Annotated in this window: 48 protein-coding genes, 4 tRNA genes and 1 riboswitch (2 of these 53 only partly in view); of the genes, 21 read left to right on the forward strand and 31 right to left on the reverse strand. The window is 64.2% G+C overall.

Features of this window, described 5'->3' with window-relative positions; all coding sequences use genetic code 11:
• The 11 genes from lpxD to rpsB form a co-directional block, all read right to left on the reverse strand.
• Positions 1-379, reverse strand: partial view of a UDP-3-O-(3-hydroxymyristoyl)glucosamine N-acyltransferase gene (lpxD, locus tag EDF71_RS05475; protein ID WP_133855594.1) — the beginning only. The gene continues 608 nt to the left of window position 1, outside the view; only the first 379 of its 987 coding nucleotides appear in the window; its start codon is at positions 377-379; its stop codon lies off the left edge, out of view.
• A gap of 13 nt (positions 380-392) precedes the next feature.
• On the reverse strand, positions 393-914 hold the full coding sequence (locus tag EDF71_RS05480) for an OmpH family outer membrane protein (RefSeq protein WP_021026564.1): 522 nt from the start codon (positions 912-914) through the stop codon (positions 393-395).
• A complete protein-coding gene (gene bamA / locus EDF71_RS05485) occupies positions 914-3,211 on the reverse strand; it encodes an outer membrane protein assembly factor BamA (RefSeq protein WP_133855595.1) in 2,298 nt (765 codons plus the stop codon). The genes EDF71_RS05480 and bamA overlap by 1 nt, the downstream gene beginning before the upstream one ends.
• 47 nt (positions 3,212-3,258) lie before the next feature.
• On the reverse strand, positions 3,259-4,620 hold the full coding sequence (gene rseP, locus EDF71_RS05490) for an RIP metalloprotease RseP (RefSeq protein WP_133855596.1): 1,362 nt from the start codon (positions 4,618-4,620) through the stop codon (positions 3,259-3,261).
• A 55-nt stretch (positions 4,621-4,675) separates the two neighbouring features.
• Positions 4,676-5,854 carry a 1-deoxy-D-xylulose-5-phosphate reductoisomerase gene (gene ispC / locus EDF71_RS05495; RefSeq protein ID WP_133855597.1) on the reverse strand — a complete coding sequence of 393 codons (1,179 nt, stop codon included), beginning with the start codon at positions 5,852-5,854 and terminating at the stop codon, positions 4,676-4,678.
• Between the two features lie 8 nt (positions 5,855-5,862).
• Complete coding sequence (locus EDF71_RS05500; protein ID WP_133855598.1) at positions 5,863-6,717, reverse strand: phosphatidate cytidylyltransferase; 855 nt, start codon at positions 6,715-6,717, stop codon at positions 5,863-5,865.
• A 61-nt stretch (positions 6,718-6,778) separates the two neighbouring features.
• A complete protein-coding gene (uppS, locus tag EDF71_RS05505) occupies positions 6,779-7,492 on the reverse strand; it encodes a polyprenyl diphosphate synthase (protein WP_133855599.1) in 714 nt (237 codons plus the stop codon).
• A gap of 26 nt (positions 7,493-7,518) precedes the next feature.
• Positions 7,519-8,079: a ribosome recycling factor gene (frr, locus tag EDF71_RS05510; protein ID WP_133855600.1), complete on the reverse strand. Its 561-nt coding sequence runs from the start codon at positions 8,077-8,079 to the stop codon at positions 7,519-7,521.
• A gap of 49 nt (positions 8,080-8,128) precedes the next feature.
• The gene (gene pyrH / locus EDF71_RS05515; protein WP_133855601.1) at positions 8,129-8,848 is read right to left on the reverse strand and encodes a UMP kinase; all 720 of its coding nucleotides are present in this window, start codon (positions 8,846-8,848) and stop codon (positions 8,129-8,131) included.
• Positions 8,849-8,927: 79 nt separating this feature from the next.
• Entirely contained in the window at positions 8,928-9,818 is an 891-nt protein-coding gene (gene tsf, locus EDF71_RS05520) for a translation elongation factor Ts (protein WP_133855602.1), read from the reverse strand.
• 114 nt (positions 9,819-9,932) lie between these two features.
• A complete protein-coding gene (gene rpsB, locus EDF71_RS05525; protein ID WP_133855603.1) occupies positions 9,933-10,685 on the reverse strand; it encodes a 30S ribosomal protein S2 in 753 nt (250 codons plus the stop codon).
• A 409-nt stretch (positions 10,686-11,094) separates the two neighbouring features.
• Here rpsB and EDF71_RS05530 point away from each other — a divergent pair, with 409 nt between their 5' ends.
• Positions 11,095-12,351, forward strand: a complete 1,257-nt coding sequence (locus EDF71_RS05530; RefSeq protein WP_166656455.1) for an FAD-dependent oxidoreductase — start codon at positions 11,095-11,097, stop codon at positions 12,349-12,351.
• A gap of 49 nt (positions 12,352-12,400) precedes the next feature.
• On the forward strand, positions 12,401-13,978 hold the full coding sequence (locus EDF71_RS05535; RefSeq protein WP_133855605.1) for an NAD(P)H-hydrate dehydratase: 1,578 nt from the start codon (positions 12,401-12,403) through the stop codon (positions 13,976-13,978).
• 16 nt (positions 13,979-13,994) lie between these two features.
• Here the strand turns inward: EDF71_RS05535 and EDF71_RS05540 are convergent, their stop codons facing one another.
• A complete protein-coding gene (locus EDF71_RS05540) occupies positions 13,995-14,753 on the reverse strand; it encodes an SDR family oxidoreductase (RefSeq protein ID WP_133855606.1) in 759 nt (252 codons plus the stop codon).
• 82 nt (positions 14,754-14,835) lie between these two features.
• Complete coding sequence (gene rnr, locus EDF71_RS05545; protein WP_133855607.1) at positions 14,836-17,145, reverse strand: ribonuclease R; 2,310 nt, start codon at positions 17,143-17,145, stop codon at positions 14,836-14,838.
• Positions 17,146-17,164: 19 nt separating this feature from the next.
• Between rnr and EDF71_RS05550 the strand changes: the two genes are divergently transcribed.
• From EDF71_RS05550 to EDF71_RS05565, 4 genes are all read left to right on the forward strand, one after another.
• A tRNA-Leu gene (locus EDF71_RS05550) sits at positions 17,165-17,249 on the forward strand.
• Positions 17,250-17,364: 115 nt separating this feature from the next.
• A tRNA-Leu gene (locus EDF71_RS05555) sits at positions 17,365-17,449 on the forward strand.
• A 363-nt stretch (positions 17,450-17,812) separates the two neighbouring features.
• Positions 17,813-17,897: transfer RNA gene (locus tag EDF71_RS05560), tRNA-Leu, on the forward strand.
• Between the two features lie 172 nt (positions 17,898-18,069).
• Positions 18,070-18,154 (forward strand) — tRNA-Leu (locus tag EDF71_RS05565).
• 194 nt (positions 18,155-18,348) lie between these two features.
• Here EDF71_RS05565 and EDF71_RS05570 read toward each other — a convergent pair.
• Both EDF71_RS05570 and EDF71_RS05575 read right to left on the reverse strand, forming a co-directional pair.
• Positions 18,349-21,096, reverse strand: a complete 2,748-nt coding sequence (locus EDF71_RS05570) for a DUF349 domain-containing protein (protein ID WP_133855608.1) — start codon at positions 21,094-21,096, stop codon at positions 18,349-18,351.
• 227 nt (positions 21,097-21,323) lie between these two features.
• Complete coding sequence (locus EDF71_RS05575; protein ID WP_243854184.1) at positions 21,324-25,346, reverse strand: DUF748 domain-containing protein; 4,023 nt, start codon at positions 25,344-25,346, stop codon at positions 21,324-21,326.
• Between the two features lie 232 nt (positions 25,347-25,578).
• Between EDF71_RS05575 and EDF71_RS05580 the strand changes: the two genes are divergently transcribed.
• The 4 genes from EDF71_RS05580 (at position 25,579) to nrdR (ending at position 29,637) form a co-directional block, all read left to right on the forward strand.
• Complete coding sequence (locus EDF71_RS05580) at positions 25,579-25,773, forward strand: hypothetical protein (protein WP_133855609.1); 195 nt, start codon at positions 25,579-25,581, stop codon at positions 25,771-25,773.
• Positions 25,774-26,538: 765 nt separating this feature from the next.
• Positions 26,539-27,510: a lytic transglycosylase domain-containing protein gene (locus EDF71_RS05585; protein ID WP_133855610.1), complete on the forward strand. Its 972-nt coding sequence runs from the start codon at positions 26,539-26,541 to the stop codon at positions 27,508-27,510.
• Positions 27,511-27,660: 150 nt separating this feature from the next.
• A riboswitch (ZMP/ZTP riboswitch) is annotated at positions 27,661-27,823 on the forward strand.
• 57 nt (positions 27,824-27,880) lie between these two features.
• Complete coding sequence (gene glyA, locus EDF71_RS05590) at positions 27,881-29,125, forward strand: serine hydroxymethyltransferase (RefSeq protein ID WP_133855611.1); 1,245 nt, start codon at positions 27,881-27,883, stop codon at positions 29,123-29,125.
• A gap of 20 nt (positions 29,126-29,145) precedes the next feature.
• Positions 29,146-29,637: a transcriptional regulator NrdR gene (gene nrdR / locus EDF71_RS05595; RefSeq protein ID WP_133855612.1), complete on the forward strand. Its 492-nt coding sequence runs from the start codon at positions 29,146-29,148 to the stop codon at positions 29,635-29,637.
• A gap of 79 nt (positions 29,638-29,716) precedes the next feature.
• On the opposite strand, the gene aroC is transcribed toward nrdR, so the two are convergent.
• On the reverse strand, positions 29,717-30,820 hold the full coding sequence (gene aroC / locus EDF71_RS05600) for a chorismate synthase (RefSeq protein WP_133855613.1): 1,104 nt from the start codon (positions 30,818-30,820) through the stop codon (positions 29,717-29,719).
• Positions 30,821-30,868: 48 nt separating this feature from the next.
• Positions 30,869-32,344, reverse strand: a complete 1,476-nt coding sequence (locus tag EDF71_RS05605) for a CoA transferase (protein WP_243854185.1) — start codon at positions 32,342-32,344, stop codon at positions 30,869-30,871.
• Positions 32,345-32,456: 112 nt separating this feature from the next.
• On the opposite strand from EDF71_RS05605, the gene EDF71_RS05610 reads away from it, so the two are divergent.
• Positions 32,457-33,779 carry a citrate synthase family protein gene (locus EDF71_RS05610; RefSeq protein WP_133855614.1) on the forward strand — a complete coding sequence of 441 codons (1,323 nt, stop codon included), beginning with the start codon at positions 32,457-32,459 and terminating at the stop codon, positions 33,777-33,779.
• 92 nt (positions 33,780-33,871) lie between these two features.
• Here EDF71_RS05610 and EDF71_RS05615 read toward each other — a convergent pair whose 3' ends face one another.
• Positions 33,872-34,324: a CBS domain-containing protein gene (locus EDF71_RS05615; protein WP_133855615.1), complete on the reverse strand. Its 453-nt coding sequence runs from the start codon at positions 34,322-34,324 to the stop codon at positions 33,872-33,874.
• 139 nt (positions 34,325-34,463) lie between these two features.
• Here EDF71_RS05615 and EDF71_RS05620 point away from each other — a divergent pair, with 139 nt between their 5' ends.
• The 4 genes from EDF71_RS05620 (at position 34,464) to EDF71_RS05635 (ending at position 38,121) form a co-directional block, all read left to right on the forward strand.
• The gene (locus EDF71_RS05620) at positions 34,464-35,762 is read left to right on the forward strand and encodes an O-acetylhomoserine aminocarboxypropyltransferase (protein ID WP_133855616.1); all 1,299 of its coding nucleotides are present in this window, start codon (positions 34,464-34,466) and stop codon (positions 35,760-35,762) included.
• Complete coding sequence (locus EDF71_RS05625; RefSeq protein WP_133855732.1) at positions 35,762-36,184, forward strand: GNAT family acetyltransferase; 423 nt, start codon at positions 35,762-35,764, stop codon at positions 36,182-36,184. Before EDF71_RS05620 ends, EDF71_RS05625 begins: the two co-directional genes overlap by 1 nt.
• 17 nt (positions 36,185-36,201) lie before the next feature.
• Positions 36,202-37,038: an alpha/beta hydrolase gene (locus EDF71_RS05630; RefSeq protein WP_133855617.1), complete on the forward strand. Its 837-nt coding sequence runs from the start codon at positions 36,202-36,204 to the stop codon at positions 37,036-37,038.
• A 219-nt stretch (positions 37,039-37,257) separates the two neighbouring features.
• Positions 37,258-38,121 (forward strand): PoNe immunity protein domain-containing protein, encoded by an 864-nt coding sequence (locus tag EDF71_RS05635; RefSeq protein WP_166656456.1) that lies wholly within the window; start codon positions 37,258-37,260, stop codon positions 38,119-38,121.
• A 76-nt stretch (positions 38,122-38,197) separates the two neighbouring features.
• Here the strand turns inward: EDF71_RS05635 and EDF71_RS05640 are convergent, their stop codons facing one another.
• Entirely contained in the window at positions 38,198-39,580 is a 1,383-nt protein-coding gene (locus tag EDF71_RS05640; RefSeq protein WP_243854186.1) for a YhjD/YihY/BrkB family envelope integrity protein, read from the reverse strand.
• A gap of 20 nt (positions 39,581-39,600) precedes the next feature.
• On the opposite strand from EDF71_RS05640, the gene EDF71_RS05645 reads away from it, so the two are divergent.
• Both EDF71_RS05645 and EDF71_RS05650 read left to right on the forward strand, forming a co-directional pair.
• Positions 39,601-40,044 carry a DUF2069 domain-containing protein gene (locus EDF71_RS05645; RefSeq protein WP_133855620.1) on the forward strand — a complete coding sequence of 148 codons (444 nt, stop codon included), beginning with the start codon at positions 39,601-39,603 and terminating at the stop codon, positions 40,042-40,044.
• A gap of 32 nt (positions 40,045-40,076) precedes the next feature.
• The gene (locus tag EDF71_RS05650) at positions 40,077-41,498 is read left to right on the forward strand and encodes an FAD-binding oxidoreductase (RefSeq protein WP_133855621.1); all 1,422 of its coding nucleotides are present in this window, start codon (positions 40,077-40,079) and stop codon (positions 41,496-41,498) included.
• A 71-nt stretch (positions 41,499-41,569) separates the two neighbouring features.
• Here the strand turns inward: EDF71_RS05650 and EDF71_RS05655 are convergent, their stop codons facing one another.
• Positions 41,570-42,043, reverse strand: coding sequence for a hypothetical protein (locus EDF71_RS05655; protein ID WP_133855622.1), 474 nt, complete (start codon positions 42,041-42,043; stop codon positions 41,570-41,572).
• Between the two features lie 345 nt (positions 42,044-42,388).
• Here EDF71_RS05655 and EDF71_RS05660 point away from each other — a divergent pair, with 345 nt between their 5' ends.
• On the forward strand, positions 42,389-43,369 hold the full coding sequence (locus EDF71_RS05660; RefSeq protein WP_133855623.1) for a thymidylate synthase: 981 nt from the start codon (positions 42,389-42,391) through the stop codon (positions 43,367-43,369).
• Between the two features lie 30 nt (positions 43,370-43,399).
• Here the strand turns inward: EDF71_RS05660 and EDF71_RS05665 are convergent, their stop codons facing one another.
• The 11 genes from EDF71_RS05665 to EDF71_RS05715 form a co-directional block, all read right to left on the reverse strand.
• Positions 43,400-43,819, reverse strand: coding sequence for a DUF4124 domain-containing protein (locus tag EDF71_RS05665; RefSeq protein ID WP_133855624.1), 420 nt, complete (start codon positions 43,817-43,819; stop codon positions 43,400-43,402).
• 70 nt (positions 43,820-43,889) lie between these two features.
• Positions 43,890-44,870: a tripartite tricarboxylate transporter substrate binding protein gene (locus EDF71_RS05670; protein ID WP_133855625.1), complete on the reverse strand. Its 981-nt coding sequence runs from the start codon at positions 44,868-44,870 to the stop codon at positions 43,890-43,892.
• Positions 44,871-45,160: 290 nt separating this feature from the next.
• Entirely contained in the window at positions 45,161-46,150 is a 990-nt protein-coding gene (locus EDF71_RS05675; protein WP_133855626.1) for a tripartite tricarboxylate transporter substrate binding protein, read from the reverse strand.
• Between the two features lie 119 nt (positions 46,151-46,269).
• Complete coding sequence (locus EDF71_RS05680; RefSeq protein WP_133855627.1) at positions 46,270-47,262, reverse strand: tripartite tricarboxylate transporter substrate-binding protein; 993 nt, start codon at positions 47,260-47,262, stop codon at positions 46,270-46,272.
• A 29-nt stretch (positions 47,263-47,291) separates the two neighbouring features.
• A complete protein-coding gene (locus tag EDF71_RS05685) occupies positions 47,292-47,990 on the reverse strand; it encodes a carboxymuconolactone decarboxylase family protein (protein ID WP_133855628.1) in 699 nt (232 codons plus the stop codon).
• On the reverse strand, positions 47,983-49,257 hold the full coding sequence (locus EDF71_RS05690; protein ID WP_133855629.1) for an SDR family oxidoreductase: 1,275 nt from the start codon (positions 49,255-49,257) through the stop codon (positions 47,983-47,985). The genes EDF71_RS05685 and EDF71_RS05690 overlap by 8 nt, the downstream gene beginning before the upstream one ends.
• A 5-nt stretch (positions 49,258-49,262) precedes the next feature.
• Positions 49,263-50,033, reverse strand: a complete 771-nt coding sequence (locus EDF71_RS05695) for a glucose 1-dehydrogenase (RefSeq protein ID WP_243854187.1) — start codon at positions 50,031-50,033, stop codon at positions 49,263-49,265.
• On the reverse strand, positions 50,030-51,001 hold the full coding sequence (locus EDF71_RS05700; protein ID WP_243854188.1) for an acyl-CoA dehydrogenase family protein: 972 nt from the start codon (positions 50,999-51,001) through the stop codon (positions 50,030-50,032). The genes EDF71_RS05695 and EDF71_RS05700 overlap by 4 nt, the downstream gene beginning before the upstream one ends.
• 4 nt (positions 51,002-51,005) lie before the next feature.
• Entirely contained in the window at positions 51,006-52,205 is a 1,200-nt protein-coding gene (locus tag EDF71_RS05705) for an acyl-CoA dehydrogenase family protein (protein WP_133855630.1), read from the reverse strand.
• A 37-nt stretch (positions 52,206-52,242) separates the two neighbouring features.
• On the reverse strand, positions 52,243-54,378 hold the full coding sequence (locus EDF71_RS05710) for an acetate--CoA ligase family protein (RefSeq protein WP_133855631.1): 2,136 nt from the start codon (positions 54,376-54,378) through the stop codon (positions 52,243-52,245).
• Positions 54,379-54,380: 2 nt separating this feature from the next.
• On the reverse strand, positions 54,381-55,151 hold the full coding sequence (locus tag EDF71_RS05715; RefSeq protein ID WP_133855632.1) for an enoyl-CoA hydratase/isomerase family protein: 771 nt from the start codon (positions 55,149-55,151) through the stop codon (positions 54,381-54,383).
• A gap of 572 nt (positions 55,152-55,723) precedes the next feature.
• On the opposite strand from EDF71_RS05715, the gene EDF71_RS05720 reads away from it, so the two are divergent.
• From EDF71_RS05720 to EDF71_RS05730, 3 genes are all read left to right on the forward strand, one after another.
• The gene (locus EDF71_RS05720) at positions 55,724-56,605 is read left to right on the forward strand and encodes an SMP-30/gluconolactonase/LRE family protein (protein WP_133855633.1); all 882 of its coding nucleotides are present in this window, start codon (positions 55,724-55,726) and stop codon (positions 56,603-56,605) included.
• A gap of 87 nt (positions 56,606-56,692) precedes the next feature.
• Positions 56,693-57,205 carry a sigma-70 family RNA polymerase sigma factor gene (locus EDF71_RS05725; RefSeq protein WP_133855634.1) on the forward strand — a complete coding sequence of 171 codons (513 nt, stop codon included), beginning with the start codon at positions 56,693-56,695 and terminating at the stop codon, positions 57,203-57,205.
• A protein-coding gene (locus EDF71_RS05730) for a FecR family protein (protein WP_166656457.1) crosses the window boundary here: on the forward strand, positions 57,202-57,671 show its start. Its footprint extends 502 nt past the window's final position; 470 of the gene's 972 nt are visible here — the first part of the coding sequence; it begins with the start codon at positions 57,202-57,204; the stop codon falls past the right edge of the window. The genes EDF71_RS05725 and EDF71_RS05730 overlap by 4 nt, the downstream gene beginning before the upstream one ends.

Below are 57,671 nucleotides of genomic sequence, written 5' to 3' on the forward strand. Positions count from 1 at the left end.
GCGGCCCAATGGACGCAGAAGGGTGCACGACGGCACCCTCTTCCACCACCGCAGACGGGTGGATACCGGCTGGCACCGGGCGTATCGCATGGTGCTTGCGCCATAGCTGCGTCAGCCGCGCAAAGTAGAGGTAGGGGTTATCCACCACCAGGAAGGCGGCGCCACGCTGGCGCGCCTGCTCCTCCATTTGCGCACTGACAGCAATGCAGCCGGCCTTGGAGGCCAGCATCTGGGCTTGCAGCTTGGGATTGCTGAGAAAACTGAAGTCCTGGGGACCGGCATCTTCGAGCGAGGCAATGGCCTGGATCTCCATCGCTGGATCTCCTTGCTGAAGCGCCCCTCCCAGGACCTCAATGATCTGTACTAGCTGCAGGCTCACGCGTACCTCTGTCTTACTTGGCAGGGGCAGAAGCGTTCAGGGCCTTCAGAACCTTTTCGGTGATGTCGAACTTGGGGTTGATGTAGACGGCTTCTTGCAGCACCACATCGTACTTTTCCTGCTCGGCCACTTGCTTGACGACCTTGTTGGCGCGCTCCAGCACCTGGGACAGCTCTTCGCTCTTGCGGGCGCTGAGGTCTTCCTGGAATTCGCGGCGCTTGCGCTGGAATTCACGGTCCTGGTCCACCAGCTGACGCTGGCGCGTCACGCGCTGGCTTTCGGACAGCGTAGGCGCGTCGCGCTCGAACTTCTCGCCAGCGGTCTTCAGGGCATTGCCTTGGTCCAGCAGGTCTTTTTCACGCTTGGAGAACTCGGCCTCCAGCTTGGTTTGCGCAGCCTTGGCGGCATTGGCTTCGCGGAAGATGCGATCTGTATTGACAAAACCTGCCTTGAACTCTTGGGCCTGCGCCGCAGCGCCAAAAGACAGCGCTGCTGCCAACACCAGCAATGGGAAAGAACGAGATACGGTTTTCATTAGAAAGATGTTCCGATTTGGAATTGCAATTTCTGGATTTTATCGCCTGGGAATTTGCGAAATGGCTGAGCATACGCCAAACGCAGCGGTCCCAGTGGGGAAATCCAGCTCAACCCGATACCTGCAGACGCACGCATTTCATTAAGTTTCAAATCCTGCTCGTCACCCCAGACATTGCCCGCGTCCACAAAGGCAAACCAGCGGAAGGTGCGGTCATTGCCGGTACCCGGCATCGGGCCGATGAACTCGGCGTTCAAGGTGACCTTCTTGGAGCCGCCCAGAGTGGCGCCGGTCACGTCACGGGGACCCAGGGTGTTCTGCTCAAAGCCGCGCACCGAGCCCAGACCACCGGAGAAGTAGTTCTTGAACACGGGGAAGACCTTACCGCCCATGCCCTTGCCCCAGCCGGCTTCACCGTTCAGCGCAATGGTGTAGCGCTTGTTCAGTGGCAGGTACTGCTGGATCTGGTAGTTGCCCTTGAGGTAGCGGGCATCGCCAAACAGCGACCATTCGGAGTTCAGCTTCTGGAAGCGGCCCGAGTTAGGTGCCAGCGCGCTATCGCGGCTGTCACGCGACCAACCCAGGGTCAGCGGGAAGTTCAGGCTCGTGTCACCGTAGCGGGTGGCGTAGTCCAGGTAGGCTGCGGGCATGTTGGTGCCCAGCTTGATGCGGGTGTTTTCCAGACCGCCGCCCACATAGATGGTGTCCAGTTCGCTGAACGGAATACCAAAGCGCACGCTGGCACCGGTGGTGATGATCTGGTAGTTGCCGCCCTGCTCGTCATAAGGACGGTCGGTACGGTAGTACATGTCGTAGGTGCGCGAGATACCGTCCGGCGTGAAGTACGGGTCGGTCGTGCTCACCACCAGGGTGCGGTGGTACTTGCTGGTGTTGACGTCGATACCCAGGTAGTTGCCCGAGCCAAAGACGTTTTCCTGCTTGATACCGAAGGTCAGCGAGACCTTTTCAGCGCTGGAGTAACCCGCACCCAGCTGCAAGGAGCCGGTAGGCTTTTCCTGCACGGTCACGTTGACGTCGACCTGGTCAGGTGCGCCGGGCACTTCTTGCGTGTCGATCGCGACATCGTTGAAGAAGCCCAGACGGTCGACGCGGTCGCGCGAGAGCTTGATCTTGTCCGAGTCGTACCAGGAGGCTTCGTACTGGCGCACTTCGCGGCGCACCACTTCATCACGGGTGCGGTTGTTACCAGCCACGTTCACGCGGCGCACATAGGCACGGCGCGATGGTTCGGCCTTCAGCACCAGATCGACGCGGTTGTTTTCGCGGTCGATCTCTGGCACGGCTTCGACGCGCGAGAACGCATAGCCAAAGCTGCCGAAGTGGTCGGTAAAGCGCTTGGTGGTTTCGGTCACGCGGTCGGCGTTGTAGGGCTCACCGGGCTTGATCGAGATCAGCGACTTGAACTCGTCCTCGCGCTCCAGGTAGTTGCCTTCGAGCTTGATGCCCGAGACCACGTACTTGGGGCCTTCGTGGATCTGCAGATTGATGGAGATGCGTTCCTTGTCCGGCGAGATCGACACTTCGGTCGAATCAATGCGGAACTCCAGGTAGCCACGCGAGAGGTAGTAGGACTTGAGCGTTTCCAGGTCGGCATTGAACTTGGAGCTGGAGTAGCGGTCGCTCTTGGTGTACCAGCTGAGCCAGCCCCCGGTGTCCTGGTCGAACAGGTCGGTCAAGGTCGATTCCTTGAAGTCCTTGTTCCCGCTGATGTGGATTTCCTTGATCTTGGCCGCATCACCTTCGGTGACGGTGAAGGTCAGGTTCACGCGGTTGCGCTCGATAGGCGTTACCGTGGTCACCACTTCGGCGGCATACAGGCTCTTGTTGATGTACTGGCGCTTGAGCTCTTGCTCGGCGCGGTCGGTCAGGGCCTTGTCGTAAGGACGGCCTTCGGTCAGGCCCACATCACGCATGGCCTTCTTCATCGCGTCCTTGTCGAACTCCTTGGTACCCAGGAAGTCGACATTGGCGATGGTCGGACGCTCTTCAACGACGACCACCAGCACGCTGCCATTGGCTTCCAGGCGCACGTCCTTGAACAGGCCCAGCGCGAACAAAGAGCGAATGGCTGCCGATCCCTTTTCGTCGTTGTAGTCGTCGCCCACATGCAGTGGCATGGAGGCAAAGATGGTGCCGGGCTCTACGCGCTGCAGGCCTTCAACACGGATGTCCTGGATGGTGAATGGGTCCAAAGCCCACGACAGCTTGGCAAGCAGCATCAACGCAGCTGCAGCCGTGGTCTTGCGAAGAAGCGAAGAAGGGATGGAATATGTCATTTGTGATAGCAACCAGAGCCGCTCATTATGCAGCAGGGGCAAGAAAGTCAGCCCAAGAGCCGAGACAAATCGTTAAAGAACGCAATGCACATCATGAGCAGCAAAACGGCTATACCGCCTTTTTGCAAGCGCTCCATCCATTGCAGGGTGGGTGGCTTGCCAGTGACAGCCTCCCAAAGATAATACATCAGGTGACCACCATCGAGCACCGGCAGCGGCAGCAGATTGAGCACGCCCAGACTGACGCTGATCAGGGCCAAAAAGGCCAGGTATTGGGTGATGCCGACCTCGGCCGACTTGCCTGCGTATTCGGCGATCGTCAGCGGTCCGCTGATGTTCTGAAGCGAGGCCTGGCCGATGACCATCTTGGCCATCATCTTGACCGTCAGCGCCGAGACCTCCCAGGTCTTTTGCGCACCCCGGGCAAAGCCTTCCCAGAGGCCGTAGCGCACATCCACCATCGCAGGCGGCGCGCCAATAAAGGCACCCAGGCGGCCGATCTTGCTGCCCTTGTCCTCGCTTTGCGTCAGTTGCACCGGCACATGCAGTTGCGCGCCATTGCGCGATACCAGCCAGTCCTGCAAGGCGGGTACGCCCTGCTCGCCCGATGCGCGAATCATGCGGCGCAGCTCGCCGCCATCACCGACACGCACACCATTGATGGACAGCACCTTGTCACCGCTACGCAGCGCCGATTGTGCGGCTGCACTGCCGGCCTCAAAGTCGCCAAGCACGGCATCCGACCAAGGGTGGGTCAGACCAATCTTTTCGACCAGCTTGGCATCGGCCTCACGGGCATCGATGCTGGACAGCGGCAAGCGGTAGCTGCGCTCTGCGGCGCTGGCACCTGGGCGGGCGCTGAGCACCACATCCTTGCCGCCCAGCGCAGCCTGCGCCACAAACCAGCGCAGATCATCCAGCGAGCGCACAGCCTCAGGTTCCGCATCCGGGAAACCCATGGACACAATCTCTTCACCGCCTTGCATGCCCGCCTGGGCCAGCAGGCTGGTAGCGGGTGGTGTACCGACGATGGCAGCGGGCTCGCGCACGCCCACCCAGTTCACGCAGGCGTAGAGCAGCACGGCCAGCAGCAGGTTGGCGATCGGGCCTGCGGCCACGATGGCGGCACGCGAACGCAGCGGCTGCACGTTGAAGGCCAGATGGCGCTCATGCGCGGCAACCGGCGCCTCGCGCTCATCGAGCATGCGCACATAGCCGCCCAGCGGAATGGCACTGATGACAAATTCGGTGTCTGCGCCCTTCTTCTTCCAGCGCAGCAAGGGGCGGCCAAACCCCAGGGAGAAACGCAGCACTTTCACGCCGCAAGCCACCGCCACACGGTAGTGGCCATATTCGTGCACGGCGATCAAAACGGCCAGCGCAACGACGAATGCAACAACGGTCAACATTGCTCAAGCCCTTGCTATGAAAAACGCGATTCTACTGAGCCGGACAATAGCCCTGTCAAACGGCCAACTCCGAAATAAGGCCTTCGGTATAGGCGCGCACCTCGGCATCGAGCGCCAGCAGCGCATCGATACTGTCCGGCGCCCGCGGCTGCACGCCTTCCAGCGCCTGCGCATTGACCTGGTAGATCTGGTCAAAGCGCATGCGGCCATCCAGAAAAGCGGCCACGGCCACCTCGTTGGCGGCATTGAGCACGGTGGTGGTGCCATGGGGCGCACGCAGTGCCTGCCAGGACAGATGCAGGCCCGGAAAGCGCTGCGCGTCTGCCTCTTCAAAAGTCAGGGCCGAGAGCTTGACGAAATCCAGCGGCGCGGCACCGCTGGCCACACGCTCGGGCCAGGCCAGGCCACAGGCAATCGGCACGCGCATATCGGGCGTACCCAGCTGGGCCAGCACCGAGGCATCGCGGAACTGCACCATCGAATGCACGATCTGCTGCGGATGGATCACCACCTTGATCTGATCGGGCTGCAGGTTGAACAGCCAGCGCGCCTCGATCACCTCCAGCGCCTTGTTCATCATCGTGGCCGAATCGATCGAGATCTTGCGGCCCATCGCAAAATTGGGGTGGTTGCAGGCCTGCTGTGGGGTCACATCGCGCAGGCTCGATGGCTCACGGGTGCGGAACGGGCCGCCCGAGGCCGTCAGGATGATGTGGTCCACCCGCTGGGGCCAGACCGCCGGGTCTTCCGGCAGGCACTGGAAGATGGCCGAGTGCTCGCTGTCGATGGGCAGCAAGGTCGCGCCACCATCGGCCACCGCATCCATGAAGAGCTGGCCGCCGACGACCAGGGCTTCCTTGTTGGCCAGCATCAAGCGCTTGCCGGCCTTGGCCGCTGCCATCGCAGGGCGCAGGCCTGCCGCGCCCACAATGGCCGCCATCACTGCATGCACATCGTTGTGGGAGGCCACCATCTCCAGCGCGGCTTCGCCTTCTAGCACTTCCACACGGCTGCCTGCGGCCCGCAAGCCTTCGCGCAATGCGGTGGCGGCGGTGGCGCTGGTCATCACCGCATAGCGCGGCTGGAACTGCAGGCACTGCGCGAGCATAAGATCGACGCGCGAATGCGCGCTCAGCGCAAAAACGCGGTACACATCGGGGTGGCGTGCCACCACATCCAGGGTGTTGGTTCCAATCGAGCCCGTCGATCCGAGCACGGTAACTTGCATGGTCATCGCGAGGTTCACTTATCCAAAAATTGCAGCAGCATCAGTGCCAGCGGCACGGTCGGCAAGATGGCATCGATGCGGTCGAGCACGCCACCATGGCCTGGCAGCAGGTTGCTGCTGTCCTTCATGCCAGCACTGCGCTTGACCAAAGATTCCACCAGGTCGCCGGCGACGCTCATGCCAGCCAGAAACACACAGGACAGCACCATCAGCCAGGGCGAAAAATCCCAGAGCCGGCTGTAGAAGCTGGGCACCTGAGCGCCGAAGTGGCGGTCCGCCCAGCTCCAGACCAGGGCCATCAGCAGCACACCCAGCGCACCGCCCCAAACGCCTTCCCAGCTTTTGCCGGGGCTGATGGCGGGAGCGAGCTTGTTCTTGGTAAAACGCAGACCGAACTGGCGGCCCGCAAAATAGGCGCCGATGTCGGCCATCCACACCAGCGCAAAAAGGGACAGCAGAAAGTTCACGCCCATCCACTTGGCCTGTGCAATGGCCAGCCAGGCCACCCACAGTGCCAGCACGCCCACCACCAGGCGCAGCGCGCGGGGAATGGGCGCCCAGCCCGGCACACCGCCCTTGAGCAGAAAGGCCGCCAGCAGCACCCAGGCGCCACCGGCCACTAGCCACACGGCCGGCAGGGCGGCCTGGGTCCAGCCCAGCGCCCAGGCAGTGCCGCACAGCAGCAGTGCCACAGCACCCAGGCCATAGGCGGCCATGCCTTGCAGGCCGTTCAAACGCCCCCACTCCCAGGCAGCTGCGACCACAGCCAACAGCATCAGCGCAGCAAAGGGAACGGGATTGCCCGCGACAATGGCGGGCACGAGGATCAGCAGGAGAACAATGGCCGTGATGATGCGTTGTTTGAGCAAATTGATCTCCTGAAAAAAGAAAACTGATGCCTGGGGTGCCAGGCATCAGCAGGTAGGCGCACTACGAGGGGGATTGAACCAGCTGCTCGGAGGTCTTGCCAAAGCGGCGCTCACGCCGCTGGAATTCGCCAATCGCCTCGTCCAGGGCCTGCTCGTCAAAATCAGGCCACCACTTGTCACTGAAATACAGCTCCGAATAGGCCGATTGCCACAGCAGAAAATTGCTGATGCGCATCTCACCACCAGTTCGGATCAGCAGATCGGGATCTGGCACATGGGCCAGCGCCATCGCATCGTTGAGCGCCACTTCGGTGATGGCCTGGCCCGCTGCGGCCAGCTTGGCTGCCGCCTGGGCAATATCCCAGCGGCCGCCGTAGTTGAAGCAGACGTTGAGCACCATGCGGTCATTGTGGGCGGTGGCCTGCTCGGCTTGCGCCAGGCCTGCCTGCACCTTGGCAGACAAGGAGCCGCGGTCACCCACAAAGAACAGACGGATGCCGTCACGGGCCAGCGATGGCACTTCCTTGGCCAGCGCGCCGGCCAGCAGGTTCATCAGGCCATCGACCTCGTCGGTCGGCCGGTTCCAGTTCTCGGAAGAAAAGGCAAACACGGTCAGCACCTTGACGCCACGCTCGGCACAGGCCTTGGCACAGCGGCGCAGCGAGTCCACCCCTTGCTTGTGGCCTGCCAGGCGTGGCAGAAAACGGCGTTTGGCCCACCGGCCATTGCCATCCATCACGATGGCAATGTGGTGCGGTAATACAGCAGCAGTCATGCGCGGAAAAACAGATCCAGACTGGATCAGACCGCCATGATGTCTTTTTCTTTTTCGACCACCAGCTGATCGATCAGCTGGATGTGCTTGTCGGTGACCTTCTGCACATCGGCTTCCGAGCGCTTTTGGTCGTCTTCCGATGCTTCCTTGTCCTTGACCAGCTTCTTGACGCCTTCGTTGGCATCGCGGCGCAGGTTGCGGATGGCGATCTTGGCGTTCTCGCCTTCGGCCTTGACCAGCTTGGTCATTTCCTTGCGGCGCTCTTCGCTCATCGGAGGCATGGGCACGCGGATCAGGTCGCCCATGGATGCAGGGTTCAGGCCCAGGTCGCTTTCGCGGATGGCCTTTTCCACCTTGGCAGCCATGGCCTTTTCCCAAGGCGTCACGCTGATGGTACGGCTGTCGATCAAGGCCACATTGGCCACTTGCGACAGAGGCATCATCGAGCCGTAGTAATCAACCTGGATGGTGTCCAGCAGCGCGGGATTGGCGCGGCCGGTGCGGATCTTGGTCAGGTTGTTCTTGAACGCGGCAATCGATTGGTCCATCTTGCCTTCGAGATTCTTCTTGATTTCTGCGACTGTCATTGTCAACTCCTAACTACCACATTCTGCACTTGCACACGCCAGCCGCCGATCAGGCGTAGACCAGCGTGCCCTCTTCTTCGCCCATCACCACGCGCTTGAGCGCGCCGCTCTTGATGATCGAGAATACACGGATAGGCAGTTTCTGATCGCGGCACAGGGCGAAGGCCGTGGCATCCATGATGCCCAGGTTGCGGTTCATGGCCTCGTCAAAACTCAGCTTGGTGTAGAGCGTGGCGGTGGGATCCTTCATCGGATCGGCCGTGTAGACACCGTCGACCTTGGTGGCCTTGAGCACCAATTCTGCGCCAATTTCAGCGCCGCGCAGCGCCGCTGCGGTATCGGTGGTGAAGAAGGGGTTGCCCGTGCCTGCGGCAAACACCACGACCTTGCCCTCTTCGAGGTACTGCAGCGCCTTGGGGCGCACATAGGGCTCCACCACCTGCTCAATCGCAATCGCCGACATCACGCGCGCGGTCAGGCCTTGCTTGTCCATCGCATCGGCCAGGGCCAATGCATTCATCACCGTGGCCAACATGCCCATGTAATCGGCCGTTGCACGGTCCATACCGACCGAGCCGCCGGCCACGCCGCGGAAAATATTGCCGCCACCGATCACGACAGCGACCTGCACGCCCAGCCGAGTCACCTCGGCAATCTCCTCGACCATCCGCACAATGGTTGCGCGGTTGATGCCGAAAGCATCATCCCCCATCAGAGCTTCACCGGAGAGTTTGAGAAGAATGCGCTTGTGGGCAGGGCTTTGGGACATGGTGGGGAGCTCCAGGTGTGGGGGATGGGTGAAAAACGATAGGTGAAACAAAGGGGCCGTAGCCCCTTTGTCAGGATGATTACTGGCCCTTGGCGGCCGCAACCTGCGCGGCGACCTCGGCAGCGAAGTCATCCACCTTCTTCTCAATGCCCTCACCCACCACGTAGAGCGTGAAGCTCTTGATCGAGGTGTTGGCGGCCTTGAGCATTTGCTCAACGGTTTGCTTGCCGTCAGCGGCCTTCACGAAGACCTGGTTGAACAGCGAGACTTCCTTGAGGTACTTCTGCACAGCGCCGTCCACCATCTTGGCAGCGATGTCAGCAGGCTTGCCCGACTCTTCAGCCTTGGCTGCAGCGACGGTGCGTTCCTTTTCGATCAGCTCGGCAGGCACGTCAGCGCTGGTCAGCGCCACGGGCTTCATCGCAGCCACGTGCATCGCCACGTCCTTGGCAGCTTGCGCGTCGCCTTCGAACTCCACCACCACGCCGATGCGGGTGCCGTGCAGGTACAGCGCCAGGTTGGTGCCTTCGAAGCGCTTGAAGCGGCGGAACGACATGTTCTCACCGATCTTGCCAACCAGGCCCTTGCGCACGTCTTCCAGGGTGGGGCCAAAGCCGTCTTGCTCGTAAGCCAGAGCGCTCAGGGCTGCCACGTCGGCAGGGTTCTTTTCGGACACCAGCTTGGCCGCTGCATTGGCCAGAGCGATGAAGCTGTCGTTCTTGGAGACGAAGTCGGTTTCGCTGTTGACTTCGATGATCGCGCCGTTGTTGCCTTCAACAACAGCGGCGATCACGCCTTCAGCGGCAATACGCGATGCTGCCTTGCCGGCCTTGGTGCCCAGCTTGACGCGCAGCAGCTCTTCAGCCTTGGCCATGTCGCCATCAGCCTCGGTCAGAGCCTTCTTGCATTCCATCATGGGCGCGTCGGTCTTAGCGCGCAGTTCTGCCACCATGCTTGCGGTAATTGCCATTTTTCTCTCTCCGTATTCAGTTCAGTTGGGGTGATTGTGGAAACGTAGGTAAAAAAAACGGGGCTAATCTGGAGCCCCGCTTTTCATTCGCGGCCCAATGGGCAGCCCTGTGGATTAAGCAGCGGTGTTTTCCACTTCCACAAACTCGTCGCCTTCTTCGCCGGAAGCAGCCTTGACCACTTCGTTCACGGCGTTGGCACGGCCTTCCAGGATGGCGTCGGCGATACCGCGAGCATACAGCTCAACAGCCTTGGCCGAGTCATCGTTACCAGGGATCACGTAGTCGATACCTTCTGGGTTGTGGTTGGTGTCAACCACGCCGATCAGAGGAATGCCCAGCTTCTTGGCTTCAGCGATAGCAATCTTGTGGTAGCCCACGTCGATCACGAAAATGGCGTCAGGCAGAGCGTTCATGTCTTGAATGCCGCCGATGTCCTTTTCCAGCTTTTCCAGCTCACGAGCAAACATCAGTTGCTCTTTCTTGCTCATCGATTCCAGACCCGCTTCTTGCTGAGCCTTCATGTCCTTCAGACGCTTGATCGAGGTCTTGACGGTCTTGAAGTTGGTCAGCATGCCGCCCAACCAGCGTTGGTCGACGTAAGGCACGCCAGCACGTTGTGCTTCGGTGGCCAGGATTTCGCGAGCTTGGCGCTTGGTGCCCACCATCAGGATGGTGCCACGGTTGGCCGACAGCTGCTTGATGAACTTTTGTGCGTCCTGGAACAGAGGCAGGGTCTTTTCCAGGTTGATGATGTGAATCTTGTTGCGGCTACCGAAAATGTACTGGCCCATCTTGGGGTTCCAGAAACGGGTTTGGTGGCCAAAGTGGACGCCGGCTTCCAGCATCTCGCGCATCGTAACGGACATATATCTTCTCCGAAGGTTAGGTCTAAAATTCTGCCCAACTATCACGGCCGCCGTGCTTGTGCACCGCATGCCGCAACACCTTAGGTAGGCAGGTTTGCGATTTCGTTTTGAACCGATGTGGCAGACCACACTCGGCAAAACCCTAGGATTCTAACATAGTCTGGAGCGGGGCGCGACGAAGTCACCCAGCCCCTGGGCACAAGCTGCCAATCTCCATACCAGCGCAAGCTGAACCCAAGCCCACCGGTTCCAAGCTTGACGATTGCTTGCGTTTTTTGAGCCACTGTGGCGCCCCTTACCAGGACTGCCACAAAAAACTAGGCACAATCTGGTACTCGAACGCACGGTTTTTGCAAATGCTTGCATGCGCCGTGCCCCACTCTATGAACGGCCCCCTGTTTTTGTTGTTATGAAGATTGCGATCGTTGGAGCAGGCATTGCAGGTATAGCAACCGCCTTCGAGCTGATGGAGGCCGGCAACGAGGTCAGTGTTTTCGAACAGCACCGGGCCGCTGGCGAGGAAGCCAGCTTTGCCCCCTCCGGGCTGATGTGGCCCTGCGCCATCAACCCCTGGGGCGCCACCGCCTTCCAGCAGGCCCTGCAACTGGGCATGACGCGCCCGGCTTTCTCCGAGCTGCAGATCCAGGGCGGCGTGCTTTCATCCCCGCGCCGCTGGGCGCGCCGCCAGCAAGCGGTGGCCAAGAAGCTGCGCGACAGCGAAACCCTGCCCGCGCTGCAATCGCTGGAGCTGCTGGCCATGCAGCGCATGCAGCATGTGCAGGAGATGCTGGACATCAACGGCCAGTTCAGCCAGGGCCTGTTGTTGCCGCTGCGCAAGGAGCCCAGCGCCGCCGCACTGTATGAACTGACCCGGCGCCTGTCGGCCGCACATATTGATTACCAGCGCTGCAACGAAGCAGAAACCCGCGCCATCGAGCCCGGCCTGGCCACCGAGATACAGATTGCCGGCGCGCTGCACCTGCCCGAAGCCTGGTCGGGCAATGGACGGCTGTTCTCGCAAGGGCTGCTGCAGGCGCTGCAAACGCATGGGCTGAAGCTCCATACCCAGCAGGCCGTCAGCGGCATCCAGAGCGCCGGCCATGGTGTGCGCCTGCAACTGGCCGGCGGCACACAGGATTTCGATGCCGTCATGCTCTGCGCTGGCACCCACACGAACCAGCTGCTGCGCCCGCACCATGTACAGCTGCCCAGCGCCCCTATCTATAGCTACAGCGCCAGCATCCAGATCAGCGAAGAGTCCCTGGCCCCGCGCCGCGCGGTCATCGATCTGGAAAACAACATGATCCTGACCCGCCAGGGCTCGCGCCTGCGCATCAGCGGTGGCGCCGAGCTGGGCTACCCCGACAACCCCGAGCGCAGCGAAGACGCCCGCCACGCCCTTATTAGCGTGCTGCTGGAATGGTTCCCGGGCTGCATCCAGCCCAGCCAATCGATCCTGCAGATGTGGCGCGGCGCTCGGCTAACCGTTCCCGATGGACTGCCGGTGGTCGGCGCCTCCGGCATCCCGGGCGTCTGGCTCAATACCGCGCACGGCGGCTTTGGCTGGGGCTTGTCGATGGGCTGCGCCCACCATGTGCGCCAGCTGGTCATGGGCCAGAGCACCAGCACCGCTCCGGAAGCCCTGGACCTGCAGCGCCTGCGCTAACTACTTCGGCCAGCGGTCCGCAGCCAAGGGGCTGCGCTAGGATAGCGCCATGCCTGCTACCGCCGCACCACCCTACCCCGCCTTACTCTCCAGCGACCAGGTTCGCGCGCGCGAGCAATCGCTGGCCAGCAGCCTCCCCCACTACAGCCTGATGGCCCGCGCTGGCGAGGCCACCGCCCGCCTGGCCTTGGCGGTGGCGCCGCATGCCCGGCATATCTGGGTGGCCTGCGGCGCCGGCAACAACGGCGGCGATGGCCTGGAGGCTGCCATCCATCTGCAGGCCGCCGGCAAGACCGTACACATCAGCCTGCAGCCCAGCGCCGGCAAAGCCCTGCCTACTGACGCCACCCATGCACTGCAACGCGCCCAGGCAGCAGGCCTGTCGATCAGCGAGCAGCCACCCGCGCATTTCGACCTGGCCATCGATGCGATCTGGGGCATTGGCCTGCGCGCCGACCGCAGCAGCCCTGCTGAAGACCCTGCGCTGACCTGGCTGCAGCGCCTGCTGGAAACCGATAGCGATGTGCTCTGCATCGACACCCCCTCAGGCCTGCTGGCCGATACCGGCGCCTGGTTACCCTGGCTGGCGCCCCTGGTGCCGCAAGCTGCCCGAGGACGCCGCTTCACGCTCAGCATGCTGGCCCTCAAGCCGGGGCTGTTCACCTTGCAGGGGCGCGACTGGGCGGGCGAGGTCTGGCTGGCACCACTGTCGGCGCAGAACCCGGTTTGGCGCTGCGACCAGATACCTGCCGCCGACATCGACACCTCCGCAGGCACCGGTCAGTTGGTCATCCAGGCCCAAAACCCTCTGCCCAGCCACAACAGCCACAAGGGCCTGTTTGGCGATGTCGGCGTCATCGGCGGCCAAAGCGCCTGCCACGATGGCCAGGGCATGGAAGGCGCCGCTATGCTGGCCGCCAGCGCGGCGCTGCATGCAGGGGCTGGCAGGGTCATGCTGCATTTGCTGGGCAGCAACCCTGCATCTGCCAGGCCCGCCGGTATTGCGGCGGACATCATGCTCCGGTCGCTGGAAGCCATGCGCGCCTCGCGCGGCAGCCTGGTCTGCGGCTGCGGTGGTGGCAGCCTGGTGGCCGAGGTCATTCCCCAGGCCTTGCAGCATGTGGGCAGCCTGGTGCTGGATGCCGATGCGCTCAACGCCTTTGCCGCCCAACCGGCACTGCAACAAACACTGCTGCAAAGGGCCGCCCAAGGCCATGCAACCGGGCCCACGGTACTCACACCCCATCCGCTGGAGCTGGCCCGCCTGCTGGGCAGCAGCACCGAGCAGGTTCAGCGCGACCGCATTGCGGCCGCACGCCAGGCGGCACAGCAATGGCAGTGCCTGGTGGTGCTCAAGGGCAGCGGCTCGGTAGTGGCTGCGCCGGATGGGCACTATGCCATCAACCACAGCGGCAATGCCCGCCTGTCGATTGGCGGCACCGGCGATGTGCTGGCCGGCTGCATCGGCGCACACCTGGCAGTGCTACCACCGGGCAGCAGCTGGGCGGAGGCCTGGCAGCCGCTGCTCAATGCTGTATGGCTGCATGGCCATGCAGCCGATACCTGGCCGCCGGCGCGGATGCTGACGGCATCGCGCCTGGCCAGCAGCCTGCAACGGCCCGGTTAAAGATCAGCCAAGGGGCTTAGCCACGGCCCACAAACGGCATCTTGGTGGCCATCACCGTGTGGAACAGCACATTGCATTCCAGCGGCAGATTGGCCATGTAGAGCACCGACTGGCCCACAACATCGACATCCATCAGCGGTTCGGGCGCAATCTCACCATGCGCCTGCATGACGCCCTGGGTCATGCGCATCGCCAGCTCGGTGCCGGCGTTGCCCACATCGATCTGGCCCACGGCGATATTCCACTTGCGGCCATCGAGCGCAGCGGTCTTGGTCAGGCCCATCACTGCATGCTTGGTGGCAGTGTAGGCAATCGACATGGGCCGAGGCGCATGGGCCGAGATGGAGCCATTGTTGATGATGCGGCCACCCATCGGCGATTGCTGGCGCATCACACGGAAGGCCTGCTGCAAGCAATAGAACATGCCGTTGAGGTTGACATTGACGACATCCTGCCAGGTCTCGACCGGCAGTTCATCAATCGGCACCGCAGGCGCGCCGCGCCCGGCGTTATTGAACAGCATGTCCACGCGGCCAAACTGGGCGACAGCCGCATCAAACAAGGCCTTGACCGCCACCGGGTCCGCCACATCGGTGGGCACCACCAGGGCCTGGCCTGCATCTGCTGCATGGCTGGCCACTTCCTGCAAAGGCTGCTCGCGGCGGCCCGCCAATACCACGGACCAGCCATCCTTCATCAATGCCAGCGCCGCTGCGCGGCCAATCCCGGTGCCCGCACCGGTCACCACTGCAATCTTGCGCGTCTTCTCGGTCATCCGTACTCCTTGGTTCTGTCAACAAAAAAGCCAGGCCATCGCTGGGATGGCCTGGCTTGGATCATAGTGAATTCACAGCAGATCAGCGGCGTTTGCGCGGGGTCTTCTGTCCCGGTTGTTTGCTGGCACCTGCGCCGCGGTCATTGCCACGCGGCTTGCCGGCACCATGCGTGGCACCCTTGGCCTTGCGCTTGAGGCTGGCGCGCTGCGCATCATAGGCCTCATCGCGGCCCTCACGCTGGCGGCTGGAGGGCGACGAGGCCACCTTGTTGGCCGCACGGGCGCTAGAGGCCGGGGCACGGGCCGCATCCTCGCCCTCGCGCACCAGGCGGAAGTCGATCTTGCGCGCATCCAGATCCACACGGCTGACCTGGATCTGCAGGCGGGTACCGATGGTGTAGCGGATGCCGGTGCGCTCGCCGCGCAGTTCCTGGCGCATCTCGTCAAAGCGGAAATAATCGCCACCCAGCTCGGTGATGTGGATCAGGCCTTCGACATAGAGCTGGTCCAAGGTGACGAACAGGCCGAACGAGGTGACCGCAGACACCATGCCGCTGTATTCCTCGCCCAGGTGTTCGCGCATGTACTTGCACTTGAGCCAGGCTTCCACATCGCGGCTGGCCTCATCGGCACGGCGCTCGTTGGCACTGCAATGCAGGCCGGCTGCTTCCCAGGCTTGCACTTCGCGCGATACGCGTTGCACGCGTTCGGCCTGCAGCTTTTGCTTGGGCGCTGCCACGCGACTGGCCAGGCGCTTGGCCAGCTTGGCCTCGGCCTCACCCGGGGTGGGCAGCAGCGGCAGCTGGTAGCGCTTGCCCAGCAAGGCAGCCTTGATGACGCGGTGCACCAACAAATCCGGGTAACGGCGGATCGGGCTGGTGAAGTGGGTGTAGGCCTCATAGCCCAAACCAAAGTGACCGCTGTTGATCGGTGTGTAGATCGCCTGCTGCATCGAGCGCAGCAGCATGGTGTGGATCTGCTGGGCGTCTGGCCGATCCTTGGTGGCCTGGGCAATGGCCTGGAACTCGGCCGGGCTCGGGTCGTCGCTGATCGACAGACCCACACCCATGGCCTTGAGGTAGCCGCGCAGAATGTCCTGCTTTTCGGGCGTCGGGCCTTCGTGCACGCGGAAGAGCCCGGGCTGGCCGCTTTGCTGGATGAAATCCGCCGCGCAGACATTGGCTGCCAGCATGGCTTCTTCAATCAGGCGGTGGGCTTCGGTGCGGGTGCGGGGCACGATTTTCTCGATGCGGCCGTTCTCGTCACAGATGATCTGGGTTTCGGTGGTCTCAAAATCCACCGCGCCGCGACGGCCACGCGCCGACAGCAAGGCCTTGTACACGTCATGCAGGTTGAGCAGATCGGCCACGCGCTCCTTGCGCTTGATCGCTTCCTGGCCCCGGGTGTTGGCCAGAATGGCCGCTACCTCGGTATAGGTAAAGCGTGCATGGCTGTGCATCACGGCGGGGTAGAACTGGTAGGCCTGCAGCTCACCATCGGCGGTGACCAGCATATCGGCCACCATGCACAGGCGGTCCACATTCGGATTCAGCGAGCACAGGCCGTTGGAGAGCTTCTCCGGCAGCATGGGGATCACGCGACGCGGAAAGTAGACGCTCGTGGCACGGTCGTAGGCATCGACGTCAATGGCATTGCCGTTTTGCACATAGTGGCTCACATCGGCAATCGCCACCAACAGGCGCCAGCCCTTGGTGCGGCCGATCTTGGCGGGCTCGCAGTACACCGCATCGTCAAAGTCGCGCGCATCTTCACCGTCAATGGTGACCAGCGGGATATCGGTGAGGTCGATGCGGGCCTTGCGGTCGGCTAGGCGAACTTTGTCGGGCAGCTTCTTGGCCAAGGCCAGGCACTCGTCCGAGAACTCATGGGGCACGCCATATTTGCGCACCGCGATTTCGATTTCCATGCCGGGATCGTCGATCTCGCCCAGCACCTCGACCACGCGGCCTACGGGCTGGCCAAACAAGGCCGGCGGCTCGGTCAATTCAACCACCACCACCTGGCCGGTCTTGGCGACGCCGATGGCGCCATTGGGGATCAGCACATCCTGGCCATAGCGCTTATCCTCAGGCGCCACCAGCCAGACGCCGCTTTCCTGCAGCAGGCGGCCGATGATGGGCTGCGCAGAGCGCTCGATGATTTCAACAATACGACCCTCGGGACGGCCCCGGCGGTCGGTGCGCACGATGCGGGCGCGGACCCGATCGCGGTGCAGTACGGCGCGCATTTCATTGGCCGGGATGTAGATGTCGCTTTCGTTGTCATCCCGGATCACAAAGCCGTGGCCTTCACGGTGGCCTTGGACTACACCTTCAATTTCTTCTGACAAATTATCTGCTCCTGTTTTGGAAGCCGTTTTTTTGATATACAATCTGATTCTTTCCTGAAATGCCCAGGTGGCGGAATTGGTAGACGCACTAGTTTCAGGTACTAGCGGGTAACTCCGTGGAGGTTCGAGTCCTCTCCTGGGCACCAAGTTTAACGACAAGTACAACTTGTTTTGTGAAAACGGTGAAAAATCAGTCTTAGCGGGCTGGTCCTACAGTGGTATTTTAGGAAAGTCGATAAGGGGCACTGCCCTGCATCATCAGCCCAGGTGGCGGAATTGGTAGACGCACTAGTTTCAGGTACTAGCGAGTAACATCGTGGAGGTTCGAGTCCTCTCCTGGGCACCAGACATAAGCCGCTGCACTTTTTGTGCAGCGGCTTTTTCTTTGCCTGCGATGGGCATCCATCCCCCAAGCACCTGCCGCTTGGCGCACACCACAACGCCTGCAGATCCATCACAGCGCTCCACCCGCTGCAAACTGCGCACCTTGCTCTACGTACCGCATCGCTGGCAAGCCGCACTCCCCTTCTCTCCATGCAAGCCTCTGCATGGACCAAGCAGCCCGGCACCACCCAGATCAACGCACGGCAACAGCTCGACATCAAGAGGCCACAGACAGAAATCAGCCCCAAACCAGCCTCTCTGAAAAATTTTCCGCATTTGCCCAAAGCTGCCAAAAATCGACCCTATAATTGCGGCTTCCCTGAAAGCCCAGGTGGCGGAATTGGTAGACGCACTAGTTTCAGGTACTAGCGGGTAACTCCGTGGAGGTTCGAGTCCTCTCCTGGGCACCAAATAGCAAAAGCTGCTGCACACACAATGTGCAGCAGCTTTTTTGCATTGAGGCAGGCCTGAAAGTCGGCAGCGCTTAGCTACCCACACTCTCACGCTATCTTTTTTGAGAAAATTTTTGCACTTTTCCCAAATCCGCCTCCAACCCGCCCCTATAATTGCTTCATCCTGAAAGCCCAGGTGGCGGAATTGGTAGACGCACTAGTTTCAGGTACTAGCGAGTAACATCGTGGAGGTTCGAGTCCTCTCCTGGGCACCAAACATCAAGCCATTGCACCCATGTGCAATGGCTTTTTTGTTGTCTGCTTGCAAGCAGGCTGCGGAGCCGTACACCGCACAGGGCTCCACACCCCAGCCACCCTGCCCACTCCCCCGAACAAGCCCATCAGCAGGCCCATGAAAAAACGCCCTGGCGGTCAAGCACAGGGCGTTGTTCAGGGGCGCTGTAGACGTTTACTTCTTCAGCAAGGCCTTCAAGGCATTTTGCAGGCGGCGGGCCGAGGCTTCGTCGCTACCGGTAGCCAGCACCTTGGCAACGTCTTGCTGCCAGGTCTCTTGCGGCGATGGATCATTGCGGCGCGTCAGCAGCTGCAATTGCAGTGCGCGGCGGGCATTGATGTGCTCGGCCGGGGTGGGCACTTCGGCGGCCATCTCCAGGCGCAGCATGGCTTCGCGGCCATCACCGGCGGCAGGCGCTGCAATGGCCTGGCTCCAGCTGTTGCGCGAGCCGCTGGCAAGGCGCCCCAGATCCTGGGCTTGGGGCAGCAGCGCAGCATCGCGCTGGCTCCAGGCATCCATCATCTGCGTCAGCGCCTGGCCATGGGCCTGGGTGGCCAGCTTGCGCAGGGCTGCCTGGGCATGCTCCACGGCATCTCGCTGGGCACGGAAGGCGGCATCGCCCAGACGTGGGCCACGGTCTTCGCGCGGCGCGCGGTCCATGCGGTCACCACGGCCAAAGCGGTCATCACCACCACGGCGCTCCTGGCCACGGTCGCTGCGCGGACCACGGCTGTCGCGGCCGTCCCGGCTGTCACGGCGATCGCCACCGGACTTGCCCGTGCGGCCAGCAGGTGCGGGCGCATCACGGCGCATGCCAGGGCGGTCATCGCCGCTGCGCTGGGCAATCACAGGCTTGGCTGGCACAGGGGCTGGTGCGGGGGCAGCAGCTTCTGCTTCGCCAGCATCACCAGCGTCTTCGGCTACCGCTTCTTCCGGTGCAGCGACATCAGCAGCGGCTTCGGCATCCGGTGCAGCGGCTGGCGCGGGTGCGGCGGCTGCGGGCTCCGCCGCCACCGGTGCTTGCTGGGCCTGCAGCGCTTGCTGCAAACCATCCAACGCAGCCTGGATCTGGGCGGCATCACCGCTGTGGTTGGCCGCTTCCAGCGCCTTGGAGGCATCGAGCACGGCCTGGTCGCGGGCGCTCAGCTGGTGCTGCACGCGCTCACGCTGCTGGGTCTTGCGTGCAAAGGCTTCATCCAGCGGCTTGCGGAAGGCATCCCAGAGCTTTTGCTCATGGCGGCGGTCCATCGGCACGGACTGGGCTTCGGTCTGCCATTGGCGCTGCAGCTCTCGCACGGCGTCAATGTTCAGATTGGGCGCAGCGGCCAGCTCCACCGCCTGGGCCACCATGGCTTCGCGGCGGGCAATGCTCTGCTTCTGGGCAGCATGCAAAGGTGCAGAGGCATCGTGCAGTGCAGACTTCCAGGCCTCTTGCAGTTCGGCATAGGCCTTTTCGCCCACATGGCCGCTGGCGCGCCAACGGTCACCAAACTGGAACAGGTCACGCTGAATGCGCTTCCAGTCGGTCGAAGGCTTGTGTGCTTCCACCCAGGCCTTGAGTTCGGCGATCAGGGCTTCGCGCTCGGCGCGGTGCTTGGCGCCCTCTTCGCGCACCTTGGACAGCCAGACCTCAACATGCTTGTAGGCCGCATTGCAGGCCTCATCAAACTTTTTCCACAGCGCATGGTTGGTGGGGCCGCTTTGGTCGGCCTTCTTCCAATCCTCGCGCAGTTGGCGCAGCGCTTCTTGCAGCTTGCGGCCGCCGAGCTCCTGACCTTCGGGGCGGACGAGCAGGCCCTGGGCCTTGGCCAGCAGCTCTTCACGCACCTTGTCGGCGCTCCAGCGTTGCCAACCTTCCAGTTCGCCGGCGGCGATCAGCGCGGTGTTGACCTGGGATTCCAAGTCCTGGTCGATCAGCTTGCCATGCTGCTTGAGGGCCGCGCGCAGCTGTTGCGCCGCGCTGGATGCACCCTTGCCATGGCCTTCGGCCGTGTGGGCCTGCAAGGCTTTCAGCGCTTCCTGCACCACTTGCTTGGCGCGCTTGGATTCCTGCGGGTCGGCAGCGGGCTTGGCGGCAGCAGCACGGGCCGCTGCCTGCTCCACTTCGGTGGGCAGACCGCGACCGGCGCGGATCTCATCGGCCCAGACGGGCACCGTCGGCAGGGGGGCCTGCGCGTCTTCAGCTGCCGCCAGGGTTTGCTTGAGGGCCGACTGGAACGCATCCCAGACCAGCAGCAGCTGCGACTTGGAGGCCTCCAGCATGCTGGGGTAGCGCGCTTCCACACTGCCCCAGCTGGCATCGCCTTCCAGCACGGCAGCCTGGTCCTGCCAGTGCTGCACGTCGGTGGCCAGTGCCGCCTCGGCAGATTGGGCGTCCTTGTAGGACTTGGTGGAGAGCACTTCAACGCGCTGGGCCAGCAGCACTGCTGCCTCGCGCTGCACCTGCACGCGGTGCTGCAGGTCTTCAATCGTCTTGATGCGGTCGGCCAGCTGGATCTTGAGCGCAGCCAGTGGCTCGCGCGAAAGCGGCGCGCCAGCCTTGGCGGCATCGCGCTGCCAGGCCAGGGCATCGGCAATGTTCAGCTTGGAGGCGCCCAGCAGCTTCTCAGCCTTCTCAGCCCATTCCGCAGCGATGGCTTCCTGGCCCTTGGCGCGGCGCATCTCGTCCATGCGCTCACGGATGGCCTTGGCGGCACCCTTGTCGCGGGCAGACAGTTCCTTGAACACTTCCTGCAGCTGCTCGGCACCCGGGTTGGTCGCCAGCCATTCGCGCACCTTGGCTGCACGCTCACCCGAGGTGGCAGCCGAAAAAGCACCACCGGTGACGCCATCGAGTGGATGGGGGGCAGCGGCCGCCTTGGCGGGTGCGGGTGCGGGCTCAGGGGTTTCGGGCGTCTTGTTGCGCGAGATAAAGGGGAACATGGAGTCAGTTCAGTCGTAAATACGGCCTGCATCGCGGGGCAATGCAGCCATTGGCACATAAAAAAGGGGAAGCCAGGCAAGGGCCTGTCTCCAAGCGCTATTTTGACCGGGTTTGGCGAGGACTCCAAGCACACGGGCATCGCTATAAGGTAATTCAGCCGAAGCATGGCCAAAAACAAAGGGCTGGCGCCCTGCGGCCCAGCCCTTGTTCAACAGCGTGTCGGCGCTCAGCGCGGCGCCAGACTCAGCTCGGCATGCGGCGTCCAGTCCTTGTCCTCGCCAAAACCCTCGGTCTTGGCATTGCCCAGGAAGAGCCGCTCCAGCTTGACGCCTTTGCTGGCCAGGTAGTCGCGCACGGTCACGCCCCGGGCCAGCGCCAGCTCACGCATGGCGTTGTCGGGCACGCTGATGCTGGTCAGCAGCAGGGTTTCCATCTCGGCCACAGGGATGTCGCTGGCCATGCCGACCAAGTTGCGCGGCTTCTGGATATCGGCACGTTTGTACACATCCTTGAGCAAGGCGGGATACTCGGCCGCGCTCACGGCTTGCACGTCTTCGGGCTTGCCACCGGCGCGCACCGTAGCACGGCGCTTTTGCGCCAGCACCAGGTCATCGATGCGGGCCTTGCGCCAGCCGTCCTTCTCGCGCTCCAGATCGGCCTGGCCGGCAACGGTCAGCTGCAGCGCCGGGCGGTCTTCCAGCGCCTTGGCCACCTTGTCCAGGCTTTGCTTGCTGTCCGCATCCAGCACCGCACTGCCGGGGACGAAAGCCACATGGCTGGCCTCGCTGCCGCCACCAAAGGCGCCCGAGAGCAGCGCGAACGGCGAGGTCACCGCCTTCATGATCAGGTTGCCGATGACCTTGAAGATGATCGGCGCCAGGCGGAACTGCGGATCGTTGAGCGAGCCGCTGATGGGCAGGTCCAGGTCGATTACGCCATTGCGGTCGGCCAGCAAGGCCACGGCGAGCTTGACCGGCAGGCTGGCCGGTGCGCCCTGCACCGCATCGCCAAAGGTCAGCTGGTTCAGCACCAGCTTGTTGCTGGCCGTCAGCAGGCCCTCGGGCGTCACGTCGTACTGCACATCCACGCTCATCTTGCCGCGCTCGATACCATGGCCGGCGTACTTGATGCTGTAGGGCGTCAGCGGCGACAGCTCCAGATCGCGCACCTTGCCATGGATATTGAGCGCCAGCGGCTTGACCAGCGGGTTGAGCTTGCCGGTGATCTCCAACGACGCCGTGCCCTCGGCCTTGCCGCGCAGCTCCAGTTCGGCGAGTTGCAGCTGGCCGTCGGTCGGCTCGGACGAGAAAGCACCCATGCGCCCGGCGAGCTCGGACAGGTCGGCCGAGTAGTTGGGCCGCACAAACTGGTCGCTGAACTTGACGGTGCCGCCAGCCAGGGTGATCGTGCCCATGTCGATGATCGGCCCCGTGGCGGGTTCGGGGTTGGTTGATGCAGCCGGTGGGCTGACCGCTGCGGCACCCGATGCCTCGACTACCACGCCTTCCGCCGGTGCCGCCGCATCGGCAGCGGCCGCATCCCGGCTGCTGCCCAGGTCCTGCAGATTGAGCTTGCCGTTCTCCTGCACCAGAAGGCGGGCATAGAAGTCAGTCAAGGCCGTCTCACCCACCTGCACCTTCATGCGCTGGCCAGGCACCATGTCCACGGCCAGGGCGCGCAGGCTCAGCAGCTTCCAGTTCAACAGATCATCGCCCGCACCCATCAGCCCAATGCCCAAGGTACCGGTACCCCGGTTGGCAGCAGCTGCTGCGGTCTTGCGGCCGGTCTCGCTGGCGCCATTGCCATCGTCATCGCTGGCGTCATCGCTGCTGGCTGGTGCTGCGGCGGCCACCAGGGGGCGCACGCGCACATCGTCCAAGCCGGCATCGCCCTTCAGATGCAGCACCGGCCCCTTGTCCGATTGGCTGAAATCCACCGTGCCCCGGAAATTGGCATCCGCCCGCACCAGGCGCACCGGCAGCATGGCTTCGGCGTAGGGCACAAAGGCATGGACCGGCAGCTGGCTCACATTCAGGCGCCCGGCTGCTGACAAAGGCGTCAGGCCCAGGCTACCGTCATAGGCGATGCGGCCAGGTTCGGAACGGCCACTGCCGACCCGGCCGGAGAACTTGAGCGCCGAGGGCTTGGCCTTGGTCGCCAGCGGCGCATAGTCGCGGAGTTCCAGATCCCAGCCGGTCAGGCGAAAGGCCACCTTGCGGGCGGTGGATTCATCCTGGTAGGCCAGCTGGGCGCCCTTGATGGCGACCAAGTCCAGCTGCACATCCCAGGGTTTGCTGACTGCGGCCTTGCTGGACGTAGCCGCCTTTGCGGGCGCCTTGGCCTCATTCTGGCGGGCCTGCGATGCGACCAGCCAGTCCTCAAACATCATGCGACCATCCTTGGCCCGTGAGACGCCCAGCACCGGCTCCACCAGCTGTACCGAACCCAGCTTGACCTGCTGGGCTTCGGTATCCAGCACGGCATCCTTGACCAGCAACTGGCGCAGTTCTAGCAGGTTGTTCTTGCCCTTGAGCCCGATCGCAGGGCCATGGGGCGGCGCGCAGTTGGCCTTGCTATTGCACTGCAGGGCCACATCGGACACGCGCATCTGCGCCAGCGCAACCTTGAGCGCGGTGCCCTGGCGGCTCAGGTGCATCTCGCTGTCGATCGTGCCCAGCAGGCCGGGCTCGATCACCCCGGTCAAATAAGAAGCACCCAGTTGCAGCGGCAGGCCCGTGGTGCTCACATCCACTTCGGCCATCTGGTCGGTCGCCTTGCCGGAGAACACCAGGCGGCCGGTAGACGGCACACCCTGGGCACCCGAGAGGCCTGACGAACCCTCAAAACTGAAGGGCTCCTTGAAGGGCCAGGCGATATGCTGGGCCTCCATTTGGAAGTCATCCAGCTGCACGCGCGCGGGCAGCGGCACGCTTTCATCGACCCACACGCCTTTGAGGCGGCTCAGCTTGAGCGCATCGATCTGCAGCGACCAGCTGGCTTGGCCACTGCCGGCCTTGTCTGCGGATGCGCTCGATGCGGCTGCTGGCGCCTGAGGCTCGGCCTTGTCGTCCTTGGCGTTCTTGTCGTCGGCGCTTGCGGCGTCTGCTTTGGCCGCTGAGCTTGCAGGCTCCGCCTTCTCAGTTGCGGCAGCTGTTTCGGTGGCCTTGGCAGCCTGCCCGCCCTCTTCACTGCGCCCCGGCAGCGCCTGGCCCTGGGCATCGAGCAGGCTCAGCTGGCCATTCTTGCCGCGCTTGAGCGACAGCTGCGCGCCATCCAGTGCCAGCTGGGCAATATGCACCTGCCCCAGCAATGGCTGCACATCGGCCAGTTGTACATCCAGCCTCTCCCAGCCCAGCAACTCGCCCTGGGCAGCGTCCAGCACCTGCACACCGCTGGCATGCACCTCGCCGCTCAGGCGCACCTGTGTTTTTTCCTGCTGTTCAAAGGCGAGCGCCAGGTCGGCATTGAGCACACCAGCAGCCAGCTCGACGGGCAGCGACGCCGGGATATAGGCCAGATAGGGCTTGAGGTCGAGGTCCTTGATCGCAAACTTGGCCTCGGCCTTGCGGTCATCGGCAAAAGGCGTGGCCTCGGCATGGCTCGCAAACTGGCTGCCATTGAGCACAAAGGCCAGTTGGGGCAGCACCTTGATCTCGCGCTTGGATTCCAAGTTGCTCAGAAAAGGAATACCCAGCTGCAGGTCCTTGAGTTCATGGGTCTGGCCCACGGTGTCGTCGCGGAAGGTCAGCTGGCCGTCTTTGAGCTCGATGTTGTAGAGCGCAAAGTGCGCCGTCTTGCCGTCATCGGGCTGGGGCTGGGGGCTGCGCAGCTTTTGCAGCACATCGTCAAAATCAAACTGACCAGGCGCGGTTTGCGCCACATGCACTACGGGTTTGTCGACCTGGATGGCATCGAGCACCGGTGCCAACCGGAAAACGGACTGGATGTCGGCATCCACATAGATGCGCTCCACCGCCAGCATGGCCGGGCTGTCGGCCTGCGGGCCCGCAATCTGCAGGTCACGCACGGTCAGCTCCAACGACCAGGGCTTGAAGTCCACGGCGCCGATATGCACGGCACGCCCCAGTTTTTCCGTGCCCAGCTTCTCACCCTGGGTGCGCAACAGCCAGGGCAACAGCAGCCAGGACAGCGCCCACAGCAGCAACAGCGCCAGCAGGCACCAGCCCAGCCGGCGCAACCAGCGCATCGCGACGAGCTTTTTCTTGTTTGTTTCTTGCGTTTCGCTCACGGCGTTGATCCTTACTCTGAGTCAGCACGGCCCGCCACATGGCATTGGTGACGAGCCCCAGAGCCATTGTGCCCAAATATGCCAGTGCAGCGGCGCTCGCTTAGCACACAAAAGCCGCATCGCTGGCTGGTTCACAATCGTTGAAAGCTTGCAGCTGTTCCATAGAAACGCTGTGCCCCTCTATATATAGAGCATGTACCCCGTTTCTATGGCGACTCCCTGGTCAGCCGCCATGGCCAGCGCCCTGCGCATCCGCCTGCCAGGCAGCGATGCATCGATCCAACACCAGCGCGGCATCGGGCGAGCAAGGGACCGAAAAATGAAGCTGCTTTTCACACTGCGGCAGGCCAAACGGCTTTCTGACGCCGCAAAAACACAACGGCGGGGCCTGCTTTTTTGCGTCACCCTTATTTATACCCAGGTATAAACCTCAGAAACCCGCAGTCACCATGGGTTATTGGTCTTTTTATCCTGGTTTTTATACAGTTTTTTAGGCAATTTCCTGTGAAGTTCGTGTGTGCGCAGATGACCGCATCATGACGAATGCCCCCTTGCCCAAATCGGGTCAGGGTTTTGCGTGTTCTGCAAAGGTCCTGGGAATCCCTCCGCTTCCCGCTTGGTGGCGCATTTTGTCACCGCAATCACCTCAATGGCGCAGCACCCGCCTGCAAAAAAAGAGCAGCAAATGCGCGCAGTGTTTGATAAAGATTGACTTTTCAGCGAATCCTTGACGGCAATCGCAGTGATAGAGGCATTAATCGAAAGCTATCAAAGCCCTGCCTGCCCGCTGCCAGTCGATCCGCTTTCCGGTGCTTATTCTGCCTGCGCGCCTGCCCCAATCTCTCGCCGCTTCCCATGCACTGATCCGCCCATCAGCCCGTCCGCTATACACGTTTTTTTATTACTTTTTTTTATAGCTTTTCTATTCAATAGTGTTGACTGAATATTAAGCAAGCTTCTAGAATTCAGCCCATTGCATTAATTGCTGATTTTTTAGTCAACACCCCTCACGGTGTTTTGATCGTAGCCCCTGACACGCAAGAGCGTGCTTGAAACGACAAAGGGCTGTCTGCTACGCAGATGGCCTGCCGGTGGCCGCACAGGACAGTGCGGCCCCACCCTGCCAGACCCCAGCCCGGTGCAGAACCACCGGGCTATTGGAGGTGGTGGGACTTTGAAAGGAAAAATCCCTATGACGGCTCCCGCGCAAGTGGATGCCGGTGTGCGCTCATTGAGCGCCACCATCAGTCGTGGTCTGATGACCATGGCGCACAACAGTTTTGCTTTGATTGGTCTGGTGGTGGCGTTCTGCGCCCTCACCCTGGTGTCGCGTGACGATCTTCGCCACGCTGGCGAGGCGCAATTGCGCAGCTGGCTGCAGGCCCGCAGCCATGCACCCGTGAGCCTGGCAGCGGCCGATGCGGACGCAGCCAGCGGCGACGATGCCGCCATGGTGGCTGCCGTTGACCGTGCCACGGCCAGCAACCCCCAACAATTGCCCCGCAACCAGGCCAATGTGGCCTATTGGCTGGCCAAGAAATACCGCGTAGCGCCTGAGCCGCTGGCCGTGCTGGTCTCCGAAGCCTACCTCGTCGGCAAGGAAACCAAGCTCGACCCCACCTTGATCCTGGCGATCATGGCGGTCGAATCCAGCTTCAACCCCTTTGCCCAGAGCTCGGTGGGTGCGCAAGGCCTGATGCAGGTCATGACCAAGATCCACACCGACAAGTACGAGCACTTCGGCGGCCACTTTGCGGCCTTTGACCCGGTGACCAACCTGCGCGTGGGCGTCAAGGTGCTGCAAGAGTGCATCGAGCGCGCCGGCTCGCTCGAAGGCGGCCTCAAATACTATGTGGGCGCTGCCAACCTGCCAACCGACGGTGGCTACGCCGCCAAGGTGATGGCCGAGCACTTCCGCATCAAGCAAGTGGCCGAAGGCCGCAGCAACACGCCCAAGGCCCCCGTGGCACCTGCCGCCAAGCCTTCGCTGTCGGCCCAGGCAGATACGCCCGCCGCAGCCGGCACCGTGGCCGATAAGGCCAAGGCTGCCAGCAACAGCGCTGCCGCTGGCAACGCCTCTGAAACCGTGGCCCTGGCCGACAAGCAGGCTGCGCTGCCTGCAGCCGCCAAGGCCGAGGCCACCGCCGTGGCCATGGGCTCCTGATCAGCCGCACCGGCGCGTCGCCCCCTCAGCACAAGCACCCTGCGGGGTGCTTTTGTTTTTTCTGGCCCTGGCACCGCGTCCAGGAACCGGTTCTTATCCAGACGCGGCGATAAACCCATTGCCCCAGGCCGGTGCAGCCTCGGCTACACTAGCCGGGTACGCGACTGGCGATAGACATCTGTATGACCGGATTGTTGACGTGGAATGCAGGCCCGGCCTGCAGCAACCACCGGGGAGCGTACCGTGCAGTGCCAGGGCGGGCCCATCGCCCCCCGCACCCGCCACGTGTTAGCCGTGCGCCTGGGCAGCCCCTGTTTTCGCCAACCTCCCTGTTGGCAGGCAGGGCTCACTTCTGACTCCAACGACCGCCATGTACCAACGCAACATCCTTGTCGAACAGACCGACGCAGAACTCTTTGCGGCCATCCAGGCCGAAAACCAACGCCAAGAGCAGCACATCGAGCTGATCGCCAGCGAGAACTACGCCTCCCCCGCCGTGATGTGGGCCCAGGGCACCCAGCTGACCAACAAGTACGCCGAAGGCTACCCCGGCAAGCGCTACTACGGTGGCTGCGAATTTGTCGATATCGCCGAGCAACTGGCCATCGACCGCGTCAAGCAACTGTTCGGCGCTGAAGCAGCCAACGTGCAACCCCATTGCGGCGCATCGGCCAATGAAGCGGTTTTCCTGGCTTTCCTGAAGCCCGGCGACACCATCATGGGCATGAGCCTGGCTGAAGGCGGTCACCTGACCCATGGCATGCCGCTGAACATTTCCGGCAAGTGGTTCAACGTCGTCTCCTACGGCCTGAACGCCAAGGAAGAGCTGGACTACGATGCCATGGAAAAGAAGGCGCACGAGACCAAGCCCAAGCTGATCATCGCTGGCGCTTCGGCCTACTCGCTGGAAATCGACTTCGCCCGCTTTGCCAAGGTGGCCAAGGACGTGGGCGCGATCTTTATGGTGGACATGGCCCACTATGCCGGTCTGATCGCCGCTGGCGAGTACCCCAACCCTGTGCCCCATGCTGACGTGGTGACCACGACCACCCACAAGAGCCTGCGCGGCCCACGTGGCGGCGTCATCCTGATGAAGGCCGAGCACGAAAAGGCCATCAACTCGGCCGTGTTCCCCGGCCTGCAAGGCGGCCCGCTGATGCACGTGATCGCGGCCAAGGCTGTGGCCTTCAAGGAAGCGCTGACGCCCGAGTTCAAGACCTACGCCCAGCAAGTCAAGACCAACGCACGCATCGTGGCCGAGACCCTGACCGAGCGCGGCCTGCGCATCATCTCCGGTGGCACCCAAAGCCACGTGATGCTGGTGGACCTGCGTGCCAAGGGCATCACCGGCAAGGAAGCCGAAGCCGTGCTGGGCGCTGCCCACATGACGATCAACAAGAACTCCATCCCCAACGACCCGGAAAAGCCAATGGTCACCAGCGGTATCCGTATCGGTACGCCCGCGATGACCACCCGTGGTTTCAAGGACGAAGAGGCGCGCCTGACCGCCAACCTGATCGCCGACGTGCTGGACAACCCACGTGACGAGGCCAACATCGCCGCCGTGCGCGAAAAGGTCAACGCCCTGACCGCACGTTTCCCTGTCTACCGTTGATCTGAGCAGCGCCCGCGCCTATGAAATGCCCCTTCTGCAGCCATCCCGATACCCAGGTGGTGGAGACCCGTGTTGCAGAAGACGGCGGCTTTGTACGGCGCAGACGCCAATGCGGCCATTGCGAAAAGCGCTTCACCACCTATGAGCGCCCCGAAGTCAGCCTGCCGGTGATCGTCAAAAAAGACGGCCGGCGCATCGACTACGACCGCAGCAAGCTGCGCGGCTCCTTCAGCTTGGCGCTGCGCAAGCGCCCGGTCAGCATCGACAAGGTGGACCTGGCGCTTGAGCATGTCGAAGACAAGCTGCGCACCCTGGGCGCACGCGAGGTGCAGACCCATCTGATCGGCGAGCTGGTCATGGCCGAGCTGCAAAAGCTCGACAAGGTGGCCTACATCCGCTACGCCAGCGTGTACCGCAGCTTTGAGGATATCGACCAGTTCAAGTCCATCGTCGACGAGGTGACCACCCCTCCGCCCGAGCCCAAGAAAGACAGCGCCCGTAAAAAGGACTGAGCCAGCAAAAAATGCGAACCCCAGGGTTCGCATTTTTGTTGGGGGGGCCAGCCATGGAGCCAGCCCGGGCTGCGCCTCGTCAGTCTTGCGGCGCCTCGGCGGCAATCGGGCCCACGGCCTGCACCACATCGCTGTTCTGGGCACGGTGGCGCAGGGCATGGTCCATCAGCACCATGGCCAGCAAGGCCTCGGCAATCGGTGCGGCGCGGATGCCCACGCAAGGGTCGTGGCGGCCCTTGGTGATGACCTCGGTGCTGATGCCCTCGGTATCGATGGATTCGCGCGGGCTGATGATCGAGCTGGTCGGCTTGATGGCAATGCGGATCTCGATGTCCTGGCCGGTGCTGATACCGCCCAGAATGCCGCCGGCATTGTTGCTGCGAAAGCCCTGGGGGCTGAGCGAATCACCATGCGTGGTACCACGCTGGGCCACGCTGTCAAAACCGGCGCCAATCTCCACCGCCTTGACGGCATTGAGGCCCATCATCGCGTAGGCGATGTCGGCATCGAGCTTGTCGTACAGCGGCTCGCCCAGGCCGACGGGCACGCCGCTGGCCTGCACACGGATCAGCGCGCCGCAGGAATCGCCCGCCTTGCGCAGCGCATCCATATAGTCTTCATAACAGCTGACATCGGCCACCGGCGCAAAAAACGGGTTGTTGGGCACATGCGCCCAGTCCTCAAAAGGCAGGGCCACCTCACCCACCTGCAGCATGCAGGCGCGAAACTCGGTGCCGAACTTCTCTTTCAGCCACTTCTTGGCCACGGCGCCAGCCGCCACGGTGGGCGCCGTCAGGCGGGCCGAGGAGCGACCGCCACCGCGCGGGTCGCGGATGCCGTACTTGTGCCAGTAGGCATAGTCGGCATGGCCGGGGCGAAAGCTCTGCGCAATATTGGAGTAGTCCTTGCTGCGCTGGTCCGTATTGCGGATCAGCAGCGCAATCGGCGTGCCCGTGGTCTTGCCCTCATAGACGCCCGAGAGGATCTCCACGCTGTCAGGCTCATTGCGCTGGGTGACAAACTTGCTGGTGCCGGGGCGGCGGCGGTCCAGGTCCAGCTGGATGTCTGCCTCGCTCAACGCCATGCCCGGTGGGCAGCCGTCAATCACGCAGCCAATCGCCGGGCCATGGGATTCGCCAAAGTTGGTAACAGTAAATAAGGTGCCGAAGGTATTGCCGCTCATAGCCCGCCATTATCACTGATGCCAGTGCCCCACACAGCCCCGCAGGGCTCACCAGCCGGGCTGGTCACCACCGGGCGGCTGGCCGGCATGGGGCCAGCTGCTGGGCAGGCCCTGCAGCACCGCACTGTGGCGCACCGCGCGCAGCCGGCCAAAGCCGGTATCCATGTCCTCCAGATAGGCCTCGGGCGGCACAGCAGCTGCCGCCGGCGCAGCGGCTACCGGCCGCTGGCCCATGGACTGCAGCCACTGCGCCACCCGCGCCAGCGATACCTGCACATGCCAGCTGCCGCCTTGGGTCGCCTGGCGGTATAAGGCCGCCTGGATGCCAAAGGCCAGCAAGAAGCCCGCGCTGTAATCCAGAATCTGCAGCGGCAGCGCCCGCAGCCCCGCGCTGCCAAAAGCCTGGCCCTCGGCCCAGTTGATGCCGCAGACGGTCTGCACCAGCGAATCAAAGCCACGCCGATCGGACCAGGGGCCGCTGCGCCCATAGGCGGACAGGCTGGCATACACGATACCGGGCCGCAGCCGTGCGACAGACTGCGGGTCCAGCCCCAGCGCATCCAGCGCGCCAGGCCGATAGCCCTGCAGCAGCACATGGGCCTGGTCCAACAGCGCGGCCATCTTTTGCTGGCCGGCCGCGGCTTTCAGGTCCAGCAAGGCCGAGCGCTTGCCCCGGCTCATATCGGCAATGGCCTCGATATTGGGCAGGCCTGGCCCGTTGAGCATCAGCACATCGGCCCCTTGCGCGGCCAGGCTGCGGGCGGCCACGGGCCCAGCCAGAATGCGGGTCAGGTCCAGCATATGCAGGCCATCCAGCGGCCGGTGCCGGGCCGGCACCGGCCAATCGCGGGCGGCGGCGGGCTGCTCACTGTCCAGCTGCGTGATGGCGACCAGGGGCTGCGCTGCCACGGCTGCACTTTGGGGGTGGGCCTGCCAGGCATCCGGGCTGCGGGCGGCCGCCACCACCAGGCCGAGCGCGGCAGCACGCTCTTCCACCGCCTGCGCGGTCCAGCCTTTCAGCGCATCGGCCACTGCCTGGCGCGGGGTGGCCTCGCCCGTCGGCAGGCCCAGCAGCCGCAGCACGCCATCGCGGTGGTGCGCAAAATTGGCATGGATGCGCAGCCAGCCCGGCTCGCCCAGATCAGCGCCACAGGCATACAGGCCTGAGATCGGCGCCCAGAGGTTGGGCTGCTCGCCATCAATCGTGAAATAGCCACTGCATTCGGCCAGCACATGGCCCACATCCACGTTGACCCGGGGCATGGGCTGCTGCTGGCGGCGCTGGTCGATCAAGGCGCTGGCCAGGCCGCTGGCAGCCACTGCAGCTGGGGCCGCCACATCCAGGCAAAAACTCGAGGGGTAGGCAGCGCCATCGCCGCTGAGCGCCAAAACGCCCGGCGCCAAAGCCTGCGCAGGCAGGCCCGCTTGCTGCCACAGCATTTGCACGCTGGCCTGTATGGCGGCGTGCCGCGGCTGCTGCGCCAGGGGGTGGCTGGCGGCGGTGTTGTGGTCAGTGGTTGGCAAGGCGTTCTCCTGGTGGGCACATGGCCGCCATTGCATACCTCGTGCCCGCTCTGGTCAATCTTGATTGGGCCAGTACATGTGCCAATTCGCTTGCCCTGCAGTAGCATGGCCCATGGTTCCTGCACGCCCCACCCCCACCCCAGCTTCCGAAGACGACAGCCCCTGGCTCAACAGCCAGCAAGCCGCCGCCATGCTGGGGGTGCAGCGCGCCAGCCTCTATGCCTATGTAAGCCGGGGCCTGCTGCGGGCCCACAGCCATCCAGGCTCGCGCGGCCATGTCTATGCCCGCATCGATGTGCAGCGCCTCGCGCGCCAGCGGCAAACCGTGCGCAACCCGGCGCAGCTGGCCCGCTCCACCCTGGACTGGGGCACGCCGGTACTGCGCTCGGCCATCACCCAGGTCAGCCAGGGCCAGCTGTACTACCGGGGCCGCGATGCACTGCAATGGGCGCAGCATGCCAGCCTGGAGGACACGGCCGCGCTGCTGCTGGGCCAGCCCATCGCGGCAGAACCCCACAGCGCCCGCAAGGCAAGCACCACAGCAGCCACCGCACAGCCTCTGCCGCAGCCCCGCCCACCCGACCAGGTACTGCGCGCCTGGCACAGCCTGCCAGGCAACGAGCCCAACCTGGCCCATCTCGACTGGCCCCAGCCGCTACTGCAACAGATGCTGGGGGTGCTGACGGGGCTGCCGTCCATCGATGAAACCCAGCCCACAGCCGAACAGTTTATCCACCAGCAGCTCTCAGCCCTCTGGCAAGTAGATGCAGTGGGTGAAAACACCTTGCGCCAGGCCCTGGTGCTCTGCGCCGACCATGAGCTCAATGCTTCCAGCTTTGCGGCCCGGGTGGTGGCATCGACAGGTGCTAGCCTGCATGCCAGCCTGGGCGCAGGCCTGGCGGCACTCAGCGGCCCACTGCACGGCGGAATGACGGCGGTGATCGACCAGCACTGGGACGACTGGCATGCGGCGCCGCAGGCCGGCGGCAGCCTGCCACCGTCACTCGCCCAGTTGCTGGCCGACACCCGCATCAACGGCAGCCCGCATTACTGCGCCGGCTTTGGCCACCCGCTCTACCCGGCCGGCGACCCGCGCAGCCAGCGCCTGCTGAGCCTGCTGCCTGCCGATGCGCAGCGCCATGCCCTGCTGGCCGCCGTACAGCGCCACACGGGCCTGCACCCCAGCCTGGACTATGCGCTGGTCGCCATCCAGCGTGGCCTGGGTCTGCCAGCAGGTGCCGCTTTTGTGCTGTTTGCACTGGGCCGCACGGCAGGCTGGCTGGCCCATGCGCTGGAGCAGCGCGACAGCGGCCAGCTGATACGCCCCCGCGCGCAGTATGTGGGCTTGCCGGCTGAAACCGCTTCCCAGGCCGAAGCACCTGCCGCCGGCGACAACACCGCCAGCAACATCCCCAGGCGCATCATCCGTTTCTGAGCGGCACCAAAGCACAGGCGCAAAAAAGCGGCCTCGTGGGCCGCTGGTGTTGCTGATCGCCGGCTCGGCCACCAAGGGCTGCCGGCAAAGCCTCAAGCATCCGTCTCGCCTTCCACCGGCCAGTCGCGGATATAGGCCTTGAGCATCTTGTTCTCGAAGTTCTGGCTGTCGACGACGGCCTTGGCCACGTCGTAGAAGCTGATCACACCCATCAGCATCTTCTTGTCCATCACCGGCATGTAGCGCGCATGGCGGTCCAGCATCATGCGGCGCACCTCGTCCATGTCGGTTTCCATCGTGCAGGTCAGGGGCGCGTCGTCCATCACGCTGCGCACCAGGATGCTGCCGGCGGTACCGCCGTTGTTGACGATGGCGACGATCACCTCGCGGAACGTCAACATGCCCACCACATCGCCGTGCTCCATGACCACCAGCGAGCCAATGTCCTTCTCCGCCATGGTCTGGATCGCGTCGCCCAGAGGGTCGTTCACGCTGGCCGTGTAGAGGGTGTTGCCTTTGAGGCGGAGGATATCGCTGACTTTCATGGGTGTCTCCTTGTACCGTTCTCCGATGCTGGCGGGGCCCGCCGGTATGCACACGCATCGGCGACAGGCCTGCCTGTCCGGGTCTGCTAAATATAGCCGACAATGCCCGTCCAGAACGACAACATCGCGGAGATACGCCATGCCCGGTTACACCGATCCCGGCTTTGACACCCTGAGTCTGCACGCCGGCGCCCAGCCGGACCCGGCCACCGGCGCCCGTGCCGTCCCCATCCACCTGACCACCTCCTTCGTCTTCGAGTCGAGCGACCATGCGGCGAGTCTGTTCAATCTGGAACGGCCCGGCCATGTCTACAGCCGCATCAGCAACCCCACCAATGCGGTGCTGGAGCAGCGCGTCTCGGCACTCGAAGGCGGCGTAGGCGCCATCGCCGTGGCCAGCGGCCAGGCCGCGCTGCACCTGTCGATTGCGACCTTGATGGGCGCGGGCAGCCATATCGTTGCCAGCACCGCGCTCTATGGTGGCAGCCAGAACCTGCTGCACTACACCCTGGCCCGCTTCGGCATCGAGACCACCTTTGTTAAACCCGGCGATATCGATGGCTGGCGCGCTGCGGTGCGGCCCAACACCAAGCTGTTCTTTGGCGAGACCGTCGGCAACCCCGGCCTGGATGTGCTGGACATTCCCACCGTCTCGTCCATCGCGCATGAGGCCGGCGTGCCCTTGCTGGTCGACTCCACCCTGACCTCGCCCTGGCTGATCAAGCCCTTCGAGCATGGCGCCGACATCGTCTACCACTCGGCCACCAAGTTTCTCTCCGGCCACGGCACCGTCATCGGCGGCATCGTGGTCGATGGCGGCAGCTTTGACTGGGAAAAGTCCGGCCGCTTCCCTGAGCTGACCGAGCCCTATGACGGCTTCCACAACATGGTGTTCAGCGAGGAATCGACCACCGGCGCCTTCTTGCTGCGCGCGCGGCGCGAAGGCCTGCGCGATTTTGGCGCCTGCATGAGCCCGCACAGCGCCTGGCTGATTCTGCAAGGCATCGAGACCCTGCCGCTGCGCATGGAGCGCCATATGCGCAACACCGAAAAAGTGGTGCAATTCCTGGCCAGCCACCCCATGGTCAGCCGCGTGGGCCACCCCATGCTGGAGAGCCACAGCTCCTACGCGCTGGCGCAAAAGCTGCTGCCGCGCGGCGCGGGCTCGGTATTCAGCTTTGACATCGCCGGCAACCGCAACCAGGGCAAGAAGTTCATCGAAACGCTCAAGGTCTTCAGCCACCTGGCCAATGTCGGCGACTGCCGCTCGCTGGTCATCCACCCGGCCAGCACCACCCACTTTCGCATGCACGACGACGCCCTGGCGCAAGCGGGCATCAGCCAGGGCACCATCCGCCTGTCCATCGGGCTGGAAGACGCCGACGACCTGATCGACGACCTCAAGCGCGCGCTCAAGGCCGCAGAGAAAGCCGCATGATGGAAATCCGTGTCTTTGCACTGCAAGATTCCGCAGCCGTTGTGCAGCTGTGGCATGACTGCGGCCTCTACCGTCCCTGGAACGATCCGCACAAGGACATTGCGCGCAAGCTCAGCGTCTCGCCCGAGCTGTTCTGGGTGGGGATCGATGAACAAGGCGAGCTGATGGCCAGCATCATGGTCGGCTACGACGGCCACCGGGGCTGGATCAACTACCTGGCGGTGCACCCCAAATACCAGCGCCAGGGCCATGCGCGCCAGCTGATGCAGCGGGCCGAGGCCGAACTGACGGCGCTGGGCTGCCCCAAGCTCAACCTGCAGGTGCGCGCCGGCAACGAGGCCGTGATCGCCTTCTATGAAAGCCTGGGTTATGGCGACGACCAGACCGTGAGCCTGGGCAAGCGTTTGATTCCAGACCTCTAGACGATTGGAATACCGACATGCAAATCCAAGTTCAAGGTGCTGACCTGTATGCCTACACCGGCGGCAAGGCGCTGGATGCGAGCCAGTCCACCGCCATCTTCATCCACGGCGTGCTGTGTGACCACAGCGTCTGGGCGCTGCAGAGCCGCTACCTGGCCAACCACGGCTGGAACGTGCTGGCCATCGACCTGCCCGGCCACTGCAAAAGTGGCGGCGCCGCACCGCGCAGTGTGGAAGAAGCCGCCGACACCATTGCCCAGCTGCTCGATGCCGCAGGCCTGCAGCAGGCAGCGCTCATCGGCCATAGCTGGGGCAGCCTGATTGCGATGGAAGCGGCTGCACGCCTGGGCGCACGCGTCAGCCACCTGGTTCTGGTCGGCACCGCCGATCCGATGAAGGTGGCGCCGGCCCTGCTGGAGCAAGCGCTGAATGCGACCGACCAGGCCATTGGCATGGTGCAGACCTTTTCGCGTGCCACCCTGGCCCCGCCCTCGGGTGCCGGCAGCTGGGTGTTTGGCGCCGGCATGGCGCTGGCGCGCCGCGTACAGGCCAGCAACCGCGACACCAACCTGCTGCACACCGGCTTTGTGGCCTGCGACAGCTACCGCAACGGCCAGGCCGCGATGGCCGCCCTCGCCTGCCCGGTGCTGTTTGTACTGGGCGAGCAAGACCAGATGACCCCGGCCCGCGCCGCACGCAGTTTGGTGGACGCCGCCAAGGCTGCCGGCAAGCAGGTGCAGGTCCAGATGGTGCCTTGCGGACACAACCAGATGACGGAGTCGCCCGACGCGACCCTGTTTGCCATCCACCGCTTTCTCCAGACGCAGCCCGCCAAGGCCCCGGCCCATGCGTGAGAGATTGTTGCAGCGCCGCATGGGCGCCTATCAGTTTTGCTAATGTGATATTGCTTTTGTTTTTATAGCAACAGATCACGTATGTATCTAGCGTAAGTAGGCGTAAGCCTCTATAAAAAATGCCGGAATCTAGGCGGCAAATGCGTTAGCCTATCCGCTAGGCCGATGGAGGCCCAGACAGCTGCATCTGAGAAGCTGCAGACCGGATACATACGACTTATGCAATACAAGGCCCTTCCCTGTTTGCTGCAACACTGCCAGGCGCAACCCTGGCATCTGTTGCGGCCGCGCGTGGACATGGACCTGGAGCGATGGGCAGAGACCTGGGCAGACCAGCTATCGAGCCTGCATGAATTCTCCAGCCATGGCTACTATGGTCTGGATGTACAGGATCTGGACGCCGATAGCCAACGCGCTGCCCGGGCTGGCTGGTGCCGCGCGGCACTGCAGTCGCTGGCACTGTTGGATCTGGCCTACAGCCGTGGCCTGCCACCGCGCGCGATGGAAAGCCTGTTTGAGCATGTGCTGCACTGGTGCAATGAATACGCCATCTTCATGCGCAGCGATGCCGCAGCGCCGGCGCAAGCCCGGCAACCGATCAACCCCGCCTCCAACAGCTACCCGGCCGCTGTGCAATTGCTGGCGCTGCCGGTACTGCTGGAACGCCAGGAGCTGATCCCCGGCATTGTTGAGCGCCTGCTGGGCAACCGCTGCGATTGCCTGCTCGACTACCTGAGCGCCGTCGCCTGCGAGAAGGACGAGGCCTCGGCACAGGTCTTCTGCCCCAAGCCTTATGCCGATCTGATGGCTTTCTTTGAGCAGTCCGAGCTGGGCACCGAGCCTTTGCAAGCCTATCTGGACGAGAACTACAGCAGCCAGCTGCACCCTGCGCTGGCCGCCATTGGCCGGCTCATTGGCATGGGCGATCACCACCCACGCTGGGCCTGGGAAGTTGCCGCCCTGGTGGTGCTCTATGAGCTGGACGACAGCCCGCTGACCGCCTACACCTGCTACCCCGCCGATATGGTGGCGCTGGCCCGCCAGCGCCTGGCGTTCAATGAGGCGAGCTTCGCTGCGCACTGAACGGCTTCAGCTATCTCGGCGGATGGCCATCAGGCAAGTCGCTTGATGGCTGCAGTTCTAAACGATCAAACTGCGCTCAACCCTTGGCTGGGTCCGCCTGCACCGCATCCCCCAGCACAGGCTCCAATTCCTGCGCGGCTGCTTCCACCTCTTCCGCCGGCAGCCACTGGCGCCGCTCCAGCAGCGCAATCAGCGCGATTTGGTCCAGCCCGCTATGCCACCACAGCGGCTCGGTGGCCTCATTGCGGTCCAGCATCAGCGCAGCCACCAGGGGCTCGGCCAGGGTTTGCGCCGGCTCGATCAGCAACACATAACGCATGTCTTGCTGGCTCTCGGTCACGCCCGTGGCGGATCGGCGCTCGTCCACATCCACGACGGCACCCACCCAGTCCAGCTGGCACAGCACATCCAGCGCGCGGTGCAGCTGCACATCCTCCACCTGCAAACGGGTGGCGAGCTGGTGCAGGTAGAGGCCCTTCTCGGGCTGGTAGCGCATCAGGTTGAGCGCGCGCAGGCATTCCAGCGCCAGCTGAAAATCCCAGCTCTGCGCCAGCGGCAGCCGTGCCACGCCGGCCAGCAGGCTGGGCAGGTAGGCAGCGACCACGGCACCCAGCAGCACAATCACCCAGGCCACATAGATCCAGATCAGCAAGATCGGCAGAGTGGCAAAGGTGCCGTAGATGGTGGAATAGGTTGGCACATGCACGAGGTACAGGGTCAGCACCTTCTTGGCCACCTCAATGCCTACGGCCACAAACAGGCCGCCGGCCAGCGCATCGCGCCAGCGCACATGGGTGTTGGGCACATAGCGGTACATGGCGGTCACGCCCGATGCCAGCAGCACAATTTCCAGCGAATCAAAGGCCAGTCGGATCAGGTACGGCAGCTCACCAAAGGCGCTGCGCGATGCCGCCACCACCGATGAGGTCAGCACCAGGCTGGATGCCAGCACCAGCGGGCCCAGCGACATGGCGGCCCAGTAGATCAGCACCCGCTGGCCCAGCGGCCGCAGCTGGCGCACGCGCCAGATGTTGTTCAGGGTGCGGTCCATCGTCAGGATAAGGGCCAGCGCCGTCACCAGCAAAAAGCTCAGCCCCGCCAGGCCCAGGCGGCTGGCCTTGGACGCAAACTGCGTGATATAGCCCAGCACCTGGCTGGCAATGGTGCTGGGGATCAGGCTCTCGATCAGCCAGCGCTGCAGCTGCGCCTCGACCGTGGCAAACATCGGGAAGGCGGTGAGCAAGGCCAGCGCCACCGTGAAGAAAGGCACCAGTGCCAGCATGGTGGTAAAGGTCAGGCTGCTGGCCGTCAGGCCCAGGCGGTCCTCACCAAAGCGCGTGCGCAAGGTATTGACGGTATTGCGCCAGGGAAACGCCGCAATTTGCTGCCACCACAATGCCCATCCCCGGCGCGGTTGCACCTGCAAAGATGCCGCGTTTTTCTCATCACTTACGTACATACCGATATGATGCCATTTCCATGCCTGCATCCACCCCTGATCCCGCCGCAAATCTGCCTGATTTGGTAACGCCTGCCGCTGCGGGCGCGGCTGCGCAGTATTCGCGCTGGCTGGCCGTTGCGGCCTTGCTGGGCCTGGTGCTGCTCTGCCTGGTCTGGGAGCTGTGGCTGGCCCCCTTGCGGCCGGGCGGCTCCTGGCTGGTGCTCAAGGCCTTGCCGCTCTGCCTTCCGTTGGCTGGCCTGCTCAAGCACCGCATGTATACCTACCGCTGGCTGAGCCTGCTGGTCTGGCTGTATTTTGTCGAAGGCGTGGTGCGCGCCTGGGGCGACGCAGCGCCCAGCCGCTGGTGCGCGCTGGCCGAAGTCGCCCTGTGCCTGCTGCTGTTTGCCGCCTGCGTGATGCATATCCGGGGCCGCCAACGCGCCGTTGCCCCGGCCCCCAAGCCGGCCGCTGCCTCCTCCTAGATTCTTTTTCTTTTCATTTGCTGAGACATCCAATGACCGACCTGATTGCGAGCTTGCGCCAGATTGTGGGCGATGCCCATGTGCTTACCGATGGCGACCTGACAGCCTATGAGCAGGACTGGCGCCGCCGGGTCCACGGCAAGGCGCTGGCGGTGGTGCGCCCCGCCACGACCGAGCAAGTGGCTGCCGTCGTCAAGGCCTGCGCGGCCAACGGCACCTCCATCGTGCCCCAGGGCGGCAACACCGGCCTGGTCGTGGGCTCCACGCCCGACACCTCGGGCCAGCAGGTGGTGCTGAACCTGGGCCGCATGCAGGCCATCCGAGCGATCGACAAGGACAACCTGACTGTCACGGTCGAGGCCGGCTGCATTCTGCAAACCCTGCAAGAACGCTGCGAAGGCCAGGGCTTCCTGTTCCCGCTGTCGCTGGCAGCCGAAGGCAGCTGCACCATCGGTGGCAACCTGGGCACCAATGCCGGCGGCACCCAGGTTGTGCGCTATGGCAATACCCGTGAGCTCTGCCTGGGCCTGGAAGTGGTCAACGCCCAGGGCGAGATCTGGAACGGCCTCAAGGGCCTGCGCAAGGACAACACCGGCTACGACCTGCGCAACCTCTTCATCGGCAGCGAAGGCACCCTGGGTGTGATCACCGCCGCCACGATGAAGATCTACCCCATGCCCGCCAGCCAGCTCACCGCCTGGGCAGCACTGCCCTCGTTCGATGCCGCCGTGCGCCTGTTGGCGCTGGCGCACCAGTACCTGGGCGCGGGCCTGACCGGCTTTGAGGTGATGAACCGCTTTGCGCTGACCCTGGTCGACAAGCACATGCCCCAGCTGCGCGTGCCCTTTATCGACAACCCCGCCTTCCCCTACGCCGTGGTGCTGGAAAACTCCGACAGCGAATCGGAAGAACATGCCCGCAGCCGCTTTGAGGCCTTGATGGAAGCCGCATTCGAGCAGGAGATCGTGCTCGACGCCGTCGTGGCCGAGAACCTGGGCCAGGCCCACAACCTCTGGCATATCCGCGAAAGCATTCCGCTCGCCCAGGTCGAGGAAGGTCTCAACATCAAGCACGATATCTCGGTGCCCATCTCGCGCATCCCCGAGTTTGTCGAGCATGCCACCCAGGTGCTGAACGACAAGGTGCCGGGCATGCGCCTGGTCAATTTCGGCCACCTGGGCGACGGCAATCTGCACTTCAATGTGCAGGCGCCCGAGGGCGGTGACGCCAAGCAGTTCCTCGATGAGCGCGAGCACGAGGTCAACCACATCGTCTATGACGCGGTGGCCGCATTCGGCGGCTCCATCTCGGCCGAGCACGGCATCGGCACGCTCAAGGTCGACACCTTGCCGCAGTACCAGTCGCCCGTGGCCTTGTCGATGATGCGTGCGGTCAAGGCCGCGCTGGACCCGCAGAACATCATGAACCCGCATGCGATGGTCACACGCGGTTAAATAAGCGGCACACAGCAAAACAGGGCGGCCCTCGATGAGGTGCCGCCCTGTTTTTTTTGTTCATTGAAGGATCAGGACGCCGGCGTGCCCACCGCGTTGCTGATCATCTGGTTCACATCCTTGGGCCAGGAAAAGGCCGCGCCCGGGTCTTGCACCACGCGCGGCTGGCCGTCCTGCAGCCACCAGATGCGCATGGTGTTGCTCTTGGCATCCAGCGCCACGGCGGCAGCGTTCTGGCCACCATCGTGCTGGCGGTTACCGGTGATGTAGTAGACGGAGCCCTGCTTGCTCAGCGGCCCGGTCACCTGCAGGTTCTGCATGAAGGCCGCGCGGTGCTCACCCAGCAGGTGCTGTATGCGCGCAGCCATCACGCCCTGCTGCAGAAAAGCGGCATCGTGCGGATACTGGCCCACCTGGGCCTGCAGCTGGTTCCAGGCCTGCTGGCCGTTGGGGTCCACGCCTGCGGGCGTCGTCTGGCAGCCGGCCAGTGCCAGCGCCGCAGCTGCGCCCAGGGCCAGGCCCCATTTCTTCGTCATCATCCACATAGTTAGCTGTCCTTGTAGCGTTTGCAGCGCCCTCTCCTGCGCCTCACAAACTGTCGATGTCCCGCTGCCCACCTGCGCTTGCCGCCGCATCGCGCGGCCGGCCCCGGTGGGCCCGGGCGCCAAAGCCGACACCCTACACCAATTTATGGCGACTCAGGTCGGCCGCAGACATCTCCCACACTGGCTTATCCTTACGGCCTACGCGACAAGCGCAGCCGTCGTACAGTAGGCCCTTTGGGCCTCGCCCCCTGCCCCGCCCCTGCAGTGCGCCCATCGCACCGGGCCAGGCAATGCCTTAGCACCAGCGGGGCGGCAAGGCCCCCGTCTCGATCAGGCCAGAAGAACATGAAGCAATACCTCCAACTCGTCCAGAACATCCTGGACCAAGGCTCCTGGCAGTCCAACCGCACAGGCATCCGCACGCTCAGCATGCCCGGCGCCATGCTCAAGTTTGATCTGCAGCAAGGTTTCCCGGCCGTCACCACCAAGAAGCTGGCCTTCAAATCCGCCATCGGCGAAATGGTGGGTTTTCTGCGCGCCGCGCGCAGCGCCGCCGATTTCCGCGCGCTGGGCTGCAAGGTCTGGGACCAGAACGCCAATGAAAACCAGGCCTGGCTGGCCAACCCCTACCGCCTGGAGGCCGACGACCTGGGCCCCGTCTACGGCGTGCAATGGCGCCAGTGGCCGGCCTACAAGCTGATCGACCAGACCCAGCCCCAAGGCGCCGCCCAGGTGGCCGATGCGCTGGCCAAGGGCTACACCCAGATCGGCGAAGTGGCCGAAGACGGCAAGCGCCAGATCGTGCTCTACAAGGCCATCGACCAGCTGCGCCAGTGCCTCGACACCATCATGACCGACCCGGGCAGCCGCCGTATCCTCTTCCACGGCTGGAACTGGGCCCAGCTCGAAGAAATGGCCCTGCCCCCTTGCCACCTGCTCTACCAGTTCCTGGTTGACCAGAGCAAGCGCGAGATCTCGCTGTGCCTGTATATCCGCAGCAATGATGTCGGCCTGGGCACCCCCTTCAATCTGACTGAAGGCGCGGCGCTGCTGCACCTGATGGGGCGCCTGAGTGGCTACACCCCCCGCTGGTTTACCTATTTCATCGGTGATGCCCACATCTACGAGAACCACCTGGACATGCTGCAAGAGCAGCTCAAGCGCGAGCCCTTTGAGTCGCCGAAGCTGGTGCTGTCAGACCGCATCCCCGACTATGCGGTGACTGGCCAGTACGAACCTGAGTGGCTGGAGAAGGTCGAGCCTTCAGACTTCTGGCTGGAGGGCTACCAGCACCATGCGCCACTGACGGCGCCAATGGCGGTGTAAACCAAAACGCCCGCTATTGCGGGCGTTTGCTTAGGAAGGGGCCTTGGTCTCGCAGCGCTCTTTCAGCTCCTCAAACGACGCCCGCTTTTGCTTGCGGATCGGCAGCGGCAGCGCAATCGATTCGGCTTCGATCTGCATGCTCTTCATGCGCTCCGGGTCGGGGCAATCGGCCGGGCGGGGATCCGGTTCGTCGGCGGCTTGTGGGGCAGGTGCCGGCGCTTTCTCTGCCGGCTTTTTGCTGACTGGGCGGTCATGCTCGCGCGGATTGATGCCCTGGCTGGAGGGCGTCACGGTGATCGCCTCCGCCTTTTGCCCGGCCGCGCAGGGCTCGTCCTGAAAACTGGTGCGGCCCTGGGCATCGACGCATTTGTTGATGGCCCAGGCCGGTGCGCTCAAGCAGCACGCTGCCGCGATCAATCCAGCAGCAAAGGTGGGGCGGGCGTGGGGCATGGGGCAGTCCAGACAAATGGCGAAAAGCCCATTATGCGGCAGGCTGCCACGGCGCCCTGTAGTCCCATCCTCAATTCAGCTCGATGCGCACGCCGCTCTTGACCAGGGCCTGCAGCTTGTTGGTTTCGGCCTGCAGAAACTGGCCGAAGGCCTCGGGTGTGGACAGCGACACCAGCAAACCGGTCTTGGCAATCTGGGCCCGCACAGCAGGGTCGTCGACCACGCGGTGCATATCGGCATTGATCTGCTGCACCACCGCATCCGGGGTGGCAGCCGGTGCCAGCATGCCAAACCAGCTGCCGCTGACAAAGTCCATGCCCAGCTCCTTGAAGGTCGGAATCTCAGGCGCGCCCGGGTGGCGCTGCTCGGAGGCAATGGCCACCGCTGCCACCTTGCCGGCCTGCACCAGCGAGTACGAGGACATGCCATCAAACATGCCATCGACCACACCGGCCATCAGGTCGGTCATCGACGGCCCCTGGCCCTTGTAGGGCACATGGGTAAAGCGGATGCCCGCCTTGGTGGCGAACAGCTCGGCTGCCAGGTGCGGGCTGGATCCGGGGCCTGACGAGGCCAGCTTGAGCGCGCCGGGGTCGGCCTTGGCGCGGTCGATCAGGCTCTGCAGCGACTGGCCACGCAAGCGGTTGGTGACCAGCAGCACATTGTGGCTGGAGCCCATCAGACCGACGGGCCGGAAGGCATCGGGCCCATAGGGCAACTGCCGGCGTAGCACCGGGTTGGAGGTGTAGGCATAGCTGGTGAACAGCAGCGTGTAGCCATCGGCTGGCGTCCGGGCCACTGCGCTGGTCCCTATGATGGTGCCCGCGCCATCGCGGTTCTCCACCACCACCGGCTGGCCCCAGAGCGTCGCCAGCTTGGCCGCCAAAGTGCGGGCCAGGGTGTCGGTGATGCCGCCCGCGGAATACGGCACCACGATCGTCACGCGTTTGTTGGGGAAAGCGGCCTGCGCCTCGGCCGCCGATGCGGCTGCCGTGCACAAAGCCAAGCCCAGCCCCAGGGCTGTAGCGCGCAAAGAAATCCATGAAGACATAAGACCTCCTTAGGGATCCTCTGCATGACTCCCTGCCGTGGTCTGAACGCGGGCTCGGGCGATTCACTGCGTTGTCTTCCTTGTCAATAGCTACGGCTATTGACTGCGAAAGACGCCTTGCGCCTCATCCCGATCCGCGCCCATCCCGCTTGGCGAGGGTCTTGCAGAGGATCCCTTACCCAGCCTGTCTGCCGGGCAATTGCCAGACCATCGCAAGAGTTGGCTGTGCCAATACGGCACAGAGGGTCCCTGGGCAGGACTGCTGCCCCGCAGCCTGCCCCGGGCGTCGCTCAATCGACCTTGAGCTTGGCCACCTTGGCCAGTTGCTGCCACAGCGCCATGTCGTTCTTGACGACCTGGCTGAACTCGGCGGCAGACTTGTGCGCAGGGATCAGCATGTTCTGCTCGGCAAACTTGGCCTTCATCTCGGGGCTGCCCAGCGCCTGGCCCAGATCGGCATTGAGGCGGTCGATGATCTTGGGGTCGGTCTTGGCGGGGGCGAACACGCCGTACCAGCCGTCGGCGTCAAAGGTGTAGCCCTGCTCGGTCAGGGTCGGTACGTCCTGCAATGCAGGGCCGCGCGCCGATCCGGTGGCGCCCAGCGCGCGCAGCTTGCCGCTGCGCACATGGGGAATCGGCGAGGCAATGTCCATAAAGCCCACGCCAATGGTGTTGGCCAGCAGATCGCCCAGCTCCACGGCGGTGCCCTTATAGGGCACATGGGGCATGTCCAGCCCGTAGTGGGCCTTGATGCCTTCCATCACCAGGTGGCCGGTCGAGCCACTGCCCCATGAACCATAGGCCAGGCGGCCCGGGTGGGCCTTGGCGTACTGCACCATGTCGGCCAGGTTCTTGAAGCCGGTCGCAGGGTTGGCCACCAGCAGCACGCCCGCTGCACCCACCTGCGCCACTGGCGCCAGGTCGCGCATGGCGTCATAGGGCATCTTGGGCTGGATGATGGGGTTGATCGCAATCGACGACGACGGCGAGAACAGCAAGGTATAGCCATCGGCCTGGGCCTTGGCCACATGGTCATTGCCGATGATGCCGTTGGCGCCGGCCTTGTTCTCGACGTAGAGGCTTTCCTTCAGCGAGCTCTGCAGCGGCGGCAGCAGCATGCGCGCAAAGATGTCGCCGCCCGATCCGGCCGGCCCCGGCACAATCATCCGGATCGCCTTGTTGGGCCAGGCCGTATTGGCCCAGGCCGTACCGGTGCCCGCTGCGGCGAGCAGGCCCAGCAGCATCTGTCGGCGGTTGAAGTTTGCGCATGAATCGGTCATTTTTGTCTCCTGTTGACTGCGGATAGCCGGCCCTTGCCGCAGCTACCACCTGGTTCTATCGCTGGCCATGTCAGCGCTGCCCGGGCTTGTCGCGCCCGGTGCAGCCGCCAGCGCGCTCGTTACGACATCTTCAGATCGGCCAGTTTGGCCAGCCCACCCCAGATCTTCATATCGGACTGGATGGAACGGGCAAACTCTGCCGCCGGTTTGACGGCAGGCAGGGCCATGTTCTGGTCTTCAAACTTTTTGCGGATATCGGCACTCTGCGCCACCTGCACCAGGGCCTGGTTCAGGCGCTCCACCATCTCGGGGTTGGAGCTGCCAGCGGGCAAAAACATGCCATACCAGCCGTCCGCATCAAACTTGAAGCCCTGATCGGTAAAGGTGGGCACCTGCGGCGTGGCCGGTGCGCGCTGCGTGCCCGTCACACCCACGGCCAGCAGCTTGCCATTACGGATATGCGGCACGGGCGACGCGATGTCCATGAAGCCCATCGGAATGTTGTTGCCGATGATGTCGGACAGCTCGGTGGACAGCGCCTTGTAGGGCACATGGTGGATGTCGATGCCGTAATGGGCCTTGAGGCCCTCCAGCGCCAGATGGCCCGACGAGCCATTGCCCCAGGAGCCGCAGGACAGCTTGCCTGGGTTGGCCTTGGCATAGCGCACCAAGTCGGCCAAGGATGCAATGCCGGTCTCCGGATTGGCCACCAGAAAAATGCCCGACAGCCCAATCTGGCCCACCGGCAGCAGATCACGCTGCGTGTCATAGGGCAGCTTGGGCTGGATAAAGGGGTTGATCACGATGGCCGACGACGGCGCAAACAACACCGTGTGCGCATCATTGCTTTTGACGACAAAGTCATTGGCGATGATGCCGTTGGCGCCCACCTTGTTTTCTACATAGAAGGGCTGGCCCAGCGCCGCCTGCAGGCCAGGCGCCAGCAGGCGGGCAAACACATCGCCGCCCGATCCGGGCGAGCTGGTCACCACCAGGCGCACCGGCTTGCTGGGCCAGGGCGCGGCCGCCCGCGCCAGGGGAATGGCGGCAGGCAGTGCGGCAGCCATGGCCGCCATCAGCAGGGTGCGGCGCTCGATACGCAACTGGTTCATGTTTGTCTCCTTGTCCTTGTCGTTCGATGTCATGCGGCGTCCAGCTCGGCCAGCACCGTGATGCCCAGCGCCGTGCCATGCACCGCCAGGTGCGCACCCATCTGGATGACCTGCACCACCGCATCGCGCGCCACGCCCAGTCCATGGGCCTGCTGCAGCGCTGCGCGCAAGGCCTCGGGCTGGCTGGCGGTAAAGCAGGCATGCAGCGCAATGGTGATCAGGCAGCGCTCGCCAGCGCTCAGGCCCTGGCCGCTTTCTGCCGTGCTGGCCAGCGCCTGCAGATGGCCAAAGTAGCCTGGGTCCATGGCCTGCAGCCGCCCCCACAGATCGGGCTGCTGGCCGTCCACGGTGCTCTCAGCCTCGGGTGGCAGACCATACACCTGGGCCACCTCGTCCAGCGCTGCCGCTGTCGCGCCTGCGCCTTGCAGGCAAACCAAGGTCAGCACATCCAGCAAGTCGTCATCGCTGGCGCCGCAGGCCAGGGCTTTTTGCATATGCAGCTTCAAGCCGCTGGCAAACAAGTGGCTGGCCGATGCATCGAGCGCCACATAGACCAGTTCCACCATGCGCTCGCTCAGGCCGCCGCTGCGCGCCGGGTAGCCGGCATAGTGGGCATAGGCCTGCAAAAACGCCGGGCGGCGGGCAAGCAGTTGCGCATTCCAGGGCCTCCAATAGCCACGCTCCTGGCGGTACAGGGCCTCAACGGCGGCGGTGTCCAGTTCAGACATGCTGGACCTCCTTGCTGCCTGAGATATCCAGGCTCTGCCCGGTCACAAACTGCGCCCGTGCACCGGTCAGAAAACGGACCAGCGGCAGCAGTTGCGCCACTGCCGCCCCCGTGGCCTGTTCAGGCGACAGCAGCAGCGCATTGATACGCAGGCCCTGCGTGGCCCATTCGCAGGCCAGGGTTGCCACCAGCATGCGCGCGGCAGCCAGCGCCGTCTGGTGCTGCCAGGCAGGCACATCGTCGGGAGCACTAGCGGGCAGCAAGAGCAGCAGGCTGGCATCGCGCGCATGGGCGGCGGCAAACTGCTGGCCGGCGCTCAGCACGGCCTCCACAAGATCGCCGCCAGCCAGCGCCTGCGTGCTGATCAGGCCTTGGCATGGCGCGGGCGTTGTCGCCGCCTGCGCGCCGTCCTCCGCCTGCAGCGCTTGCAGCCAGGCGCCATCACATCCGGCATCGCTGCCGGCTTGTAGCTGCAGATACAGCGGCGTCTGCAAGGGTGCAGGCACAGCGGTGCTCAGCGCGCAGCGGCTGCTGCCGCCGTAAATGCCTGACCCGCCATCCACCGACAGGACCTGGCCCGACAGCACACGGGCCTGGGGCTGCGCCAAAAACACCAGCGCGGCGGCCATTTCTTCGGGCTCGGCCAGGCGGCCCAGGGGGATCTTGGCAACGGCATCGGCCAACGCCAGGCGGCCGGCATCCATCAGGCCCTGTACCAGCTCGGTGCGCACAAAGCCGGGGCACAAGGTGCTCACACCCAGCTGGGGGTAGCGCTGTGCCAGGCTTTGCGACCAGGCGATCAGCCCGGCCTTGCTGGGGCTGTAGAGCCCGCGCCAGGGAATGGCCTTGTGCCCCGCGCCGGAGGACACATTGACAATGCGCGCATCGGGCTTCAAGCGCGGCAGGCAGGTCTCGAACAAGGCCTGCGGCGCCTGCAGGTTCAGCCGCAGCAGGCGCTGCCACTGCACGGGCGCCTGCTCGGCCAGCGGGCGGCCGCTGCTGTCCGAGATACCGGCGTTGTTGACCAGCGCATCCAACGCCGGCAGCTGCGCCAACTGGCGGCCCAGCAGGGCCAGCGCCTGCGCATCGGTCAGGTCCAGCGCAAAGGCCTGCGCGCTGGCCGCGCCCTGCGCCAGGCAGTGCTGGGGCAGCTCGGCAATCGCGGGGCTGATGTCGACCAGCAGGCAGTCCCAGCCCTGCTGCGCAAACTGCAGCGCGGCAGCGCGGCCAATGCCAGAGGCAGCCCCGGTGATCAAGACAGCGGGCATAGGCTTCAGATATTGGTGAAGGTGATGCCGCCATCCACCACCAACGCCTGCGCGGTGGTGAACTGCGCAGCATCGCTGGCCAGGAAGCAGATGGTGCCGGCAATGTCGTCCACCGTGCCCAGGCGCCCCATCGGCGTCTTGGCCACGCGGCCGGCATCGCGCTCGGCATTGCGGTTGCGTTGCGTACCCTCGGTCGGCACGGCCGAGGGGCAGACCGCATTGACGCGGATATTGCGCTCGCCCAGCTCCGCCGCCGCGGCGCGGGTAATGCCCAGCACGCCGGCCTTGATGCCCGAATACACCATCGAGCTGCCGGCCGAGCGCAGCGCCGCGACCGAGGCCACATTGATGATGGCGCCACCGCGCTCTGCATCCATGCGGGCAGCGGCGGCCTGAATGCCCCAGAGCACGGCCTTGAAGCCGATGTCCAGCATGCGGTCCACCGTCTCGGGCATGATCTCGCTCACCGATTGGTAGCGCACCCAGGCGGCGTTGTTGACCAGGATGTCCAGCCGCTGGTGGCGGGCATAGGCCTCGTCCACGGCGGCGGTCATCTCTTCCCGCGTGGCCACGTTCTTCACCACGCCAAAGGCCTGGCCGCCCTGCGCGGTGATCGCGGCCACGGTGTCTTCAACCAGCGCATCCTTCAAATCATTCACCGCCACCACCGCACCGCGTGCGGCCAGTTGCAGCGCCGTGGCGCGGCCAATACCAGCGCCGGCGCCGGTGATCAGGGCCACGCGGCCTTCCATATCTCTCGCGATTGCCCCTGTCATTGCGTCACCTCACAACGGTCCATAAAGTCGGCTCCCAGCTTGCGCATCACGGCGCCCACACCCAGGCAGGCGTCCAGCTTCTTGTGCTCGCGCAGGCTGCGGTGCAGCCCCAGCTCCCAGGTAAAGCCCATGCCACCATGCAGGTGGATGGCCTTTTCCAGCACCCAGGCGCCCTGGTTCAAGGCAGCGGCCAGGGCGCTATCGGCCTGGCGCGGATTGCCCCACTCATCCGGGTGCAGTGCACGCCAGGCCTGGGCACTGGATGCCTCCAGCAGCAGGCGCATGCGCGCCAGGTGGTGGCGCACCGCCTGCTTGGCCGACAGCGGCCGGCCAAACTGCACGCGCGCCTGCAGGTAATCGGCAGTGCGGTCCAGCGCGCCGGCACACAGCCCGTTCACATACTCGGCCCAAAGCAGCTGGATATCGGCGCAAAAGACCTGCGACTGCGGCGCGTCCAGGGTCAGCAGCGGCGTGGCGCCGGTGGTCGATACCCACAGCTGGGGCACTTCCGGGTCCAGCATCTCCTCGGCCTGGCAGCGCAGGGCCGCCTTGTCGTAGAGCGCACAACCGGCATCGCTCTGCACCAGCACATAGTCGGCCTGCTGGCCATTGCGCGCCACCCCACTCCAGTCGCCAGCGGCCTGCGCGGCCATCACCACGCACAGCGATTTCTCACCGCGCAACAGCTGGCCACCGGCCTCCGTGCCTTGCAGTGCCTTGCTGGCGGCGATCTGCTCAGGCAAGGGGTAGGACAGTTGCATCTGCCCTGCCACCCGCACCACCGGCATCGCAAACACCAGCGGCAGGCCCAGGCCGCCCTGCGCTTCATCAGCGCAAATACCAAACAGGCCGGCATCGGCCATGGCGGCAGCCGCCTCGGCCGGGCCTTGCCCTTGCAGCGCTGCGATGACCGCCTGCGCCGCCTGCCCAAACTCCTCGGGCTGCAGCTCTTCACTTTGCATCGTCATCCCCTCAGTCCTTGGTCAGCTGTTGAATGCGCTGGGCAATGACATCCAGCTGCACTTCGGTGGTCCCGGCATAGATGCTCTCGGCGCGCGAGAACAGATAAGCCTGTGTGAAATGGGCCTTGGCGCGTTGCGCCAGAGCGCTGTGGCCAGGGTTGATATCGGCCACCATCGCCAGCGCCAGCGAGGCAAAGGCCTGGTGGCATTCCGACCAGTAGAGCTTGGTGAGCGACCCGCGCGCACCAATCGGCTCGCCGGCCTGCAGCTGCTCCCCGCTGCGCTCGACCAGGCCCTTGAGGCCATCGATCTGGCTGACCACCTGGCCCACCGCCTGGCGCAGGCCCGGCTCTTGCAAGCGGGCGCGCAATGTGGGCTCGGACTGGTAGGCCCGCACCAGCTGGCGCAGCTCGCATTCAAAACGCCAGGCGCGGTACATGCGGTTGGTGGCGCGCTCGATCGACAGCACGCGGATGGCCGCGCTCCAGCCTTCATCGGCAGCGCCCAGGCGGGCCGAATCGGGCACGCGCACCTGGTCAAAAAACACCTCGGCAAAGGACTGCTTGTTGTCGATGGAGCGGATCGGCACCACGCGGATGCCGGGAGTGTCCATCGGCACCGCAAACATCAGCAGGCCCCGGTGCTTATCGGCCACCGTGCCGGTGCGGGTCAGCAGCAGGCAGTAATGGGCCTTGGCGGCGCCGCTGGTCCAGATCTTCTGGCCCTGGATGAGCCAGTCATCGCCATCGGGCGTGGCCTTGGTGCGCAGCCGCGCCAGGTCCGATCCGGCCTCGGGCTCGGAAAAGCCCTGGCACCAGTACTCGCGCATCTCCAGAATCGCGGGCAGAAAGGCCTGTTTTTGCGCCTCGGTGCCCACCGCCATGATGATGGGGCCGGCCAGCTCCTTGCCGATCGAGCTGACGCTCTCGGGCATGGCCAGCGCGCCCACTTCCTTGTTCACCGCCAGGTGCTCGCGCAGGCTCAGGCCATGGCCGCCATAGGCGGTCGGCCAGGTCATGCCGGCCAGGCCCGCCTGGTACATGCGCGCTTCCCAGTCGCGGCACTCGTCCAGGCTGGGCGTGCGGTAGTCCACGCTGTCGGCGCGCATATGGGCGGGCAAATGGCTGTGCAGCCATTCACGCGCATATTGCCGGTAGGCGCCCGGGCCCGATGCGGCATCGGGGCGGGCGAAATTCTCTTCCTGTTTCATCGCATAGTTCCGATCAAAGTCTCCGTGGCACTGCGCATCAGGCCTGCGGCTGGGCCGCCACCATCAGTGCATCGACCGCAATCACGCCCTCGCCGGCGGGCTGGACCAGCACCGGGTTCAGGTCGATCTCCGCGATCTCGCCGGCATAGGCCAGTGCCAGCTCCGACAGGCGCGCCACCGTGGCGGCCATGGCCTGCACATCGGCAGCGGGCTGGCCGCGCACCCCTTGCAGCAGCGGGTAGAGCTTGAGCGAGGCGATCATCTGCAGCGCCTCGGCCTGCGTCACCGGTGCCACCTGCACCGCCACGTCTTTCAGCACCTCGGCATAGATGCCACCCATGCCCACCATCACCACCGGGCCAAAGGCTGCGTCATGCGATATGCCGGTGATCATCTCGACACCGCCACCCACCATCGGCGCCACCAGCACCCCATCGATCTGCGCCTGCGGCGCGCGCTCTGCCACCCGCGCCAGCAGCTGCGCATGGGCCGTGCGGGCCTGCGCGGCGCTGCGGATGTTGAGCTCGACGCCGCCGACTTCGGTCTTGTGGGCAATGTCGGGCGAGACGATCTTGAACACCACCGGGAAGCCGATCAGCTCGGCCGCAGCCACCGCCGCATCGGCGGACTGCACCACCTGCTCCTGCGTCACCGGCACACCGGCCCGCGCCAAAAAGGCCTTGGCATGGAACTCGTTGCGGAAGACCTGGGCATCCAGCGCCTCCCAGTTCTGCGCGGCAGCAGGCACAGTTGGGGGCTGGCCCAGCGTCTGGCCCAGGCGCACCATACCGGCCAGTCCACGGGCTGCCGCATCAATGGTCGGGAAGATCGCAATGCCCGCGTTGGCAATGCGCTCGGTCACATCGGCAGGGCCCTGGCCGATCAGCACAATCAGGCGATCGGGGTAGTCGCGCCGGATCTGGGCCAGTGCCTCCTGGTACACACCGCTCAAACGCGGGTTGTGCAAGGACAGAGACAGCAGCAGCACCAGGGTGCTGCGCGATGCGTCTTCCAGCAGGGCCGTCAGCAGCTTGTACAAGATATCCGGCCGGCTGGACATCTGCGCCGTCGCATCCACCGGGTTGCGGGTGCCGGCCACGGGCACGGCTTCCTGGATACGGGCACGCGTCGCGTCGGACAGCTCGGGCAGGTCCAGGCCCGCCTGCACCATGGCATCGGCCATCATCACGCCAAAGCCGCCCGATGCCGCCACCAGGGTCACGCCCCGGTTGCGCGGCAGCAGTGCCTGCGGCACCACCGACAGCGCCGCCGTCAGCTCCACCATGTCTTCGATGGACTGCACCGTCAGCGCACCGGCGCGGGTCAGCGCCGCTTCGATCACGGCATTCGACCCGGTCAAGGCGCCGGTGTGCGAGGCAGCCGCCGCCTGGCCTTGCTCGGTCGAACCGATCTTGAGCACCACCACCACCTTGCCGGCGGCGCGGGCTGCTTCCAATGCCTGCAGCAGCTTGCTGCCATCGCGGCAGGTTTCCATGCAGCACAGGATGATGCGGGTCTGGCTGTCGCGGGCCAGCGCGGCAATGCCGTCGGCAATGTCCACATCGGCCTCATTGCCGGTCGCCATGAAGCGGCTGATGCCCATGCCTCGGCGCACCACCGACTGCAGCGTGAAGCTGCCCAGGTTGCCCGACTGCGAGACGATGCCCACATGGCCGGCGGCTGGCAGCTTTTCTTCCAGTGCCACCGAGAAGGAGCCAATCACCCGCTCCTCGATACCCACCGCGCCCAGGCAGTTGGGGCCCAGCACGCGGATTCGGCGCTCCCGCGCAATCTGGCTCAGCTGCCGCTGCAGCGCAGCGCCCTCCTCCCCTGCTTCTATGAATCCGGACGACAGCACAATCGCTGCCTGCACCCCTTTGTCGGCGCAGTCGCTCAGCGCTGCGGGCGCCATGGCCGCCGGCACCGCGATGATGGCCAGCTCAGGCACCTGCGGCACATCAAGCACGCTGGTATAGGCGGGAAGCGACTGGATGCTGCCGCCCTTGGGGTTGATGGGGAACACCGCGCCGGCAAAGCCATGCTTTTTGAGCAGATGCACGGGCCGCCCACCGATCTTGGTGGGGTCGTCGGAGGCACCAATGATGGCAATCGCGCGCGCATTGAAAAACGGATCAAGACCTGCACCGGGCTGCAGGCGGGTTGTCTGCAGCATGCTCAGCGTCCTTTGAAAACAGGGGCGCGCTTTTCCAGGAAGGCCATGCGCGCTTCCTTGGCGTCTTCGGTCTTGGCCAGCGCCATCGTGAACTCTTGCTCAAAGCGGTAGGCATCACGCTGGGGCATCAGGTCCACCATGTTGGCGGCGCGCTTGGCGTAAATCACCGCCAGCGGTGCCTTGGACGCAATCTCGCGTGCCATCTCCATGGCCTTGGGCAGCAGCGCTTCGGGCGCCAGCACTTCTTCGACCACATTGCGCTGCAGCATCTCCTGGGCGGTCAGGCGCTGGCCGGTAAAGAACATGCGGCGCATGGTCGAGCGACCCAGCAAGGTCTTGAGCATCGATGCCCCGCCGGCCAGGCCCACATTGATCTCGGGCATGCCAAAGGTGGCGTTCGACGAGGCATAGAGAATGTCGCAGGCCGCAGCCAGGCCCATGCCGGCGCCGAGGGCCGTGCCGTTCACCGCTGCAATCACCGGCTTGGCGCATTCCTTGATCGCATTGCCGGTCTCGCGGGTGATGCGGTTGTGCTCCAGAAAATCGCCGGCCACCTCAGCATTGGGGCGGTCCTTCAGATCAGCGCCAGCGCAGAACACCGAGCCGGAGCCGGTCAGCACCGCGCAGCGCACATCCTCGCGTTCGGAGATGGCATCAAAAATCGCCACCAGCTCGCGCCGCATCGCACGGTTAAGGGCATTAACGGGTGGGCGGTTCAAGGTCACCAGGGCCACGCCATCGGCGACTTCCAGCAAAACGGATGGCTCAGACATGGCGGCCTCCCCGGACATTGGTCACAGCGGCGGTAACCGTTGGCTGGAAGGCGGCGCAGGGCGCAGCCTGCGCAATAGGCGCTATCACTTGCATGTTGTCTCCTTGGATCTTGGCCGCTCATGGCGAGCGCCTGTTTCGAATCTGTGTTTGATTCTAGGAAGGAACCCTGCAAATGATTTCCCCCCGATTGGTTGAATCTGTTCTGCGTTCCCCGGGGTAGTGGCGCCCTGGGGCAACCCTATGATGGACAGCAACCTACGTGCAGCGCGGCTCCAACCTAAGAACGTGTTTACGATCTCCTCGCGCCGCGACAGTGTCTTTGCGAGATGGGATGCGAGGCGTAGCGCGCAGCCAATAGCCCGCTATTGGCAAGTGCTGCAACGATGCAGACCGCTCGCAAAGCCACTGTCCCTACGGGTTGAAGTGAAATCGGGCGATTTCTGCGCGCTGGCCCTTGCTTGCACCCCGGTGCAAGCTGCGGACCAGCCCTTCGAACTCATCCCGATTGCACTCCAACGCGGCTGCGTAGAGATCGTAGACACGTTCTAAGAGCCCCAACCTGAAGCCCTCCATGCATATCCAGCCCCTGATCCCGCAACGCCTGGCCCTGGGTGAATGCCCCAACTGGGATGCCGCCACCGGCCAGCTCTGGGCCATGGACTGCCGGCGTGGCCATCTGCTGCGCATCGACCCGGCCAGCGGCCAGACCGAGCAGCACCTGCTGCCAGCGCCCACCGGCTCATTCGCGCTGAATGCCGATGGCAGGATCGTCATCGCGATGAAGGAGGCGCTGGGCCTGTACGACCCTGCCAGCCGCCAGCTGCACACCCTCGCCGAGCTGGACGAGCACCTGCCCCATCTGCGCCTGAACGATGGCTGCGCGCTGCCCGATGGCCGCTTTCTGGTCGGCAGCATGCATTTGCACTTGGAAGAAGGCGAAGCACCCAAGGGCGGCATCTATGTATTGGAGCGGGATGGCCAGTTGGCGCGCATAGGCCCGGCCCTCAAAACCGCCAATGGCCCGCTGATCCACCCCCACAACGGCCGCCTCTTCATTGCCGACAGCGCCGCGCAAAGCATTTATTCCTTTGATATCAGCAGTGGGCAGGCGCAAGACCAGCAGCTGTTCATCAGCACCCAGCCCCAGCAATCCGCCCCCGATGGCTGCTGCTGGGACAGTGATGGCGGGCTCTGGACGGCTATGGTGCGTACCGGCCAGCTCGCCCGCTACGATGCCCAAGGAGCGCTGAGCCAGTTGATCAGCCTGCCTGTGGCCCACCCCAGCGCGCTCTGCTTTGGCGGGCCAGATCTGGCGGACTTGTATGTCACCAGCATCTCGGACAGCGGCCGCCTGCGCGCCAGCGGCCCGCTGGACGGCGCCATTCTGCGCATCACCGGCCTGGGTTACCGGGGGCTGGCCAAGCCCCAGGCGCGCATCCTCATCCAGGATTAGAAGGCTGCGCCCTCGCACTCAGCGGTGAGTAGGCCCCCACGATAGGTAGAATGAGAGGCATTCGCATTCTTCTACCCTGTCACTGGCATGCCTCCCCTCTCCCCTGGCGCAACGGCCTACACCATCGAGACCATCTACCGCCAGGAGCATGGCTGGCTGAAGGCATGGCTGCAGCGCAAGCTGGGGACGTCCACCCATGCGGCCGACCTGGCACATGACACCTTTGTCCGGCTGCTGGCTTCGCCGGGTTCGGAGCCAATCCGTGAGCCACGTGCATTTTTGCGCACCGTCGCACATGGGCTGCTGGTCAACCACTGGCGCCGCCAGGACCTGGAACGCGCCTGGATCGAGACCCTGGCCCAGCTGCCACCGGCGCTGGCGCCCACGCCCGAAGAGCGGGCCATGGCACTGCAAACCTTGCAGCTGGTCGATGCCATGCTGCGCCGCATCAATCCCAAGGCCCGCGCGGCCTTTTTGCTGTCACAGCTCGACGGTCTGACCTATGCCGCCATCGCCACGCAGCTGAAAGTGTCGGAGCGCATGGTCAAACGCTATATGGCCCAGGCCATGTTCGAATGCCTGTTGCTGGAGCAGGCATGAGCCCGCTCGCTGCCGGCCAACCCAGCCGGGAAGAGCTGCGCCAGGCGGCCGAATGGTTTTCGGTGCTGCAGTCCGGCAAACCCAGTGCGGCTGATATCCAGGACTGGCAGCAGTGGCTGGCCAGTGGCACGGGCGCCCAAGCTGCATGGCAAAGGGTGGAAGACCTGGCCGGCGGCCTCTCCCGCTTGTCCAGCCTGCCAGCGCGCCAGGCGCTGGAGCATGGCGCCCGCCTGGGGCGCAGCCGCCGCAGCGCGCTACGTGCCCTGGCCCTGGTTCCCCTCGGTGGCCTGGCGGCCTGGCTGCTGCAGCAGCAGTCCGAGCGGCGCGGCTGGTTGGCCGACTACCGGACCTCGGTCGGTGAACGCCGGGAGCTGCAGCTGGCCGACGGTGGCCGTCTCTGGCTCAATACCGGCAGCGCGGCCAATGTGGACTACCAGCCAGGTCTGCGCCGCATCGCGCTGTATGC

It is taken from the genome of Comamonas sp. JUb58 (genome assembly GCF_004364775.1).
Classification (GTDB): domain Bacteria; phylum Pseudomonadota; class Gammaproteobacteria; order Burkholderiales; family Burkholderiaceae_C; genus Comamonas.

Coding starts and splice junctions, on each gene's coding strand:
- EDF71_RS05480 (WP_021026564.1), bottom strand. CDS start 914: ATGAAAACCGTATCTCGTTCTTTCCCATTGCTGGTGTTGGCAGCAGCG.
- bamA (WP_133855595.1), bottom strand. CDS start 3,211: ATGACATATTCCATCCCTTCTTCGCTTCTTCGCAAGACCACGGCTGCA.
- rseP (WP_133855596.1), bottom strand. CDS start 4,620: ATGTTGACCGTTGTTGCATTCGTCGTTGCGCTGGCCGTTTTGATCGCC.
- ispC (WP_133855597.1), bottom strand. CDS start 5,854: ATGACCATGCAAGTTACCGTGCTCGGATCGACGGGCTCGATTGGAACC.
- uppS (WP_133855599.1), bottom strand. CDS start 7,492: ATGACTGCTGCTGTATTACCGCACCACATTGCCATCGTGATGGATGGC.
- frr (WP_133855600.1), bottom strand. CDS start 8,079: ATGACAGTCGCAGAAATCAAGAAGAATCTCGAAGGCAAGATGGACCAA.
- pyrH (WP_133855601.1), bottom strand. CDS start 8,848: ATGTCCCAAAGCCCTGCCCACAAGCGCATTCTTCTCAAACTCTCCGGT.
- tsf (WP_133855602.1), bottom strand. CDS start 9,818: ATGGCAATTACCGCAAGCATGGTGGCAGAACTGCGCGCTAAGACCGAC.
- rpsB (WP_133855603.1), bottom strand. CDS start 10,685: ATGTCCGTTACGATGCGCGAGATGCTGGAAGCCGGCGTCCACTTTGGC.
- EDF71_RS05530 (WP_166656455.1), top strand. CDS start 11,095: ATGAAGATTGCGATCGTTGGAGCAGGCATTGCAGGTATAGCAACCGCC.
- EDF71_RS05535 (WP_133855605.1), top strand. CDS start 12,401: ATGCCTGCTACCGCCGCACCACCCTACCCCGCCTTACTCTCCAGCGAC.
- EDF71_RS05540 (WP_133855606.1), bottom strand. CDS start 14,753: ATGACCGAGAAGACGCGCAAGATTGCAGTGGTGACCGGTGCGGGCACC.
- EDF71_RS05570 (WP_133855608.1), bottom strand. CDS start 21,096: ATGTTCCCCTTTATCTCGCGCAACAAGACGCCCGAAACCCCTGAGCCC.
- EDF71_RS05580 (WP_133855609.1), top strand. CDS start 25,579: ATGGCCAGCGCCCTGCGCATCCGCCTGCCAGGCAGCGATGCATCGATC.
- EDF71_RS05585 (WP_133855610.1), top strand. CDS start 26,539: ATGACGGCTCCCGCGCAAGTGGATGCCGGTGTGCGCTCATTGAGCGCC.
- glyA (WP_133855611.1), top strand. CDS start 27,881: ATGTACCAACGCAACATCCTTGTCGAACAGACCGACGCAGAACTCTTT.
- nrdR (WP_133855612.1), top strand. CDS start 29,146: ATGAAATGCCCCTTCTGCAGCCATCCCGATACCCAGGTGGTGGAGACC.
- aroC (WP_133855613.1), bottom strand. CDS start 30,820: ATGAGCGGCAATACCTTCGGCACCTTATTTACTGTTACCAACTTTGGC.
- EDF71_RS05610 (WP_133855614.1), top strand. CDS start 32,457: ATGGTTCCTGCACGCCCCACCCCCACCCCAGCTTCCGAAGACGACAGC.
- EDF71_RS05615 (WP_133855615.1), bottom strand. CDS start 34,324: ATGAAAGTCAGCGATATCCTCCGCCTCAAAGGCAACACCCTCTACACG.
- EDF71_RS05620 (WP_133855616.1), top strand. CDS start 34,464: ATGCCCGGTTACACCGATCCCGGCTTTGACACCCTGAGTCTGCACGCC.
- EDF71_RS05625 (WP_133855732.1), top strand. CDS start 35,762: ATGGAAATCCGTGTCTTTGCACTGCAAGATTCCGCAGCCGTTGTGCAG.
- EDF71_RS05630 (WP_133855617.1), top strand. CDS start 36,202: ATGCAAATCCAAGTTCAAGGTGCTGACCTGTATGCCTACACCGGCGGC.
- EDF71_RS05635 (WP_166656456.1), top strand. CDS start 37,258: ATGCAATACAAGGCCCTTCCCTGTTTGCTGCAACACTGCCAGGCGCAA.
- EDF71_RS05640 (WP_243854186.1), bottom strand. CDS start 39,580: ATGTACGTAAGTGATGAGAAAAACGCGGCATCTTTGCAGGTGCAACCG.
- EDF71_RS05645 (WP_133855620.1), top strand. CDS start 39,601: ATGCCTGCATCCACCCCTGATCCCGCCGCAAATCTGCCTGATTTGGTA.
- EDF71_RS05650 (WP_133855621.1), top strand. CDS start 40,077: ATGACCGACCTGATTGCGAGCTTGCGCCAGATTGTGGGCGATGCCCAT.
- EDF71_RS05655 (WP_133855622.1), bottom strand. CDS start 42,043: ATGTGGATGATGACGAAGAAATGGGGCCTGGCCCTGGGCGCAGCTGCG.
- EDF71_RS05660 (WP_133855623.1), top strand. CDS start 42,389: ATGAAGCAATACCTCCAACTCGTCCAGAACATCCTGGACCAAGGCTCC.
- EDF71_RS05665 (WP_133855624.1), bottom strand. CDS start 43,819: ATGCCCCACGCCCGCCCCACCTTTGCTGCTGGATTGATCGCGGCAGCG.
- EDF71_RS05670 (WP_133855625.1), bottom strand. CDS start 44,870: ATGTCTTCATGGATTTCTTTGCGCGCTACAGCCCTGGGGCTGGGCTTG.
- EDF71_RS05675 (WP_133855626.1), bottom strand. CDS start 46,150: ATGACCGATTCATGCGCAAACTTCAACCGCCGACAGATGCTGCTGGGC.
- EDF71_RS05680 (WP_133855627.1), bottom strand. CDS start 47,262: ATGAACCAGTTGCGTATCGAGCGCCGCACCCTGCTGATGGCGGCCATG.
- EDF71_RS05685 (WP_133855628.1), bottom strand. CDS start 47,990: ATGTCTGAACTGGACACCGCCGCCGTTGAGGCCCTGTACCGCCAGGAG.
- EDF71_RS05690 (WP_133855629.1), bottom strand. CDS start 49,257: ATGCCCGCTGTCTTGATCACCGGGGCTGCCTCTGGCATTGGCCGCGCT.
- EDF71_RS05695 (WP_243854187.1), bottom strand. CDS start 50,033: ATGACAGGGGCAATCGCGAGAGATATGGAAGGCCGCGTGGCCCTGATC.
- EDF71_RS05700 (WP_243854188.1), bottom strand. CDS start 51,001: ATGACGATGCAAAGTGAAGAGCTGCAGCCCGAGGAGTTTGGGCAGGCG.
- EDF71_RS05705 (WP_133855630.1), bottom strand. CDS start 52,205: ATGAAACAGGAAGAGAATTTCGCCCGCCCCGATGCCGCATCGGGCCCG.
- EDF71_RS05710 (WP_133855631.1), bottom strand. CDS start 54,378: ATGCTGCAGACAACCCGCCTGCAGCCCGGTGCAGGTCTTGATCCGTTT.
- EDF71_RS05715 (WP_133855632.1), bottom strand. CDS start 55,151: ATGTCTGAGCCATCCGTTTTGCTGGAAGTCGCCGATGGCGTGGCCCTG.
- EDF71_RS05720 (WP_133855633.1), top strand. CDS start 55,724: ATGCATATCCAGCCCCTGATCCCGCAACGCCTGGCCCTGGGTGAATGC.
- EDF71_RS05725 (WP_133855634.1), top strand. CDS start 56,693: ATGCCTCCCCTCTCCCCTGGCGCAACGGCCTACACCATCGAGACCATC.